Source organism: Streptomyces sp. NPDC006552 (assembly GCF_040611655.1).
Taxonomy (GTDB): Bacteria; Actinomycetota; Actinomycetes; order Streptomycetales; family Streptomycetaceae; genus Streptomyces.
Map to the genome: position 1 here is coordinate 1 of NZ_JBEXOS010000064.1, position 48,888 is coordinate 48,888.

42 protein-coding genes and 2 pseudogenes are annotated in these 48,888 nt (G+C 73.4%); 17 read left to right on the plus strand and 27 right to left on the minus strand.

The features are described 5' to 3' along the window. Positions 1-68: 68 nt before the first annotated feature. From ABZY33_RS28805 to ABZY33_RS28830, 6 genes and pseudogenes are all read right to left on the minus strand, one after another. A pseudogene (locus ABZY33_RS28805) lies at positions 69-362 on the minus strand (LacI family DNA-binding transcriptional regulator); the annotation flags it as partial. Continuing rightward, positions 355-684: an L-rhamnose mutarotase gene (locus ABZY33_RS28810; protein WP_356494614.1), complete on the minus strand. Its 330-nt coding sequence runs from the start codon at positions 682-684 to the stop codon at positions 355-357. The pseudogene ABZY33_RS28805 and the gene ABZY33_RS28810, both read right to left, overlap by 8 nt. A gap of 25 nt (positions 685-709) precedes the next feature. Then, complete coding sequence (gene rhaS, locus ABZY33_RS28815) at positions 710-1,801, minus strand: rhamnose ABC transporter substrate-binding protein (RefSeq protein WP_356494615.1); 1,092 nt, start codon at positions 1,799-1,801, stop codon at positions 710-712. Between the two features lie 54 nt (positions 1,802-1,855). Further along, on the minus strand, positions 1,856-2,872 hold the full coding sequence (locus ABZY33_RS28820; protein ID WP_356494616.1) for an ABC transporter permease: 1,017 nt from the start codon (positions 2,870-2,872) through the stop codon (positions 1,856-1,858). After that, positions 2,865-3,920, minus strand: a complete 1,056-nt coding sequence (locus ABZY33_RS28825; RefSeq protein ID WP_356494617.1) for an ABC transporter permease — start codon at positions 3,918-3,920, stop codon at positions 2,865-2,867. Before ABZY33_RS28825 ends, ABZY33_RS28820 begins: the two co-directional genes overlap by 8 nt. A gap of 133 nt (positions 3,921-4,053) precedes the next feature. Further along, complete coding sequence (locus tag ABZY33_RS28830; protein ID WP_356494618.1) at positions 4,054-5,565, minus strand: sugar ABC transporter ATP-binding protein; 1,512 nt, start codon at positions 5,563-5,565, stop codon at positions 4,054-4,056. 365 nt (positions 5,566-5,930) lie between these two features. On the opposite strand from ABZY33_RS28830, the gene rhaI reads away from it, so the two are divergent. From rhaI to ABZY33_RS28865, 7 genes are all read left to right on the plus strand, one after another. Further along, positions 5,931-7,097 carry an L-rhamnose isomerase gene (gene rhaI, locus ABZY33_RS28835; protein WP_356494619.1) on the plus strand — a complete coding sequence of 389 codons (1,167 nt, stop codon included), beginning with the start codon at positions 5,931-5,933 and terminating at the stop codon, positions 7,095-7,097. Between the two features lie 125 nt (positions 7,098-7,222). Beyond that, entirely contained in the window at positions 7,223-9,262 is a 2,040-nt protein-coding gene (locus tag ABZY33_RS28840) for a bifunctional aldolase/short-chain dehydrogenase (protein ID WP_356494620.1), read from the plus strand. Between the two features lie 168 nt (positions 9,263-9,430). Further along, a complete protein-coding gene (locus ABZY33_RS28845; protein WP_356494621.1) occupies positions 9,431-10,876 on the plus strand; it encodes a rhamnulokinase family protein in 1,446 nt (481 codons plus the stop codon). Between the two features lie 72 nt (positions 10,877-10,948). Next, positions 10,949-11,722, plus strand: a complete 774-nt coding sequence (locus ABZY33_RS28850; RefSeq protein ID WP_356494652.1) for a (Fe-S)-binding protein — start codon at positions 10,949-10,951, stop codon at positions 11,720-11,722. Then, positions 11,719-13,197, plus strand: a complete 1,479-nt coding sequence (locus tag ABZY33_RS28855; protein WP_356494622.1) for a lactate utilization protein B — start codon at positions 11,719-11,721, stop codon at positions 13,195-13,197. The genes ABZY33_RS28850 and ABZY33_RS28855 overlap by 4 nt, the downstream gene beginning before the upstream one ends. Then, on the plus strand, positions 13,194-13,841 hold the full coding sequence (locus ABZY33_RS28860) for a lactate utilization protein C (protein WP_356494623.1): 648 nt from the start codon (positions 13,194-13,196) through the stop codon (positions 13,839-13,841). The genes ABZY33_RS28855 and ABZY33_RS28860 overlap by 4 nt, the downstream gene beginning before the upstream one ends. A 22-nt stretch (positions 13,842-13,863) precedes the next feature. Next, positions 13,864-15,027 carry a betaine/proline/choline family ABC transporter ATP-binding protein gene (locus ABZY33_RS28865; protein WP_356494624.1) on the plus strand — a complete coding sequence of 388 codons (1,164 nt, stop codon included), beginning with the start codon at positions 13,864-13,866 and terminating at the stop codon, positions 15,025-15,027. Between the two features lie 26 nt (positions 15,028-15,053). On the opposite strand, the gene ABZY33_RS28870 is transcribed toward ABZY33_RS28865, so the two are convergent. The 4 genes from ABZY33_RS28870 to ABZY33_RS28885 all read right to left on the minus strand — a co-directional run bounded on the left by ABZY33_RS28870 (position 15,054) and on the right by ABZY33_RS28885 (position 18,646). After that, positions 15,054-16,256: an FAD-dependent oxidoreductase gene (locus ABZY33_RS28870; protein WP_356494625.1), complete on the minus strand. Its 1,203-nt coding sequence runs from the start codon at positions 16,254-16,256 to the stop codon at positions 15,054-15,056. A gap of 85 nt (positions 16,257-16,341) precedes the next feature. Further along, on the minus strand, positions 16,342-17,301 hold the full coding sequence (locus ABZY33_RS28875) for an ABC transporter substrate-binding protein (RefSeq protein ID WP_356494626.1): 960 nt from the start codon (positions 17,299-17,301) through the stop codon (positions 16,342-16,344). Beyond that, positions 17,298-17,972 carry an ABC transporter permease gene (locus ABZY33_RS28880; RefSeq protein WP_356494627.1) on the minus strand — a complete coding sequence of 225 codons (675 nt, stop codon included), beginning with the start codon at positions 17,970-17,972 and terminating at the stop codon, positions 17,298-17,300. Before ABZY33_RS28880 ends, ABZY33_RS28875 begins: the two co-directional genes overlap by 4 nt. After that, complete coding sequence (locus tag ABZY33_RS28885) at positions 17,969-18,646, minus strand: ABC transporter permease (RefSeq protein ID WP_356494653.1); 678 nt, start codon at positions 18,644-18,646, stop codon at positions 17,969-17,971. Before ABZY33_RS28885 ends, ABZY33_RS28880 begins: the two co-directional genes overlap by 4 nt. A gap of 207 nt (positions 18,647-18,853) precedes the next feature. Here ABZY33_RS28885 and ABZY33_RS28890 point away from each other — a divergent pair, with 207 nt between their 5' ends. Next, positions 18,854-19,819, plus strand: coding sequence for a pirin family protein (locus ABZY33_RS28890; RefSeq protein WP_356494628.1), 966 nt, complete (start codon positions 18,854-18,856; stop codon positions 19,817-19,819). A 35-nt stretch (positions 19,820-19,854) separates the two neighbouring features. Here ABZY33_RS28890 and ABZY33_RS28895 read toward each other — a convergent pair whose 3' ends face one another. Next, on the minus strand, positions 19,855-20,547 hold the full coding sequence (locus ABZY33_RS28895) for a (2Fe-2S)-binding protein (protein ID WP_356494629.1): 693 nt from the start codon (positions 20,545-20,547) through the stop codon (positions 19,855-19,857). Between the two features lie 299 nt (positions 20,548-20,846). On the opposite strand from ABZY33_RS28895, the gene ABZY33_RS28900 reads away from it, so the two are divergent. After that, positions 20,847-21,449, plus strand: a complete 603-nt coding sequence (locus ABZY33_RS28900) for a TetR/AcrR family transcriptional regulator (RefSeq protein WP_356494630.1) — start codon at positions 20,847-20,849, stop codon at positions 21,447-21,449. 81 nt (positions 21,450-21,530) lie between these two features. On the opposite strand, the gene ABZY33_RS28905 is transcribed toward ABZY33_RS28900, so the two are convergent. After that, a complete protein-coding gene (locus tag ABZY33_RS28905; protein WP_356494654.1) occupies positions 21,531-22,703 on the minus strand; it encodes a YbfB/YjiJ family MFS transporter in 1,173 nt (390 codons plus the stop codon). A 59-nt stretch (positions 22,704-22,762) separates the two neighbouring features. Then, the gene (locus tag ABZY33_RS28910) at positions 22,763-23,065 is read right to left on the minus strand and encodes a muconolactone Delta-isomerase family protein (protein WP_356494631.1); all 303 of its coding nucleotides are present in this window, start codon (positions 23,063-23,065) and stop codon (positions 22,763-22,765) included. Between the two features lie 138 nt (positions 23,066-23,203). Here ABZY33_RS28910 and ABZY33_RS28915 point away from each other — a divergent pair, with 138 nt between their 5' ends. The 3 genes from ABZY33_RS28915 to ABZY33_RS28925 all read left to right on the plus strand — a co-directional run bounded on the left by ABZY33_RS28915 (position 23,204) and on the right by ABZY33_RS28925 (position 25,428). Further along, entirely contained in the window at positions 23,204-24,142 is a 939-nt protein-coding gene (locus ABZY33_RS28915; RefSeq protein WP_356494632.1) for a LysR family transcriptional regulator, read from the plus strand. 157 nt (positions 24,143-24,299) lie between these two features. Then, complete coding sequence (locus ABZY33_RS28920) at positions 24,300-25,013, plus strand: SDR family oxidoreductase (protein WP_356494633.1); 714 nt, start codon at positions 24,300-24,302, stop codon at positions 25,011-25,013. A 43-nt stretch (positions 25,014-25,056) separates the two neighbouring features. Next, a complete protein-coding gene (locus tag ABZY33_RS28925) occupies positions 25,057-25,428 on the plus strand; it encodes an SgcJ/EcaC family oxidoreductase (protein ID WP_356494634.1) in 372 nt (123 codons plus the stop codon). Here the strand turns inward: ABZY33_RS28925 and tsaD are convergent. Beyond that, complete coding sequence (gene tsaD / locus ABZY33_RS28930; RefSeq protein ID WP_356494655.1) at positions 25,412-26,494, minus strand: tRNA (adenosine(37)-N6)-threonylcarbamoyltransferase complex transferase subunit TsaD; 1,083 nt, start codon at positions 26,492-26,494, stop codon at positions 25,412-25,414. The two genes, ABZY33_RS28925 and tsaD, sit on opposite strands and share 17 nt — an antisense overlap. A gap of 314 nt (positions 26,495-26,808) precedes the next feature. On the opposite strand from tsaD, the gene ABZY33_RS28935 reads away from it, so the two are divergent. Together ABZY33_RS28935 and ABZY33_RS28940 are read left to right on the plus strand one after the other, a co-directional pair. Further along, positions 26,809-27,810 carry a glycoside hydrolase family 11 protein gene (locus ABZY33_RS28935; RefSeq protein ID WP_356494635.1) on the plus strand — a complete coding sequence of 334 codons (1,002 nt, stop codon included), beginning with the start codon at positions 26,809-26,811 and terminating at the stop codon, positions 27,808-27,810. Positions 27,811-27,850: 40 nt separating this feature from the next. Further along, entirely contained in the window at positions 27,851-28,864 is a 1,014-nt protein-coding gene (locus ABZY33_RS28940; protein ID WP_356494636.1) for a polysaccharide deacetylase family protein, read from the plus strand. Positions 28,865-28,925: 61 nt separating this feature from the next. Here ABZY33_RS28940 and ABZY33_RS28945 read toward each other — a convergent pair whose 3' ends face one another. Together ABZY33_RS28945 and ABZY33_RS28950 are read right to left on the minus strand one after the other, a co-directional pair. After that, on the minus strand, positions 28,926-32,813 hold the full coding sequence (locus ABZY33_RS28945; RefSeq protein WP_356494637.1) for a glycoside hydrolase family 2 TIM barrel-domain containing protein: 3,888 nt from the start codon (positions 32,811-32,813) through the stop codon (positions 28,926-28,928). Positions 32,814-32,978: 165 nt separating this feature from the next. Next, on the minus strand, positions 32,979-33,629 hold the full coding sequence (locus ABZY33_RS28950) for a DUF6226 family protein (RefSeq protein WP_356494638.1): 651 nt from the start codon (positions 33,627-33,629) through the stop codon (positions 32,979-32,981). 118 nt (positions 33,630-33,747) lie between these two features. Between ABZY33_RS28950 and ABZY33_RS28955 the strand changes: the two genes are divergently transcribed. Then, on the plus strand, positions 33,748-35,754 hold the full coding sequence (locus ABZY33_RS28955) for a DUF4139 domain-containing protein (RefSeq protein WP_356494639.1): 2,007 nt from the start codon (positions 33,748-33,750) through the stop codon (positions 35,752-35,754). Positions 35,755-35,762: 8 nt separating this feature from the next. After that, positions 35,763-37,346 carry a mucoidy inhibitor MuiA family protein gene (locus ABZY33_RS28960; protein WP_356494640.1) on the plus strand — a complete coding sequence of 528 codons (1,584 nt, stop codon included), beginning with the start codon at positions 35,763-35,765 and terminating at the stop codon, positions 37,344-37,346. A 33-nt stretch (positions 37,347-37,379) separates the two neighbouring features. Here ABZY33_RS28960 and ABZY33_RS28965 read toward each other — a convergent pair whose 3' ends face one another. The 5 genes from ABZY33_RS28965 to ABZY33_RS28985 all read right to left on the minus strand — a co-directional run bounded on the left by ABZY33_RS28965 (position 37,380) and on the right by ABZY33_RS28985 (position 42,185). Continuing rightward, positions 37,380-38,195 (minus strand): galactosyltransferase-related protein, encoded by an 816-nt coding sequence (locus ABZY33_RS28965; protein ID WP_356494641.1) that lies wholly within the window; start codon positions 38,193-38,195, stop codon positions 37,380-37,382. Continuing rightward, positions 38,180-39,196 carry a glycosyltransferase gene (locus tag ABZY33_RS28970; RefSeq protein ID WP_356494642.1) on the minus strand — a complete coding sequence of 339 codons (1,017 nt, stop codon included), beginning with the start codon at positions 39,194-39,196 and terminating at the stop codon, positions 38,180-38,182. Before ABZY33_RS28970 ends, ABZY33_RS28965 begins: the two co-directional genes overlap by 16 nt. Then, positions 39,193-40,260, minus strand: coding sequence for a glycosyltransferase (locus ABZY33_RS28975; RefSeq protein WP_356494643.1), 1,068 nt, complete (start codon positions 40,258-40,260; stop codon positions 39,193-39,195). Before ABZY33_RS28975 ends, ABZY33_RS28970 begins: the two co-directional genes overlap by 4 nt. Further along, on the minus strand, positions 40,257-41,351 hold the full coding sequence (locus tag ABZY33_RS28980; protein ID WP_356494644.1) for a glycosyltransferase family 1 protein: 1,095 nt from the start codon (positions 41,349-41,351) through the stop codon (positions 40,257-40,259). The genes ABZY33_RS28975 and ABZY33_RS28980 overlap by 4 nt, the downstream gene beginning before the upstream one ends. A gap of 153 nt (positions 41,352-41,504) precedes the next feature. Further along, entirely contained in the window at positions 41,505-42,185 is a 681-nt protein-coding gene (locus tag ABZY33_RS28985; protein WP_356494645.1) for a helix-turn-helix domain-containing protein, read from the minus strand. A 131-nt stretch (positions 42,186-42,316) separates the two neighbouring features. Between ABZY33_RS28985 and ABZY33_RS28990 the strand changes: the two genes are divergently transcribed. Further along, complete coding sequence (locus ABZY33_RS28990) at positions 42,317-42,880, plus strand: NADPH-dependent FMN reductase (RefSeq protein ID WP_356494646.1); 564 nt, start codon at positions 42,317-42,319, stop codon at positions 42,878-42,880. 83 nt (positions 42,881-42,963) lie between these two features. Here ABZY33_RS28990 and ABZY33_RS28995 read toward each other — a convergent pair whose 3' ends face one another. The 6 genes and pseudogenes from ABZY33_RS28995 to ABZY33_RS29020 form a co-directional block, all read right to left on the minus strand. Then, positions 42,964-44,337, minus strand: coding sequence for an NtaA/DmoA family FMN-dependent monooxygenase (locus ABZY33_RS28995; RefSeq protein ID WP_356494647.1), 1,374 nt, complete (start codon positions 44,335-44,337; stop codon positions 42,964-42,966). 21 nt (positions 44,338-44,358) lie between these two features. Next, positions 44,359-45,576: an LLM class flavin-dependent oxidoreductase gene (locus ABZY33_RS29000; protein WP_356494648.1), complete on the minus strand. Its 1,218-nt coding sequence runs from the start codon at positions 45,574-45,576 to the stop codon at positions 44,359-44,361. A gap of 167 nt (positions 45,577-45,743) precedes the next feature. Then, a complete protein-coding gene (locus ABZY33_RS29005; protein ID WP_356494649.1) occupies positions 45,744-46,088 on the minus strand; it encodes a putative leader peptide in 345 nt (114 codons plus the stop codon). Positions 46,089-46,314: 226 nt separating this feature from the next. Further along, entirely contained in the window at positions 46,315-46,974 is a 660-nt protein-coding gene (locus ABZY33_RS29010; RefSeq protein WP_356494650.1) for a YceI family protein, read from the minus strand. A 168-nt stretch (positions 46,975-47,142) separates the two neighbouring features. Then, on the minus strand, positions 47,143-48,327 hold the full coding sequence (locus tag ABZY33_RS29015; protein WP_356494651.1) for an amidohydrolase family protein: 1,185 nt from the start codon (positions 48,325-48,327) through the stop codon (positions 47,143-47,145). A 359-nt stretch (positions 48,328-48,686) separates the two neighbouring features. Further along, positions 48,687-48,888 (minus strand): annotated as a pseudogene (locus tag ABZY33_RS29020) (hypothetical protein); the annotation flags it as partial.

The following is a 48,888-nucleotide window of genomic DNA, read 5'->3' on the forward strand; positions in this document are numbered from 1 at the left end:
GGGTGTGTTGAAGTTTTTTATATGTTGTGTTATACATTTGTGGGGGCGCTCTGCGGGGTTTTCCACCCCAGCCCGCGCCCCCCGGCGCGGGGCGCGGCCCGTTCGGCGCCGCGCGCGACGTCCACGAAGAACGGGTTGCCCATGTCGAGCACGAGCAGCGCCATGATGCGGCTGTGCCCGGCGCGCAGCTGGCGGGCGTACTCGCTGCGTACGTAACCGAGCCGGGCGATGACCTGCCGGACGTGGCGCCGGGTCGGTTCGGAGACCCGGTGGGGCTGGTTGAGGACGTTGGAGACGGTGCCCACGGAGACCCCGGCGACGCGCGCCACGTCCTTGATGCCGACCGATCCGCGCTCAGGCAAGGTGGAAGACCTCGGTGAGCGGCCGCATGGCGGCGTCCGGGGCCCGGCCGTCCAGCTCCTCGAAGAAGCCGGCCGTCTCGGCCTGCCAGCGGGCATTGACGCCGGTGGCGTCCATGGCGGCGCGCGCCGCGTCGAAGTCGGCCGTCTCCAGGTAGCCGACGAGCAGACCGTCCTCGCGCAGGAAGAGCGAGTAGTTGTGCCAGCCGGCCGCGGTCAGTGCCTGGCGCATCTCCTGCCACACGTCCTGGTGGCGGGCGCGGTAGGCGTCGATGCGGTCGGCCCTGACCTTGAGCAGGAAGCAGACGCGCTGCGTGTCCGTCATGGAGCGTCTCCCGTCCGCGCGCGGCTCAGAACTTGTACTGGTCGATGTTCTTCTTGTCGAAGACGGTCGGCTTGCCGAGGGAGACGACGCCGTCCTTGCCGATGGTGAACTCGCCCAGGCCGCCCGCCTGGTAGCGCTCGCCCTCCTTGCCGGTGATCCGGCCGGACTCCAGGGCGACGGCGGTGTGCGCGGCAAGGGCGCCCAGCTTGGCCGGGTCCCACAGTTCGAAGGCGTCGACGGTGCCGTTCTTGACGTAGGCGCGCATGTCGTTCGGGGTGCCGAGGCCGGTCAGCTTGACCTTGCCCTTGTACTTCGAGCCGGAGAGGTACTGGGCGGCGGCCTTGATGCCGACCGTGGTCGGGGAGATGATCCCCTTCAGTTTCGGGTGCTCCTGGAGAAGCCCCTGCGTCTGCTGGAACGACTTCTGGGCGTCGTCGTCACCGTAGGCGGTCGTGACGAGCTTGATGTCCTTGTACTGGGGCTTCTTCAGCTCGTCCTTCATGTAGTCGATCCACGTGTTCTGGTTGGTGGCCGTCTGGGCCGCCGAGAGGATCGCGATCTCACCCTTGTCGCCGATCTGCCGCGCCATCTGCTGCACCTGAGTGCGGCCGAGGTCCTCGGCACTGGCCTGCGAGACGAAGACGTCGCGGCAGTCGGCCTTGGTGTCGGAGTCGTAGGTGACGACGCTGACGCCGTTCTTCATGGCCTGCTTCAGCGCGGTGCACAGGGCGCCCGGGTCCTGCGCGGAGACGGCGATGGCGTCGGCCTGCTGCTGGGTGAGGGTGTTGACGTAGGAGACCTGCCCGGAGGTGTCGGTGCCGCTGCTGGTGCCGACCTCCTTGTACGTCGAGCCGAGTTCCTCGACGGCCTTCTTGCCGCCGTTGTCGGAGGTGGTGAAGTACGGGTTGTTGACCTGCTTGGGCAGGAACGCGACCGTGAGGCCCTTCTTGATCGCCGCGTTCGGGTCGGCCTTGCCGGCGGCGTGGGACTTGGCCGCCTCCTTGTTCGCGTCGTCCTTGGTGGTGCCGCCGCAGGCGGTGGCGCCGAGGACGAGCGCGGTGGTGACCGCGAGGGCGGCAGTGAGCCGGCGGGTGCCGGCGGTGACGGTCCGGGACATGGCGGTTCCTTACGAGGTGGTGGGCGGTACGGGGACGAGGGCGCGGACGCGTTGCTACGAGGGGGCCGGGGACGGCGGGGCGGAGGCTGCTCGGCGCCGGGCCCTGGACTGCGCGACCTGGCGGCCGACGCGCGGGGCGAGCACGGAGACCACCAGGAGGACGCCGGTGACGACGATCTGGGACTGCGCGGAGACGTTGAGCAGGCTCATCACGTTCTGCAGCGTGCCGAGCAGGAAGACGCCCGCGATCGCGCCGCCGAGGGTGCCCTTGCCGCCGTCGAAGTCGATGCCGCCGAGCAACACGGCCGCGATGACGGAGAGTTCGAGCCCGGTGGCGTTGTCGTAACGGGCGCTGGCGTAGTGCAGGGCCCAGAAGACGCCGGTCAGCGCGGAGAGCACGCCGGTCGTCACGAACATGGAGAGCCTGAGGCGCTTGACGCGGACACCGGAGAAGCGGGCCGCCTCCTCGCCGGCGCCGATGGCGAAGAGCGAGCGCCCGACGCGGGTGGCGTGCAGCACCACCACGGCGAGGGCGAGGAGCACCACGAACGGCAGCCCCGCGTACGGCAGGAACGTCTCGCCGAACCGGCCCGCGCCGAAGTCCAGGTAGTGCGTGGGGAAGTCGGTGACGGAGTCGGAGCCGAGGACGATCTGGGCGATGCCGCGGTAGGCGGCCATGGTGCCGATGGTGACGGCGAGGGAGGGCAGGCCGAGCCGGGTCACCAGGAGGCCGTTGACGAGACCGCAGACGACGCCGAGGACCAGGCAGAGCGGAATGATCGTCTCGATCGCCATGCCGTTGTTCCACAGGGCGCCCATGACGGCGCCGGACAGTCCGGCCGTGGAGCCGACCGACAGGTCGACCTCGCCGGAGACGACCAGCATCGTCATCGGCAGCGCGATCAGGGCGATGGGCAGCGTGTTGCCGATCAGGAACGAGAGGTTGAGCGCGTTGCCGAAGTTGTCGACGAACGAGAACGAGCAGAGCAGCAGCACGATGAGCAGGGCGCCGACGGCGGTGTCCCAGCGCACGACGCTTTTCAGGGGTTCGGCCTTGCGGGTGTCAGCCATGGCGGGCGCTCCTCATCTGTGCGGCCTGCTTGCGCAGCACGGCGGCGACCCGCAGGGCCACGATCCGGTCGACGGCGATGGCGAGCAGCAGCAGGATCCCGTTGATGGCGGTGACCCAGACGGAGCTGACGCCGATGGCGGGCAGGACGCTGTTGATGGAGGTCAGCAGCAGGGCGCCGAGGGCCGCGCCGTAGACGGTGCCGGAGCCGCCGGTGAAGGCGACGCCGCCGACGACCACGGCGCTGACGACGGTCAGTTCGTAGCCGTTGCCGGTGGCGGAGTCGACGTTGCCGAAGCGCGCCAGGTACAGGGCTCCGGCGAGTCCGGCGAGGGCGCCGCACAGGACGTAGGCGGCCATGACGCGCTTGCGGACCGGGATGCCGGCCAGGGAGGCGGCCTCGGGGCTGGAGCCGAGCGCGTACAGGTCGCGGCCGCTGCGGTAGCTGCGCAGGTAGTAGCCGACGCAGAGCAGGACGGCGACGGCGAGCAGCGCCAGGTAGGGCACGATCCACAGGCCGTCGTGGCCGAAGTCGACGAAGGAGCCGGGCAGGTCGGCGGCGACGATCTGCCAGGAGCCGACCCAGATGGAGTCGATGCCGCGCACCACGTACAGAGTGCCGAGGGTGACGACGAGGGCGGGGACCTTGCCAAGGCTGACCAGGGCGCCGTTCAGGACGCCGAAGAGGGCGCCGATGGCGACGGCGTAGAGGACGGCGACCAGGGAGCTGCCGCCACCCTGGAGGTAGTCGCCGGCGGCGAAGGCGGAGATGCCGAGGACGGAGCCGACGGACAGGTCGACGTTGCGGGTGATGACGACGACGGCCTGGCCGGTGGCGACGAGGACGAGGATGGTGGCGTTCAGCAGGAGGTCCTTGACGCCCTGTTCGGAGAGGAACTCGTTGTTGGAGACCTGGGTGGCGAGCAGCATGACGACGAGGACACCGGCGACGGCTAGTTCGCGCGCCTTGAACACCTTGTCGATGAGGCGGCGCCCGGCGGTGGGTTCCGGTGCGATGTTCTCCCGCACGGGCGGAGCGGTCACGGTCATGATCCAGCCACCTCGATGGTCCTCAGGGGCGCGGGGCCGGATCGATCAGCGGCTCCGCCGCGGGGCGCGGGCAACCACACACCGCGCGCGGCCGCCGACGAACGAGTGGCAGTCAGCGGCGAACTGGCGATCATCAGGCGGCCCTCCCCGTGGCCGCGGCCATCACGGTCTCCTCGTCCGCCTCGGCGCGGGAGAACTCCGCGGCGAGACGCCCCTCGTGCATGACGAGCACCCGGTCGGCCATGCCGAGGATCTCCGGCAGGTCGGAGGAGATCATCAGGACGGCGACGCCCTCGGCGGCGAGCGAGGAGAGCAGCCGGTGCACCTCGGCCTTGGTGCCGACGTCGATGCCGCGGGTCGGTTCGTCGACGATGAGGACCTGCGGCCCGGTGGCGAGCCACTTGGCGAGGACGACCTTCTGCTGGTTGCCGCCGGAGAGGGTGCCGACCACGTCGGCGAGGCGCGCGTACTTCACCTGGAGCTTGACGGACCAGTCGAGGGAGCGGTTGCGCTCGGCCCGGCGGTTCATCAGTCCGGCGCGGCTCGTGTCGGCGAAGCCGGTGAGGCCGATGTTGCGCTCGATGGACAGGTCCATCACCAGGCCCTGGGCGCGGCGGTCCTCGGGGACGAGTGCGAGGCCGGCGTGCATGGCGAGGCTCGGGGCGCCCGGCTTGAGCCGGTGGCCGAGCACCTCGACGGTGCCGCCGTCGAAGCGGTCGACGCCGAACACGGCGCGGGCCACCTCGCTGCGTCCGGCCCCCACCAGTCCGGCGAGGCCGACGATCTCGCCGCGCCGCACCGCGAAGGAGACGTCGGTGAAGACGCCCTCGCGGGTCAGCCGGCGCACGTCCAGGGCGACGTCGCCGATCTCGGTGGCCTGCTTGGGGTAGAGCTCGTCGAGGTCGCGGCCGACCATGCGGCGCACGAGGTCGTCCTCGGTCAGTCCGTCGAGCGGCTCGCTCGCCACCCAGGCGCCGTCGCGCAGTGTGGTGACGCGCTGGCAGAGGCCGAAGATCTCCTCCAGGCGGTGCGAGATGAAGAGCACGGCGGCGCCCTGTTCGCGCAGGGTGCGCACGACGCCGAAGAGGCGGGCGACCTCGCTGCCGGTGAGCGCCGCGGTCGGCTCGTCCATGATCAGGACGCGGGCGTCGAAGGAGAGCGCCTTGGCGATCTCGACGAGCTGCTGGTCGGCGATGGACAGGCCGCGGGCGGGCTGGCCCGGGTCGAGCGCGACGCCGAGCCGCTCGAAGAGTCCGGCCGTGGCCTCCTTGACCGCGCGGTGGTCGACGCGGCCGAGCGAGCGGCGCGGCTGGCGGCCCGTGAAGATGTTCTCGGCGATCGACAGGTCGGGGAAGAGCGTCGGCTCCTGGTAGATGACGGCGACGCCGGCGTCCCGGGCGTCGGCGGGGCCGTGGAACTCCACCGGCGCGCCGTCGAGCAGGACCGTGCCGGTGTCGGGCCTGTGCACCCCGGCGAGGGCCTTGATGAGGGTCGACTTGCCCGCGCCGTTCTCACCGGCGAGGGCGTGCGCCTCTCCGGCGTACAGGCGCAGGCTGACGCCGCGCAGGGCGCGCACCGCGCCGAAGGACTTGCTCACCCCCTCCAGCGCGAGCACCGGAGCGGTCCCCGGTTCAGGATGCGTCATTGCATGTCTCCGTGAGTGTGCATGAGTGGGCCTGGCCGTGCCGAGTGCACGGGAGTGGCTGCGGGCGCCGGGTGACTGACCGGCTATGAAATGTTTCAGTGAAGTTGCCCGGAAGCTAGCTCCGGTCCTCAGGGGAGGTCAAGGGGCCGGAGGACAACCGCTGCGCCACGCCGGGACGAATCGCTCTCTTCGCCGCGCTCGCTCCGCCGTGAACTGCAAGGAAAGCGCGGGGACAACCGGGACCGATCCCGGCAACAGCACGATTGCGTAACGCGCTTGACCCCGTGCCGGACCCCTTGACGGCCCGTTCCGCCGGGGTTAACTTCCCCAGCGAAGTGAATCGATTCACGCACTCAGAGGTGGACATGCCTGACATCGCTGCCGTCAAGGCCGCACTCGCCAGCCAGCGGATCGAGACGCCGTCCTGGGGCTACGGCAACTCCGGCACCCGGTTCAAGGTGTTCGCCCAGGCCGGCGTGCCGCGCACGGTGCGGGAGAAGCTCGACGACGCGGCGAAGGTGCACGAGTTCACCGGCATCGCGCCCAAGGTGGCGCTGCACATCCCCTGGGACGCCGTCGACGACTACGCGGCGCTCGCCACCTATGCCAAGGAGCGCGGTGTCGCCCTCGGCACCGTCAACTCCAACACCTTCCAGGACGACGACTACAAGTTCGGCAGCGTCTGCCACCCGGACCCCGCGGTGCGCCGCAAGGCCGTCGGCCACCTGCTGGACTGCGTCGACATCATGGACGCGACCGGCTCCACGGACCTCAAGCTGTGGCTCGCCGACGGCACCAACTACCCCGGCCAGGACTCCATCGTGGCCCGCCAGGACCGGCTCGCGGAGTCCCTCGCGGCGGTCTACGAGCGGCTCGGCGACGATCAGCGCCTGCTCCTGGAGTACAAGCTGTTCGAGCCCGCCTTCTACACGACGGACGTACCGGACTGGGGCACGTCCTACCTCCAGTGCCTCAAGCTCGGCGAGCGCGCCCAGGTCGTGGTCGACACCGGCCACCACGCGCCCGGCACCAACATCGAGTTCATCGTCGCGCTGCTGCTGCGCGAGGGCAGGCTCGGCGGCTTCGACTTCAACTCCCGCTTCTACGCGGACGACGACCTGATGGTGGGCGCCGCCGACCCCTTCCAGCTCTTCCGCATCCTGCACGAGGTCGCCCAGAACGGGGGCTTCGCCGCGGAGACGAACGTGGCGTTCATGCTCGACCAGTGTCACAACATCGAGGCGAAGATCCCCGCGGTCATCCGCTCCGTGATGAACGTGCAGGAGGCCACCGCCAAGGCGCTCCTCGTCGACCGGGACGCGCTCGCCGCGGCCCAGCGCGCGGGCGACGTCCTCGCCGCCAACGCGGCGCTGATGGACGCGTACAACACCGATGTGCGCCCGCTGCTGCGCGAACTGCGCGAGGAGCAGGGCCTGCACCCGGACCCGGTCGCGGCCTACCACGCCAGTGGCTGGCAGGAACGGATCGTGGCCGAGCGCGTGGGCGGCGAGCAGGCGGGGTGGGGGGCCTGACCGACGCGTCCGCCGGGTGCCGGCGGCGGACGGCCGCGCCTCGCCCGTGGTCGCTCGCGCGGCTCCCCGCGCCCCTTCCCGGGGCACCCCGCAGCCCGACTCATACGCAAGGGACCGATCACCGCATGTCTACGCACCCCGAAGTCAGCGCCCTCCTCGCACGCTCGAACCGGCTCGGCGCCGACCCCCGCAACACCAATTACGCAGGCGGCAACACCTCCGCCAAGGGCACCGCCACCGACCCGGTGACCGGCGGCGACGTCGAGCTGATGTGGGTCAAGGGCTCCGGCGGCGATCTGGGCACGCTCACCGAGGCCGGGCTCGCCGCGCTGCGCCTGGACCGGCTGCGGGCGCTCACCGAGGTGTACCCGGGGGTGGAGCGCGAGGACGAGATGGTCGCCGCGTTCGACTACTGCCTGCACGGCAAGGGCGGCGCCGCGCCGTCCATCGACACCGCCATGCACGGCCTGGTCGACGCCGCCCACGTCGATCACCTGCACCCCGATTCCGGGATCGCCCTGGCCTGCGCCGCCGACGGCGAGAAGCTGACCGCCGAGTGCTTCGGTGACAAGGTCGTGTGGGTGCCGTGGCGGCGGCCCGGCTTCCAGCTGGGCCTGGACATCGCGGCGATCAAGTCCGCCCACCCGGAGGCGATCGGCTGCGTCCTGGGCGGGCACGGCATCACCGCGTGGGGCGCCACCGCCGAGGAGTGCGAGGCGAACTCCCTGTTCCTCATCCGCACCGCCGAGACCTTCCTCGCCGAGCGCGGCAGGCCCGAGCCGTTCGGTCCGCTCATCGAGGGGTACGCCGCCCTGGACGCGGCCGAGCGCCGTGCGCGGGCGGCCGCGCTGGCCCCGGTCGTGCGCGGCCTCGCCTCCCACGACCGCCCCCAGGTCGGCCACTTCGACGACTCGGGGACCGTGCTCGACTTCCTGGCCCGCGCCGAGCACCCGCGCCTGGCCGCTCTCGGCACCTCCTGCCCGGACCACTTCCTGCGCACGAAGGTGCGCCCGCTGGTCCTGGACCTGCCGCCGACCGCGTCACTGGACGAGGCGGTCGCCCGGCTGCGGGAGCTGCACGCCGCGTACCGCGAGGAGTACGCCGCCTATTACGCGCGCCACGCCACGCCCGGCTCCCCCGCGATGCGCGGCGCGGACCCGGCGATCGTGCTCGTGCCCGGCGTCGGCATGTTCAGCTTCGGCAAGGACAAGCAGACGGCGCGGGTGGCGGGCGAGTTCTACCTGAACGCCATCAACGTGATGCGGGGCGCCGAGGCGGTCTCCGCGTACGCGCCCATCGAGGAGTCCGAGAAGTTCCGGATCGAGTACTGGTCCCTCGAAGAGGCCAAGCTCCAGCGGATGCCGAAGCCGAAGGCGCTCGCCACGCGCGTGGCACTGGTGACGGGGGCGGGCAGCGGCATCGGCAAAGCCATCGCGCACCGGCTCGCCGCCGAGGGCGCGTGTGTCGTCGTCGCGGATCTGAACGCGCAGGGCGCCGCCGCGGTCGCCGAGGAGCTGGGCGGTCCGGACAGGGCCGTCGCGGTCACCGTGGACGTCACCTCGGAGGAGCAGATCGCCGAGGCGTTCCGGGTGGCGGTCCTCGCCTTCGGCGGCGTCGACCTGGTCGTCAACAACGCGGGCATCTCCATCTCCAAGCCGCTCCTGGAGACCACGGCCGAGGACTGGGACCTCCAGCACGCCATCATGGCCCGCGGTTCCTTCCTCGTCTCGCGCGAGGCGGCCCGCGTCATGCGGCAGCAGCAGATGGGCGGCGACGTCGTCTACATCGCCTCCAAGAACGCCGTCTTCGCCGGCCCGAACAACGTCGCCTACTCGGCCACCAAGGCGGACCAGGCCCACCAAGTACGGCTGCTCGCTGCCGAATTGGGGGCCGACGGGATCCGGGTCAACGGCGTCAACCCGGACGGCGTGGTGCGCGGTTCCGGCATCTTCGCGGGCGGCTGGGGCGCGCAGCGCGCGGCGACGTACGGCATCGAGGAGGAGAAGCTCGGCGAGTTCTACGCCCAGCGCACGCTGCTCAAGCGGGAGGTCCTGCCCGAGCACGTGGCGAACGCGGTGTTCGCCCTGACGGGCGGCGACCTGACCCACACGACGGGCCTGCACGTGCCGGTGGACGCGGGAGTGGCGGCGGCGTTCCTGAGGTGACCCGCCGGCCAGGACGCGAGGCACCCCACACCCGACCCCGCCAGGGGCGCGAGGAACCGCGCACCTGGCCCACGCCCCAGCCGCACAGAAGCCAGGGGCGCGGGGAACTGCGCGCCCAGCCCCCACGCACCCGCACAGAACACCGACCCCGAAGGCGACCGAACCCCCATGCCCACGACCCCCTACGCCGCGATAGACCTGGGCGCGTCAAGCGGCAGAGTCATCACGGCCCAGCTCACCCCGACCACCCTGAACCTCAGCGAAGCGCACCGTTTCCCGAACAGACCCGTCCGCACCGGCCCCGCCCTCCACTGGGACATCCTCGCCCTCTACACGGGCATCCTGGACGGCCTGCGCAAGACCGGCCAGGTCACATCCGTGGGCATCGACAGCTGGGCCGTCGACCACGGCCTCCTGGACGCGGACGGCGCCCTCCTGGGCAACCCGTTCCACTACCGCGACACCCGCACCGACCACGTCGCGGAGCAGGTCTGGACGCGCGTCCCCCCGGCGGAGCTGTACGCGGCGACGGGCCTCCAGTACGCCCCGTTCAACACCCTGTACCAACTCGCGGCGGCCCGCGACACGGCCCGACTGGCGGCCGCACGGACCCTGTTGCTGATCCCCGACCTCCTCACCTACTGGCTCACGGGAGAGCAGGGCACCGAGCTGACGAACGCCTCCACCACCCAGCTCATCGACCCCCGCACCGGCGACTGGGCACACGAGATCGCCGCCCGCGCCGGTATCGACCTGGGCCTCTTCCCGCCGCTGCGCCGCCCCGGCGACCGGGCCGGCGAACTGCTCCCGCACGTCCTCGACGAGACCGGTCTCACCGGCCCCGTCCCGGTGACCACCGTCGCCTCGCACGACACCGCGTCGGCCGTCGCCGCCGTCCCGGCCGCCGACGGCGAGAACTTCGCGTACATCTGCACCGGCACCTGGTCCCTCGCGGGCCTCGAACTCGACGCGCCCGTCCTGACCGAGGCGAGCCGCGCCGCGAACTTCACCAACGAACTCGGCGTCGACGGCACCGTCCGCTACCTGCGCAACATCATGGGCCTGTGGCTGCTGCAAGAGTGCCAGCGCGCCTGGGACGAGCCGGACGTGACCCCGCTGCTGCGCGCGGCCGCGCAAGCAGAAGGATTGCGCTCGGTCGTCGACGCGAGCGACGCCGGGTTTCTCGCGCCCGGCGCCATGCCCGAGCGGATCGCCACCGCCTGCCGCGCCACGGGCCAGCCCGAGCCCCGCACCCGCGCGGAGACGACCCGCTGCATCCTCGACTCGCTGGCGCTCGCCCACCGCGGGGCGCTCACGCAGGCGGCGCGCCTGGCCGACCGGCCGGTCGACGTCGTGCACATCGTCGGCGGCGGAGCCCGCAACGCCCTGCTGTGCCAGCTGACCGCGGACGCCTGCGGGCTGCCCGTGGTGGCGGGCCCCGCGGAGGCCGCAGCGCTCGGCAACGTCCTCGTGCAGGCCCGCGCCGACGGCGTCCTCGGCGACCGGGCCGCGGCCCGCCGGCTGGTCGCCGGCACCCAGTCGCTGACGCGCTACACCCCGCGCGGCCCTACCGCCGCGTGGACGGCGGCCGAGGCGCGCCTCGCCGCCCCGTGACCCGGCCGTGCGCACGACGTACCCTGCACCCGTCCGATGTCCGAGCCGAACCTCCTGACCGAAGGGGCCACCATGCGTGTCGCGCTCTTCCTCACCTGTGTCAACGACACGCTCTATCCGGACACCGGCAGGGCCGTGGTGAAACTCCTGACCAGACTGGGCGTGGAGGTCGACTTCCCGGCCGCCCAGACCTGTTGCGGGCAGGCCCACTACAACACCGGCTACCGGCACCAGGCCGAACCGCTGGCCCGCCACTTCTCCGATGTCTTCGGCTCGGGGCTCGCCTCCGGCGCGTACGACGCGGTCGTCACGCCGTCCGGTTCGTGCGCCGCGATGGTGCGCGAGCTGTACCCGCGCATGGGCGAACGGGCCCGCGCGGAGGGCCGCGGCTCCGCCCTCGCGACGACACTCGCGCCGGTGGTCCCGAAGACGTACGAGCTGACGGAGTTCCTGGTCGACGTCCTGAAGGTGACCGACGTCGGCGCGTACTACCCGCACACGGTGACCTACCACCCGACCTGCCACGGCCTGCGCTCCCTGGGCCTCGGCGACCGCCCCACCCAGCTCCTGAGGTCGGTGCGGGGACTTGAGCTGGTGGAGCTGCCCGGCGCGGAGGAGTGCTGCGGGTTCGGCGGTACGTTCGCCGTGAAGAATCCGGACGTCTCGGCGGCGATGGGCGCCGACAAGATCCGCAACGCGGAGGCGACGGGCGCGGACGTGCTCTGCGCCGCCGACAACTCGTGCCTGATGCACCTCGGCGGCACGATGAGCCGGCTCCGCACGGAGCTGCGGCCGGTCCACATCGCGGAGATCCTGGCGAGCACCGAGGGGGACCTGCTGACATGAGCGGCACATTCATGGGGATGCCCGCCTTCCCGAAGGCCGCGCACGACGCCGTACGGAACCCGACGCTGCGCGCCAACCTGAAGCACGCCACCCACACCATCCGGGACAAGCGGGCCCGCGCCGTCGCCGAACTCGACGACTGGGCGCAGCTGCGCGAGGCGGGCAAGCAGATCAAGGACCACACCCTGCGCCATCTCGACCACTACCTGGTCCGGTTGGAGGAGGCGGTGACCGCGGCGGGCGGCACCGTCCACTGGGCCGCCGACGCCGCCGAGGCCAACCGGATCGTGACCCGGCTCGTCCAGGAGACGGGCGAGTCGGAGGTCGTCAAGGTCAAGTCGATGGCCACGCAGGAGATCGGGCTCAACGAAGCCCTCGAAGCGGCGGGCATCGCCGCGTACGAGACCGATCTCGCCGAACTCATCGTGCAGCTCGGCAAGGACCGTCCCTCGCACATCCTGGTCCCGGCGATCCACCGCAACCGCGGTGAGATCCGCGCCATCTTCGAGAAGGAGATGGGCCGTTGGGGCCGCCCGGCACCCGCGGGGCTCACCGACACACCGGCCGAGCTGGCGGAGGCGGCCCGGCTGCACCTGCGGGAGAAGTTCCTGCGCGCCAAGGTCGGCATCTCCGGTGCCAACTTCATGGTCGCCGAGACCGGCACCCTCGTCGTCGTCGAGTCCGAGGGCAACGGCCGGATGTGCCTGACCCTGCCCGAGACGCTGATCTCGGTCGTCGGCATCGAGAAGCTCGTGCCCACCTGGCAGGACCTGGAGGTGTTCCTGCAGACGCTGCCGCGCTCCTCGACGGCGGAGCGGATGAACCCCTACACCTCGACCTGGACCGGCACGACCGACTCCGACGGTCCCCGGACCTTCCACCTGGTCCTGCTGGACAACGGCCGCACCGACACCCTCGCCGACGAGGTGGGCCGCCAGGCCCTGCGCTGCATCCGCTGCTCGGCGTGTCTGAACGTCTGCCCGGTGTACGAGCGGGCGGGCGGCCACGCCTACGGGTCGGTCTACCCCGGCCCGATCGGTGCCATCCTCAGCCCCCAACTGCGCGGCACGACCAGCGAGATCGACGCGTCCCTCCCCTACGCGTCCTCGCTCTGCGGCGCCTGTTACGAGGTGTGCCCGGTCGCCATCGACATCCCCGAGGTGCTCGTGCACCTGCGGGAGCGGGTCGTCCAGGGCGGCGCGGCCACCCGGCACGGCGCGAAGGTGACCCTCCAGCCGGCGAAGGGCCACGCGGCGGAGCGGGCAGCGATGCGCGCCGCCCGCTGGGCGTTCACCCACCCGGGCGTGCTCGGCGCCGGCCAGCGCCTCGCCGCGCGCACCCGCCGCTTCCATCCGCGCACGGTGCCGGGGCCCGGCCGGGCGTGGACGGCGACCCGGGACCTGCCGAAGGTGCCGGCGGAACCGTTCCGCGACTGGTGGCAGCGGACGAACGGCGGCAAGGAGGCCGGCAAGTGAGCAGCAGGGACGTGGTCCTCGGCCGGGTGCGGCGGGCGCTCGGGGGCCCGTCGGGGCCCCCGACGGCGTATGACACGGAGATCGACCGGAGCTATCTGCGCGAGCACGGCTCCCGCACGACCGAGCAGACGGTCGAGCTGCTCGCCGAGAACCTCGCGGACTACCGGGCGCTCGTGCACCGGTGCGCCGCCGCGGAGCTGCCGGAGCTGATCACGCGGCTGCTGGCCGCGCGGGGACCGGAGAGCGTGCTGGTGCCGCCGGGGCTGCCGCCGGAGTGGATGTCGGCCGCCGATCCGCCGCGCGTCCATGACCGGGCGGTCAGCACCGCGGCGGAACTCGACCGCGTCGAGAGCGTGGTGACGGGCTGCGCGCTCGCGATCGCCGAGACCGGCACGCTCGTCCTCGACGGCTCGCCCGACCAGGGCCGGCGCCGCATCACGCTCGTCCCCGACCACCACATCTGCGTGGTCCGCGTGCCGGAACAGGTCGTCTCCTCGGTCCCCCAGGCCCTCGGACGGCTCGCTCCGGCCCGTCCGCTGACCTGGATCTCGGGCCCCTCCGCGACCAGCGACATCGAACTCGACCGGGTCGAGGGCGTGCACGGCCCGCGCACCCTGGAGGTGATCCTGGTGAGCGGGGAGTGACGGGCGCGGTTACGTTGAGTCCATGATCCGGTTCGATCAGGTCACCAAGCGGTACGCGGACGGCACGATGGCGGTGGACGGCCTCTCCTTCGAGGTCGCCGAGGGCGAACTGGTCACGCTCGTCGGTCCGTCCGGCTGCGGCAAGACCACGACGATGATGATGGTCAACCGGCTCATCGAGCCGACGTCCGGCCGGATCCACGTCGGCGGCGAGGACATCGCCACGCTCGACCCGGTGCGGCTGCGCCGCCGCATCGGCTACGTCATCCAGCAGGTCGGCCTCTTCCCGCACCGCACGGTCCTCGACAACACGGCGACCGTGCCCGCGCTGATCGGCTGGAAGAAGGCGAAGGCGCGGGCCCGCGCCGCCGAGCTGCTCGATCTGGTGGGCCTGGACCCGAAGACGTTCGGCGGCCGCTACCCCGAGCAGCTCTCGGGCGGCCAGCGCCAGCGCGTCGGCGTGGCGCGGGCGCTCGCCGCGGACCCGCCCGTCCTCCTGATGGACGAACCGTTCGGCGCCGTCGACCCGGTGGTGCGCGAGCAGTTGCAGGACGAGTTCCTGCGGATGCAGGCGGCGGTGCGCAAGACCGTGCTCCTGGTCACGCACGACATCGAGGAGGCGGTCCGGCTCGGCGACCGGATCGCGGTGTACGGGCAGGGCCGCATCGAGCAGTACGACACGCCGGGCGCGGTCCTCGGCACGCCGGCGACGCCGTACGTCGCCGAGTTCGTCGGCGCGGACCGCGGCCTCAAGCGGCTGTCGGTCACCGCGATCGAACCGGACGACCTGGAGCAGCCGTCGGTGGCCCGGCTCGGCGAGCCGGCGGCGCGGGCCGCGCACCGGATGCGCGGTGAGGGCGCGCGCTGGGCCGTGGTCCTGGACGAGAGCGGCGACCTGCACGGCTGGATCGGCTTCGACGAGGCGTCCGCGGCCGGCCCCGGGGGGCGGGTGGGGGACCTCGCGCACCGGATGAAGGCGTGGGTACCGGTCGGCGCCCCGCTCAAGCAGGCGTTCGGCGTCATGCTCCAGCACGACGCGGGCTGGGTCGCGGTCCTCGACGGCTCCCGCTTCCTCGGCGTCCTCACCCCGGCCAAGCTGCACGAGGCGCTGCGCCGCTCGGTCGACGCGGACGCGCAGGGGGTCGGCCGGGACGAGGTGGAGTTCGACTCGGTCGCCGACGCCTGAGCGGCCACCGGCCCGTCCGCCGGGTCTCACGACGCGGCGCGGGGCCGCCGCTCGTCCATCGCACGCAGGTTCTCGTCCTGTACGTCGCCGGGGGCGGCCCGGTCCGGGCGGTACAGGGCGAGTTCGGCGGCGGCCCGTCCGGTGGCGATCTCCCGCGCGGCGAGCCGGCCGAGGACCGGCGCCAGGGTGACCGCACTGTGCGAGACGAGGTGGTACAGGCCGGGCGCCCCGGGCTCCTCGCCCACCAGGGGCAGTCCGTCCGCCGGGACGGGCCGCACGCCGATCCGCGCGTCCTCGGTCCCCGTCCGCGCCAGGCCGGGCAGGACCGCACCGGCCCGGCCCCGCAGCTCCCGCGTGAGCCCGCCGAAGCGCGACCGCGGATCCGGCCCGGGGCCCTCGCCGCGCGGCGCCGGTCCGGCCGCGCCGTCGAGCCGGGCGTCGATGTCCCAGGACAGCGCCAGCACCCCGCCGCCGGGCGCGGGGCGCAGGTCGATCCCGGGCGCGGCGATGATCGCGGTGAGCGGGTCCCCGTGGAGCGGGGCGCTCTCGATGAGGAGGCCGGGGACCTGTCGCAGGGGCAGGCGGGCCCCGGCGAGGGCGGCGACCCGGGCGGCTTCGGGGCCCGCGCAGTTGACGACGGTGTCGGCGCGCCAGGAGCGGTCACCCGCGCGGACGCCGGTGATCCGGCCGCGGGCGCGGGTCAGGCCGGTGACGGTGACGCCGTAGTGCGTCTCGGCGCCGTGCCGCACGGCGGCGTCCAGCAGGGTGCGGACGAAGCGCGGCGCGTCGAACCAGGACGTGCTGGTGTGCACCACGATCTCGTCGGCGCCGCAGGCGGCGGGGGCCACGGCCGGGGCCAGCTCGCGCAGCACGGACCGAGGGGCGAGCCGGCAGTCGTGGCCCCAGCCCCGCACCCGCAACGCCCGGGCGCGCAGCGCCTGGTGTGCCGCGTCGCCGTCGGCCCACTGCAGGAGGGGTGCGGGGTGCCGCCAGGCCGGGCCGTCGAGTGCCTCGGCCAGCCGCCGGTGCTCCTCGGAGCCCTGCCGGTTGAGGCGGTAGTAGGCGTAGGGGGTCTTCAGATGGGTCACGTCGACGGAGAACGTGGCGCCCGACGTGCCCGCCGCGGGTCCGGCCGCCTCCACGACGGCGACCCGGACGCCCGCGCGGGCGAGGTGGTAGCTGACGCAGGCGCCGAGCACGCCCGCGCCGACGACGACGGCTGAGTCCATGGCGTTCCTGTCCGAAAAGGGGGCCGCTGGGAGGGCGTCACACTTTCCCGCGTTCCGGCCCGGCACACCCCGCCGCCTGTGCCCCCTACGGCGCCTGCTTCAGCAGCCCCTTGTCCTTCAGGTAGTCGCGTGCGACGTCCTCGGGCAGCCGCCGCCAGCTGTCGACCTGCTGGTTCATGGCGGCCAGATCCCTGGTGGTCAGCACGGAGTTGAGCGCGCCCAGCGCCCGGGCGGCCTTCTCGCTGCCGGCCCGGGAGCGGTTGACGACCGGCACGATGTAGTCGGCGTTCTGGAGCTTCTTGTCGTCGGCGAGCAGGACGAGGGAGAAGTCGGCGAGCGTGGCGTCGGTGCTCGTGGTCAGCACCATCTGGTCCTGCCCGTTCTGCACGGCCTTCTTGGACTGGGTGGTGCCGACGCCCTTGGGGTCGACGCCGGTGAGGTCGATGCCGTAGACCTTCTTCAGGCCCGGTGCGCAGTACGGCCGTTGCACGCACTCGTCCCCGGCGGCGAGCCGCACCTTCAGGCCGGCGGCGCCGAGGTCGCTGAGGGTCTTGAGCCGGTGTGCGGCGGCGTAGGAGCGGGCGACGGCGAAGGCGTTCTGGTCGACGGCTCTGCCGGGGTCGAGGACGACGAGGCCGCGCGGCCGGGCGAGCGCGCGCAGACCCTTCATGGTGGCGGTCAGGTCCGGGGAGCCGACCGGCTTCGCGTCGGCGCCGTGTGTCTTGGCGCCGAGCCAGTCGGCGAAGGTGGCCGCGTACTCCGGGACGACGTCGATCTGGCCGGACTCCAGGGCGGGTTCGTACAGTTCGCGGTTGGCGACGGAGAGGATCTCGGTGCTGTAGCCGGCGTTCTTCAGGAGCAGCGAGTACATGGTGGCGAGCAGGTCGCTCTCGGTGAAGCCGGCGGAGCCGATGACGAGGTGCTTGCTGTCGCCGGGCGGCGCCGTCACCTTGCCCTGCGTCTCCAGGGAGGGCCCGGTGGCGCACCCGGCGACGAGCAGGGCGGGGGTGAGCCACGCGGCGAGTCCGCGGGCCCGCGCGTTCATCCGGTCCTCCCGCGCGTCCAGGCCGGTGCGAGCCGTTCGGCGATCTCGAAGAGCCCCTCGACGAGGAGCGCGAACACGGCGACGAGCACGGCGCCCGCGACGACCTGCGGGGTGCTCGCGAGGTTGAACCCGGCGGTGATGATGCGGCCGAGCCCGCCGCCGCCCGCGAGGGCCGCGATGGTGGCGGTGGCGACGAGCTGCACGGCGGCGATCCGCACCCCGTTGAGGATCATCGGCAGGGCGAGCGGGGCCTCCACCCGCAGCAGCATCTGCCGCCCGGTCATCCCCATTCCGCGCGCGGCCCGGACCACCTCCCGGTCGACGCCGCGCATGCCCACGTAGGCGTTGGTGAGCAGCGGCGGCACGGCGAACAGGACGAGGGCGACGACCGTGGGCCCTTCGCCGTACTGTCCGAGCGGGGTGAGGAGCAGCAGCACGAGGACGGCGAAGGTGGGTACGGCGCGGCCCACGTTGGAGATGTTGACGGCGAGTGCGCCGCCCTTTCCCAGGTGGCCGAGGACGAGGGCGACGGGCAGCGCGATCAGGCAGCTGATGACGAGGCAGACGAGGGTGAGCACCAGGTGCTGGGTGAGGCGGTGCCAGATGCCGTCGTCGCCGGACCAGTGCGCGGAGTCGGCGAGCCACTCCCAGGCGTCGGTGAGGGTCTTCACGCGCGGCTCGCTCTCGTCCAGGGGGTCAGCAGCCGCCCCACGCCGAGCAGGACGAGATCGGCGGCGACGGCGATGACGACGCAGAGCACGGAGGCGATGAGCACCTGCGCCTTGAAGTAGGTGTTCATCCCGGCGTAGATGAGGTTGCCGAGGCCGCCGTGGCCCACGATGGCGCCGACGGTCACGAGGGAGACGGCCGAGACGGTGGCGATGCGCAGGCCGGCCAGGGCGGCGGGCAGCGCGAGCGGCAGTTCGACGGTGAGCAGCAGCCGGACGGGCCCGTAGCCCATGCCGCGGGCGGCCTGCCGGGTCTCTTCGGGGACGGCGCGCAGCCCGGCGAGGATGTTGCGGACGAGCAGGGTGAGCGAGTACAGCACGAGTCCGGCGACGACGAGGGTCGCGGACAGCCCGTAGGCGGGCAGCAGCAGCGAGAACATGGCCAGGGACGGGATCGTGTAGAGCACGGTGGTCAGGGCGAGCACGGGCCCCGCGGCCCACCCCCACCTGCGGGCGACGACGGCCAGCGGCACGGCGATGACGAGCGCGATCGCCACGGCGATCAAGGTGATCTGCAGGTGCTGCACGACGGCGTCGACGAGGATGTGCCGCCGCGTGCTCAGGTAGGCGCCGCAGATCCAGTCGTTGCGGGCGAGGCAGTCGTCCGGTGGCGCGATGGCGGGCACCGCGGTCGCGAGGGGCACGCGTCCATTCCAGTGGCCGCGGCGACGCGGGGCGCGCTGGGCTGACCCGTACGGGCGGTGGGGCGGCACGCGCCTTCAGTGGGGGCGGGGCCGGGCGGCCTCGTCCGCCGCGCCACCCGACGGGGTGAGGCGCCCGTCCGGGCCTGGGCCGGGGGGTTCCGGCTGGCTAGGTTGTAGGCCATGAGCAATCTCGATCAGGCGCCGGTCCCCTCCGTGTGCGGCGGGCGCGGCTTCGTCGTCGCGGAACCGGTCCGCGAACTCCTCAGCCCGCGCCACGTCCGGCTCGGCTCCTCCACCGAGGTGCGCAGGCTGCTGCCGAACCTCGGCCGGCGCATGGTCGGGGCGTGGGCGTTCGTCGACCACTACGGCCCCGACGACATCGCGGACGAGCCGGGCATGCAGGTGCCGCCGCACCCGCACATGGGCCTGCAGACGGTGAGCTGGCTGCACGAGGGCGAGGTGCTGCACCAGGACTCCACGGGCAGCCGGCAGCTGATCCGCCCCCGCGAGCTGGGCCTGATGACGTCCGGCCGTGCCATCGCGCACTCCGAGCAGAGCCCGCGCTCCCACGCCCGCTTCCTGCACGGCGCGCAGCTCTGGGTGGCGCTGCCCGACAGCGACCGGCACACCGACCCGCGCTTCGAGCACCACGCCGAGCTCCCCCGGGTGACGGCCCCCGGCCTGACGGCCACGGTCGTGCTGGGCACGCTCGACGGGGCGACGTCCCCCGGCACCGTGTACACCCCGCTGGTCGGCGCGGACCTGGCCCTGTCCTCCGGCGCCGACGTCCGCCTCCCCCTCGACCCCGATTTCGAGTACGCGGTCCTCGCGATGTCCGGCGCGTCCCACGTCGACGGCGTCCCGCTCCTGCCCGGCGCGATGCTCTACCTCGGCTGCGGCCGCACGGAACTCCCCGTCCGTGCGGAGTCGGACGCGGGCCTGATGCTGCTGGGCGGCGAGCCGTTCGAGGAGGAGCTGATCATGTGGTGGAACTTCGTGGGCCGCACGCAGGAGGAGATCGCGCGGGCCCGCGAGGACTGGGCGGCCGGGGTGCGGTTCGGGGAGGTGACGGGGTACGACGGGGAGCGGCTGCGCGCGCCGGAGCTGCCTGCGCTGCCGCTCAAGCCGCGGGGACGGGTGCGCTGAGCGCAGCGGTCCCGGCGTGCCGCCTTCGGCCGGACTCAGTCGAGCAGGCAGCAGTCCCCGCACATCCCGCCGCCGGGCACGCGGTAGTACAGGCAGCAGCTCCGGCGGCGGAACGACAGGTCCGGGCCGGTGATCCGCCCGGTGCCGCGGAGTCTGCCCGTGTCCAGCAAGTCGTGTGTCAGGGCGGTGAGTCCGGCGCGCAGGTCCGGCCGGGACCGCAGGAGCACCGCCGCCGATCCGGCCAGGGCCGACGCGGTGTTCCCGGCCAGCAGTCCGGCGGCGATCTTCACGGAGAGACGGCGTTCCACGGTCCCCAGCGCCCCGTCGACCTGCGCGTACACGGCCTCCGGCAGGGAGGGGAAGCAGCGGGCGGGCCTGGCCCGCGGTAGGGCGAGGCGCAGCGCCGAGCTGCCCTCGGCCCACTCCACCGCGCCCAGGTCCAGCACGATGCCGTGCAGGAGTGCGCAGGCCAGCACCGGTGACCACAGGCGGGCCGCCAGCCCGAGATGGGCGATGGACGTGCCGACGCGGGCTTCGTCCGTGGCGTAGCGGACGTCGACCGCGCGCGACAGCTCGGCGAACACCTCGGCGCGCAGCCGTCCGCCCGCCGGCCCCCGGGGCGCGGTGTCTTCGGCCACGTCCAGGGCGAAGAACCCGCCGAGGCCCGCGACCTCGCGCACCGCCGCCACCACCGCTTCCGTCGACAGATCATCCGTCCGGCCACTCATGTCTCGTCCCCTGTCAGCCCCTTCGGCGCCTCCGCGCGCCGGCACCATTGTGGCCGTGCCGTCGTCGCGGGCTGTCGGCACGGGCGCGGACTCAGGCCGGCTGGACCTCGTCGAAGAGGGCGACGGCCTCGCGGGGGCGGCGACGAGGGACTCGGCGAGTTCGGCTCCCTCCAGCATCGCGAGGTTCGCGCCCGCCGCCCAGTGGGGGCATCAGATGCGCGGCATGGCCCCGGAGCCTCCCGGGTGAGACCCGCCCGTCGGACTAGTCGACCGGTCCAGTACCGCCGTACGCTTGCTCCGTGGGACGGACCAGTGATGCCAGACAGAAGATCCTGGATGCCGCACGCTCACTCATGGAGGAGCGCGGCTACGTCGCCTTGGGCGTCGCCGAGATCTGCAAGGCGGCCGGGGTGCCGAAGGGCAGCTTCTACTACTTCTTCGACTCCAAGGAAACCCTCGCCCTCGCCGTCGTCGACGAGCACTGGACGGCCCAGCGGCGGGACTGGCAGCGGCTCCTGGCCGGGGACGCGCCCCCGCTGCGACGGCTGCGGAGGCTCTTCGAGGAGACGGAGGCCGGACAGCGCGCGGGACGGCAGGAATGCGGCACCGTGGCGGGGTGTCTGTTCGGCAACCTCAGCCTGGAACTCAGCAACCGGACCGAGACCGTCCGCGAGCGGCTGCAGGAGATCTTCGATGCGCAGGTCGACCTGGTCGCGGCGGTCGTCGCCGAGGCCCAGGTGCTCGGCGACGTCACCGTGACCGACGCGCGGGAGGCGGCGCGGGCGGTGGTGGCCCAGCTGGAGGGCCAGGTGATGTTCGCCAAGCTCTACAACAACACGCGGCGGCTGAGCCCCCTGTGGGACAACTGCCGGGCCCTGCTCGGCGCCGCCGGATCTCCGTAACGGCGGCGCCCGGCCCCCGGCGGGAGACGTGCGCGCCCCCGTCGGCCGAAGGAGGCCCGGGGTGCGCGCGGCCCGGGTGCCTCAACGTCCGGTGCGCGCCGGACGGTGTTCCCGGCCCGCGGATCGGTCTGCGGAGTCCTCCGGGCGGCTCTGCGACGGCCCGTGTCCCTCTCCGGGCATGATGCGCGACAAGCCCGTCCGCACCACGGCGGCGGCCGCGGCCGCGCCGAGGACGACGATGGCGGCGAGCAGCAGGGCAGGACGGTAGCCGTGGTGCAGGAGCGGAGCGACGGCCGGCGGGCCGAGGAGCTGGCCGGCCGAGTATCCGGCGGTCAGCAGAGCCACCGAGCGGGGGAAGCGCAGGTGCTCACCGGTCGCGAGGGTGAGGGTGCTGACGCCGATGAACGTGGCGCCGAACAGCACCGCCGACGCGAGCGCCGCCACGATGGTGCCGGACAGGGCGGGCAGGGCGATGCCGACCGCCTGGATCACGAGCGCGGTGAGCAGCAGCCCCGGGCGCGACCAGCGGCGTCCCAGCCGGGCCCAGAGCGCCGACGACGGGACGGCGGCCAGCCCCACGAGGACCCAGGCGCCGCTGCCGGTCCAGCCCGGCGATCCCTGGCCGATGGCCGCGACCAGGAAGGTCCCGGCGACGATGTAGCCGATCCCCTCCAGCGTGTAGCTGACGAACAGAGCACCGAACCACCGGTGCGCACGCGCCTTCGCGGCGTTCCCGGCCCCCGCCGCGCCCGGCGCGTCCTGCGGCCGCAGGCTCCACGCGGCCACGGTCAGCGCCGCGGCGAGCGCGGCCGAGGCGAGCCAGGCGGCCCGCCAGTCCGCGACGGAGCGCAGCAGCAGGACGAGCAGGCCGGAGAGGGCGATGCCGCAGCCCACCCCGCCGAACGCCCAGCCGGACAGGTGCGGTGGATGGGCGCGCAGGTGGTGGAGCAGGGAACCGGCCGCGACGACGAACACCAGCGCGCTCGCCACCCCTGCCAGCAGCCGCAGCGCTCCCCAGACGACGGCGCTGTGCGTGAACGGCATCGCGGCGAGCGTGCCGGTCAGCAGGAGCAGCGAGCCGCGGAACGCGGTGCGGGAGCGGACCAGCGCGGGGGCGAGGATGCCGGCGAGCGCCCCGATGAGGTAACCGGCGTAGTTGGCCGTGGCGAGGTTCGCGCCGTCCGTGACGGACAGCCCCGCACCGCTCTGCATCAGAGGCAGGATCGGCGTGTAGACGAACCGGCCGACTCCCATCGCGGCCGCGAGCGCCGCCGCGGCCCGGGCGACGTGGGACCACGGCGAGAACGAGGTGTTCACCGGTCGCCGTCGGTGCGGCCCGGGTCGTTGGGATGAGGTTCGAGCGGAGTGACGCGCACGGTCATCCAGGGGCGCAGCGGCAGCGTGCCGAGCACCTTCTCGTGCAGCTCCCGCTCGTCGGCGGCCCGCCAGACACCGATACTGCGCAACTCCCCGACGGGACGCCAGAGTCGGACCAGCCGGCCGGTGGCGGCCAGCTCCGCGGCCCGGACGGCCTCGGCGGCCCGCCGCCGGTCGACCTCGTCCTGGGAGGTGCCTTCAGGAACGGCCGTGGTGATCTCGGCCAGGAACTCTCGCATGATCTCGCTCCGTCGCTCGATGACGTCGCCGGACGCCGAGCCCGGCCGGGGACGATCTCATCGTGTGCCCGCGGCCGCCACCGGTGCCAGGACCGGTGGTCTCACTGCTGAGAGGCGCAGGCTCCCAGCACGCGTAGCATGGCGCCCGTGGAACTGCGTCAGTTGCGGTACTTCGTCGCCGTCGCCGAGGAACTGCACTTCGGCCGGGCCGCCGAGCGGCTGCTCATCGCGGGCCCTTCGCTCTCCCAGCAGATCAAGGCGCTCGAACGTGACCTGGGGGTCCGGCTCTTCGACCGCGACCGCCGGTCGGTCTCCCTCACCCCGGCCGGCGCGGCCCTCCTCCCGCACACCCGCGCGCTGCTGGACCGGGCCGACGACCTCAAGCGCCGGGCCGGCCGGTTGTCGGGCTCACAAGCCGTTCGGCTCGGTTACGTCAACTGGCTGCCTGCGGACCTCATCTCGCGGACCGCGTCCGTGGCCAGGGTGCACGTCGACACGTGGGTCGCGCCCTCGCACACGCAGGCCACCCGGGTCGCCGACGGCGGCCTGGACCTCGCCGTGTGCTGGGTGCGGTCCGAGGACCTCAAACGGCTCGGGCTGCGGGCCCGGCTGCTCGGCGCCGACCGGCTGCACGCCGTGGCCAGGGACGGCGACAGCGACGACGTACCCGACGTGGCGGCCCGGGACATCGACGTCCTGGTCGACGACGATCTCACCTCCTGGGCCTCCTGGAACGTGTACGCCGAGGAGCTGGCGCGGACCACCGGCGCGCGCACCGTCCGCATCTCCGACGGGGCCATCACGGGGCCCGCCTTCTTCGACCACGTGCGCCGGTGCCGCCGCCCCGTCCTGAACTCACCCAAGGGACAGACGACTCCGCTCCCGCCGGACCTGGTCCGCCGCGAGATCGTCACGCCGGCGCCGTACTGGACCTGGTCCCTGGTCTGGCGCGCCGACGAGGACAGGGCCGGGGTCCTCACCACGGTCGACGCCCTCTGCGACGGCGTCGGCGGCCTCGCGGTCCACGCTCCGGACGCCTGGCTGCCCGATGACGATCCGTACGTCCTGCCGGGTTGACCTGCGCTGCGAGCCAGAGCCTCGCAGGCAGGAGGAGAGACGTCCCGAGAAAAGCCCTCCCGGGCTTTGACCCCGGTCCCCGCCGGGCCTACGTTCCAGGAGAAGCAAATAGTCGACCGGTCGGCTAGTAACGGTCGACCCGTAGGAGAGGGACATCATGAGCACTCGGACCCAGAAGGTCGCCGTCGTCACCGGTGCGTCGCAGGGCATCGGAGCCGCCCTGGTCGCGGCCTACCGCAAGCTCGGCCACGCGGTCGTCGCCACCTCGCGCACCATCGCCCCGGCCGACGACACCGACCTCCTCACCGTGCAGGGCGACATCGCCGATCCGGCCACCGCCCGGCGCGTGGTCTCGGCCGCCGTGGAGCGGTTCGGCCGCATCGACACCGTGGTCAACAACGCGGGCGTCTTCGTCGCCAAGCCGTTCACGGAGTACACGGCCGAGGACTTCGGGGACGTGACAGGGATCAACGTCGCCGGCTTCTTTCACCTCACCCAGCAGGCCGTCCCGCACCTGCTCGCCCAGGGCGGCGGACACATCGTCACCATCACGACCAGCCTGGTCGACAACGCGGACGCCAGGGTCCCCTCCGTCCTGGCCTCGTTGACCAAGGGCGGCCTGCAGTCCGCGACCAAGTCCCTGGCCATCGAGTACGCGACCCGCGGCCTGCGCGTCAACGCCGTGTCGCCCGGCACCATCAAGACCCCCATGCACACCGAGGACACCCACGCGTCCCTCGCGGCGCTGCACCCGGTGGGCCGGATGGGCGAAGTGAGCGACATCGTCGACGCCGTGCTCTACCTGGAGACGGCTCCGTTCGTCACTGGCGAGATCCTGCACGTCGACGGCGGCATGAGTGCCGGCCACTGACCGGCCACCACGGACCGGCGGTCCGGGAGACCAAGGAGCGGACATGACCACCACACCCGACGACAAGGCGATCCTCGACTCCGTCATGGACGCGTGGAAAGCCGCCGTCGACGCGCACGAGCCCCAGCGCGTCGCCGCGGGGTTCACCGAGGACGCCGTCTTCCAGGGGTTGCGCCCCTACACCGTCGGACGGCAGGGCGTCGCCGCGTACTACGCCTCCCAGCCGCCCGGCCTGACCGCGGCGTACCGCGTCCTGGAGACCCGGCGGCTCGCCGACGGCGTCGTCCTCGGATACCTGGACGTGGCGTTCTCCTTCACCGATCGCCCCACCCTGGACGTCAGGCTGTCGGTCGTGGCGACCCGCCAGGGCGGTGCCTGGTACATCAGCCACTATCAGGTCACGCACCTCGGCTGACGCCGCGCCGCCCGGCCCCGGCGGCGGACGCACCTGCCGGCGTCAGCGAGGCGTATTCCAGGGGAGCCGACGGGTCGACCGAGACGTGCAGCGGCGCGGGCGCGGCCCCGGCGCGTACGAGCAGGTCGCCCACGGCCGCGATCATCGCGCCGTTGTCGGTGCACAAGGTCATGGGCGGGACGCGCAGTTCGATCCCCGCGGCCCGGCAGCGCTGCTCGGCCAGGGCCCGCACCCGGGAGTTGGCGGCCACTCCCCCGACCACGATCAGCGTCCTCACGTCGTGGTCACGGCAGGCCCGCAGCGCCTTGCGGGTGAGCACATCGGCGACCGCCTCCTGCAGAGCGGCCGCGCCGTCCGCGACCGGCGGCCGCGCCCCGCGCACGCGGTGCTGTTCGACCCAGCGGGCGGCGGCCGTCTTGAGGCCGGAGAAGGAGAACGCGTACGGGTCGTCGCCCGGCTTGGTGAGCGGACGCGGGAACGCGACCGCGTCCGGGTTCCCGGCCCGCGCGGCGCGGTCGATGGCCGGGCCGCCCGGGTAGGGCAGGCCCAGGATGCGGGCGACCTTGTCGAAGCACTCGCCCGCGGCGTCGTCGAGCGTGTCGCCCAGATGCAGGATCGGCTCGCGCACCAAGTCCCTGACCAGGAGCAGCGAGGTGTGGCCGCCGGAGACGATGAGCACGACGCAGGGGTGGGGCAGCGGGCCGTGCTCCAGTGTGTCGGCGGCGACATGCCCGGCCAGGTGGTGCACCCCGTACAACGGGATGCCCGCCGCGTAGGCGAGGGACTTGGCTCCGGCCAGTCCGACCTGGAGGGCGCCCGAGAGGCCCGGCCCGGTGGTGACGGCGACGGCGTCGAGCTGCCCGAGCCGCAGCCCGGCCTCGGCCAGCGCCTGCCGGACGACCGGCGTGAACGCCTGGAGGTGGGCGCGGGAGGCGATCTCCGGGACCACGCCGCCGAATCGCGCGTGCTCGTCCATGCTCGACGCCACCACGTGGGCGAGCAGCCGTCCGTCCCGCACGATGCCCGCGCCGGTCTCGTCGCACGACGACTCGATCCCCAGTACCACCGGCCCACTCACCACGGCCTCCTTCTGCCCATATTCAGTAGTTGCAATATATGTGCAACAAGCCAGGATCGACCCCATCCACTTTTCGAAACTTTTCGCAGTGAGTGGCGAGCAGCGCCCTGTACCGATACGCGCGGAAGACCTCTCATCGCGCTCCATGTTTTGCATTCCGGCATTGATCAGGGAAAACGGCAACCAGCGATGCGCCTTCGTCCCGCGAATGTTTCGCCATACGTGCCGAAATACTTGACAGTTGGCAGGGTCAGTTCAAAGCTGTCGCCCACGTCAAGTGAAGTGACGAGAGGACCAGACTCATGAACGTCACATCCGCACCCCGCACCAGACGCAGAGGCGGCCCCTTCCGGCTGTGGCTCAGCACCCTGTGCACCACGCTGCTGCTCGCCGTGGCCGCCGTCGCCCTGCCCGGCACCGCCCACGCGGACACGGTCGTCACCTCGAACCAGACCGGTACCGACAACGGCTACCACTACTCGTTCTGGACCGACTCACCCGGCACGGTCTCCATGAACCTGGCCTCCGGCGGCCGCTACAGCACCTCGTGGCGGAACACCGGGAACTTCGTCGCCGGCAAGGGCTGGGCCAACGGCGGACGCCGGGCCGTGACCTACTCGGGCACCTTCAACCCGTCCGGCAACGCCTACTTGGCGCTCTACGGCTGGACCTCGAACCCGCTTGTCGAGTACTACATCGTCGACAACTGGGGCACGTACCGGCCCACGGGCACGTTCATGGGAACGGTCACCAGCGACGGCGGCACGTACGACATCTACAAGACGACGCGGTACAACGCGCCGTCCGTCGAGGGCACCAAGACCTTCGACCAGTACTGGAGCGTCCGGCAGTCGAGGCGGACGGGCGGCACCATCACCACCGGCAACCACTTCGACGCCTGGGCCCGCGCCGGAATGCCCATGGGCAGCTTCGACTACTACATGATCATGGCGACCGAGGGCTACCAGAGCAGCGGCAGTTCCGACATCACCGTGGGCGGGACGGGTTCGGGCGGTGGCGGTGGCGGTGGCGGGAGCAACGGGTGCTCCGCGTCGCTCTCCGCCGGGCAGTCCTGGAGCGACCGCTACAACCTCAATGTCGCCGTGACCGGGTCCAGCAACTGGACCGTCACCATGAATGTCCCGAGCCCCGCCAAGATCCTCTCCACCTGGAACACCAGCGCCTCCTACCCCAGCGCCCAGGTCCTCACCGCGAAACCCAACGGCAACGGCAACACCTTCGGCGTCACCATCCAGCACAACGGCAACACCACCTGGCCCACCGTCTCCTGCACCACCAGCTGACCGGCACACCCCGCCCCGCACAGGCGAAGGAGCACGCAGCATGGAAAGCCGAAGAACCCGTCCGACCCGTCGCGCCGCGCGAACCCGCCGTTCTCTGCGGTCCTGGCTCACCAGATCGGCTGTCGTCGCCGTGGCCGCCGCGAGCACCCTCACCCTGCACACCGCCGCCCCCGCCCGGGCCGCCGCCTGCACCGGCTATGTCGGACTCACCTTCGACGACGGCCCCTCCGGCACCACTTCGGCCCTGCTCGCCGCGCTCACCCGCAACGGGCTGCGGGCCACGATGTTCAACGAGGGGCAGTACGCCGCCGCCAACCCGTCCCAGGTGCGGGCCCAGGTCGACGCCGGGATGTGGGTCGGCAACCACAGTTACACCCACCCGCACCTGACCACGCTGGGCCAGGCGCAGATCGACTCCGAGATCGCCCGTACCCAGCAGGCCGTCGCCGCCGCGGGCGGTGGTACGCCGAAGCTGTTCCGGCCGCCCTACGGGGAGACGAACGCGGCCGTGAAGGCGGTCGAGGCCAAGTACGGACTGACCGAGATCATCTGGGACGTGGACTCGCAGGACTGGAACAACGCCAGTACCGACGCGATCGTGGCGGCCGCCGGGCGGCTCACCGACGGCCAGGTCATCCTGATGCACGACTGGCCGGCCAACACCCTCGCCGCCATCCCGCGGATCGCCCAGGGGCTGGCCGCGCGCGGCCTGTGCGCGGGCATGATCTCGCCGATCACCGGTCGCGCCGTCGCGCCCGACGGCGGACCGGGCGGCGGAGGCGGAGGCGGGGCGTGCGCCGCGACGCTCTCCGCCGGACAGTCCTGGAGCGACCGCTACAACCTCAACGTCACGGTCACCGGCTCCAGCAACTGGACCGTCACCATGAACGTCCCCACCCCCGCCAAGATCCTCTCCACCTGGAACACCAGCGCCTCCTACCCCGGCGCCCAGGTCCTCACCGCCAGACCCAACGGCAACGGCAACACCTTCGGCGTCACCATCCAGCACAACGGCAACCGCACCTGGCCCACCGTCTCCTGCACCACCGGCTGAGCCAGGAGCGGCGCAAGGGCGCGGTGGCCGGGGCCGCCGCGCCCTTGCGCGCCGCGGCCGGCTACTTCACGTCCGTGGGCCTGCGCGCCGCGTCCGGTGCCTGGTCGACGTCGGTGATCAGCCGCAACCGGTAGCTGTACGCGTAGTCGCGGTCGGCGAACAGCTTGTACGCGTCGTGCGTGTGCGCGCCCCAGCTGTTGTCGCCGCCGACGCCCATCTGGCGGTGGTTGACGCGCAGGATCACCTCGTCGCGCGGGGTGAGCTGGTAGTCGTGGCGGGCGCCGACGGAGAGGTCCTCGGGGGTGAGGTGCGAGGCGTTGATCTCCAGCGGGCCGTCGTCGCCGTGGACGAGCAGCCCGCGGCCGTGCCGGTCGGTGAGCGCCGCCCAGCGCACATCGGTCTTGTTCCCGTTCTCCTGCGGCCGCAGGTACGGCGTCCACTGCTCGCTGACGGTGGAGGACCAGCGGCCCACATCCGTGCCGTCGTTGCGGTCCCAGTGGTTCTCCTCGGGACCGCGGCCGTAGTAGTGCAGCCGCTCGAAGGCCGCGGGCAGGCGCAGGATCGTGCCGACCTCGGGGAGGTAGGGAAGGTCGGCGGCGCCCGGGTGGAGGGTGTTGTCGACCTTGATCTCGCCGTTGCCGAAGACGGTGTAGGTGGTGCTGTAGGCGGACGGGGTGGTCGTCGGCAGCGTGCCCTTGACCGTGATCTCCACCGCGCGGTCGTCGAGCGCCCGCACCGTCACGCCCGTCACCTCGCGCCGCGCGCCCGCGTCCCGCCAGGTCTGGTTGCGGGTGTGCTGGCCGTTGCCGCGGTCGTTGTCGGTCGGTGCGCGCCAGAAGTTGGGGAGCGCGCCCGAGGTGAGGAGTCGCGTGCCGGCCGACTCGAACGTGGTGAGGAGGCCGGTCGCCTTGTCGATGACGGCCTTGAGCCCCTTCGTGCCGGTCACGGTGACAGCCGAGGCCCCGTCCTTGTAGGAGAGCGCCGGCACGTGCGCGAGGGGGACGGGGGTGACGTCGGGGCTGCCCGCGTCGAGCGGCAGCTGTACGCGGGCCACCTCGAAGCCGGCGTCCGCCCAGGGGGTGCGTTCCTTGGTGGTGAAGGAGAGCTGGAGGAAGTACTCGGCGCCGGGTTCCGGGGCGGCCGGCAGCTCGACCGGCACGGAGATGTCCTTGCTGCTCTGCGGTGCCAGGTCGAGCTGCGCGCGGCTGAGCCGGCCGCGGCGCACGACACGGCCGTCCCGGGCCAGCTCCCAGCTGCCGTCCCAGGCGCTGAGATTGGTGAAGAGGTTGTCGTTGGTGAGAGTGACCTCGCCGGGGGCGCCGCCTTCCTTCGCCGCCGCGCGGACCGTCTGGTAGATCCGCTTGACCTCGGCCGCCTTTCCGGTGTGGCGGCGGTCGGGCAGGACGATGCCGTCGCCGCTGAAGGCGCCGTCGTTGGGGTTGTCGCCCCAGTCTCCGCCGTAGGCGGCGAAGGTCCTGGCCCGGGACTTCTCCGTCGTGACCCCGGCCGTACGGGCGTCGAACCAGAACCGCACGCCGTCACCGTCCGGACCCCGCCCGTCGTCGGCGAGTTCGGCGGCGCTCAGGGCGCGGGCATGGACCCGGGCCCGGCGGATCGTGCCGCTGAACTCCCGTGTGGGGTTGTCGACCTCGCCGCCGAGCGAGAGCGGCGCCGTGTTGCCGGACGGGGTGCGCGTGGTGGTCCGGGTCGCCTTCACCGCGCCGTCCACGTACAGCGTGAGCGTGCCCTTGTCCGCGTCGAAGACGCCCGCGACGTGGTGTTCGGCGCCCGTCCAGCCCTCGTCCGGGGTCTGCCAGGACGCCGTGCTCCACTGGCCGTCGGCGTGGATGAAGAACTCCAGCGTGTCGCCGGTCTGTTTGAGCGCGTACTGGGTGTCGCCCTTGGCCAGGATCGGCTGGTCGTAACCGCGGTAGCGCGGCGTCACCCAGGCTTCCAGGGTGAGCGAGCCGCGCAGGTCGAGCCGGTCGTCACGGGCGAAGACGGTGGCTCCGCTCGTGCCCTTCTCCCGGCTGAACGACCCGGAGGGGTTGATGACTTCGCCCTTGAGGCGCACCGGCCCGGTCTCGGTGAGCAGGGTGCGCGCGGGGACCGGCCAGTCCAGGGCCTGGTCGACGAAGTCCCAGATCCAGCCGCCCTGGAGGACGTCGTGCCGGCGGACGACATCCCAGTACTCCTTGAAGTTTCCGGTGGAGTTGCCCATCGAGTGGGCGTACTCGACCATCACGTACGGGCGGGTGTCGGAGGTGTCCTTCGCGCGCTCCTCGACCCGGCTGGGCGACTCGTACATCTTGGAGCGGATGTCGCTGACGCCGGGCCGGTCGTCGCCCTCGTAGTGGATGACGCGGGTCGGGTCGTACCCGTGGATCCAGTCGTACATGGCGCTGAAGGCGGAGCCGCCGCCGGCCTCGTTGCCGAGCGACCAGATGACGACGCAGGCGTGGTTCTTGTCGCGGTGGACCATGTTCTGGGCGCGGGCCACGCACGCCGTGGTCCAGTCGGGGCGGCTGCCGGGGTAGGAGCCGTTGATGCCGTGGGTCTCCAGGTTGGTCTCGTCGACGAGGTAGAGGCCGTACTCGTCGGCGAGTTCGAGCCAGAGCGGGTTGTTGGGGTAGTGCGAGGTGCGCACGGAGTTGATGTTCAGCTGCTTGATGAGGCGGATGTCGGCGACCATGTCGGCGCGGCTGAGGGCCGAGCCGCGCTCGGGGTGCATCTCGTGGCGGTTGGTGCCGCGCAGGGTGACGGGCTTGCCGTTGATCCGCATCAGCCCGTCCGTGAGCGCGAACTCGCGCAGGCCGACGCGGTGCGAGAGCGTCTCGACGACCTTGCCGCGCGGATCGCGCAGGCGCAGGACGGCCGTGTAGAGGTAGGGGTCCTCGGCCGACCAGAGGCGGGGCGAGGGGACGGACCTGGCACTCTCGACGGTGACCTCGGCCGCGGTGAGGGCGGCGGAGCACATGAGCGGGCGGGCCCAGACGGCGTGGCCGTCCGCGTCGTAGAGCTGCGTCTCGACGGTGTACGCCGCCCCGTCGGCGTCGCCGCCGTAGTCCCGCACGGTCGCCGTGACCGACAGCCGCGCCGAGGTGTGGCCGTCGCCGAGCGGTGTGCCGAGCTTGAAGTCCCGCAGGTGCACGGGGGGCGTCGAGAACAGGTACACGGACCGGAAGATGCCGCTCAGCCGGATCATGTCCTGGTCCTGGAGCCAGTCGCCGTCCGCGTAGCGGTAGACCTCGACGGCGATCTGGTTGGTACCGCTCTTGAGGTGGGGGGTGATGTCGTACTCGGCGGGGGTGTAGGAGTCCTCGTGGTAGCCGGCCAACTGCCCGTTGACCCAGACGTAATGGGCCGCTTTGACGCCCTCGAAGTGCAGGAAGGTCCGCCGCCCCGTCCACTCCCGCGGCACGGTGAAGGTCCGCCGGTACTGGCCGACCGGGTTGTACCGGGTCGGCGCCGCGGGCGGCTGGGCGTCCTCGCCGTGCCCGTTCGGCCCCCACCAGGGGTAGGTGATGTTGACGTAGATCGGCTTGTCGTGGCCGTGCAGCTGCCAGGCCGACGGGACCGGGACCGTCTCCCAGCCGGAGTCGTCGAGGTCGGTGCGGTAGAAGTCGTCGAGCTTGTCGGCGGGCCGCTCCACGTAGGCGAACTTCCAGTCGCCGTCGAGGCTTCGCCGGTAGGGGGAGCGGGTGCGGTCCGCGGCGAGTGCCTGCGCGACGCTGCCGTACGGCATGAGGGTGGTGTGCGCGGGCTCGGTGCCGAGCCGGAAGAGGTCGATGTGCCCGTTCCACTCGTCACCGCCGGCGGTGACGTCCTGCGCGGCGCCGAACGCCTGGGCGGCGGGGAGCGCTCCGGGCAGGGCGAGCGCGCCGAGCACGGCCGCACCCGCTTCCAGAAGGCGACGACGGCTGACGTACACGCGGTGCGGGTGCGGCATGACTGTGCCCTTCGTCAAGTGCGGGAAGTGCAACTGGTGAGGCGCAGAACGCCTCTTGAGCCGCGCCCAGCCTAGAAAGAGAACACAACCGAGACAATATCGACGTGCAATTCTGTTGCTTCGTGAGTGCTGTGGGTGGCCGTACGGGTCACGGCCGCAGGTGCGTCAGCCCCACGCCTGGCCGCTGACGGTCTCGTACGGCGAGTGCCCGGTCCGGGCCCGGTCGAGCTCCGCCGCGACCGGGGTGCGGCGGTCGTCCCAGTTGCTCGCCGACCAGGTGTCGCCGGTCGCCACGATCTCGCGGCCGCTCCCGGCGTCGATGTGCACGAACGCACCGGTGACGACGGCGGACACCAGGTCGTCGACCGCTTCGAGCAGCTGCTCCGAGCCGTCGTCGCACGCGTCGCAGCCGCAGTCCGGCAGCGTCTCCAGCGTCGAGGCGGGCGCCCCCGCCCCGACCACCAGGACCGTGTCCGCCACCCCTTCGACGGCGGCGTACCCGAACACGAGCGGCACGGCGCCCGGGCGCACCGGGGTCAGCCGGACGGCACCGCCGAGGGCCAGGTCGGCGGAGCGCCGCCACAGCGCCGCGGGGTCGGCGGCCCGCTCCGCCGTGGCCAGGCCGAGCCCGCACAGCGCCTGCGTCCAGGCCTGTGCGCGGGCGGCGAGGATGCGGTACTTCTCCGGCCGCGAGCACCGGGTGTACTCCTCGTCCCGCACCTCCCGGTCGGGGTGCGGGTCCGGCCAGGGCGGGGTGCGCGCCCCGGTGACGGCGAAGGCCTCGTCGACGGCCCGGCGCAGGGTGCTGAGATCCATGCCGGGGACTTTACGCACCTCACGGCGGTGCTCCCCAAGGGATTACGGCCGGGCGGTCTCGGCGTACTCTCGTGCGGAGTCGGTGCCGCGTTCGGGCGGCCGGCGGGGGGAGGACGCGATGACGGATGCGGCGCGGCCGTGGGACTCGACGCTCACGTCGGTCGTGGTGTACGCGCGGGGCGCCGTGTGCCGGCGGCTCGCCCGGGGCACCGTGGCCGCCGACGGGCGGGTACGGGTGACCGGACTGCCGCGTTCGCTCGACCCCGAGTCGCTGCGCGCCACCGTCGTGGACGCGCCCGGCGCCCGGGTCACCGAGGCCCGTCTGGTCGTCGGGGCCCAGCCGCCCGCGCCCGGCGCACCGGAGGACCTGCTCCAGGAAGCGGAGCGGCTGAGCGGTGCGCGGCGGGCGGCGGCGGCCCGGCAGGAACGGCAGGCCCGGCGGATCGAGGAGCTGGCGGCGGTGCGCCCGGTGCCGCCGCAGCGCAGGCGCGAGGATCCGCACCGGCGGGCCCCGGTCCAGGCGTGGCTCGACCTCGCGGAGTTCGTCGACGGCCGGGTCGCGGCCCTCCAGAGCGAACTCGTCGCGCTCGAAGAGGAGGTGCGGCGGCTCGACCACGAACTCGACCTCGTCGGCGACCGGTTGCAGCGGGCCTCGACGGCGGCGCCGACGGCTCCGGTGCACACGGCGGTCTCGGCCGCGCTCACCGTGGAGGGGGCCGGTGACGAGCGGCTCGGCATCGAGGTCGAGTACCGCGTACCGGGTGCGGTCTGGGCGCCCGCCTACCGGCTGACATACCGTCAGGAAGAGGGCGGCGGGCGACTGGTGCTGCGGGCCTCGGTCGCGCAGCGCACCGGTGAGGACTGGAGCGGGGTGCGCGTCGCTCTGTCCACCGCCGACCTGCGGCGCCCGACCGGCGTCCCGGCGCTGCGCTCGGTGCGGATCGGCCGCCGTCAGCCCGCTCCCGCCCCGTCCGGCTGGCGCGAGCCCCCGGCCGGGCTCGGCACCCTGTTCGCGGGGTACGACGCGGCGGGCCCGCGCCCGTACCCGCCGCACGGCGGACAGCCCGTCGCGGCGGGCGGCCCCGCGGCCCCTGACTTCGTCCTGGCCCCGCCGGCCACCCCGGCCCCGGTCCGCGCCAGGGCCGCCGGGGCGCCGCGCAGCCCGGCGCCGGCCGGTGCGCCGCTCGCCGTCGCGGCGCCCGAGCTCCAGGGTTACGGCGCCGCCCCGCCACCGCCCGCCCCCGGGGGCGCGGCGCCTGCGCCGCCCCCGCCTCCCGCGCCCGGGCCGCCCCGTCCGGACGCCGCCGAACTCGACTACGCCGGTCTGGTCCTGTCCGGACCCGACGGCTACGACGGGCACCGTGGTCTCCTCGCGCCCGGGGCCGCCGACGACCTGGTCGCCGCCGAACACCGGCGCCGCGCCGAGGCGGTGGACTCCTTGCCGCTGCCCGGGTACGCGGTGCGGCCGCGCGACGCCGCCGGTTCCTTCGACCACCGCTACGACGCGCAGGGGCTCGCCGACATCCCCTCGGACGGCGCCTGGCACACCGTCACCGTCACGGAGCTCCCGGTCGGTCTGCGCACGGAGTACGTGTGCGTGCCCTCCGTCGAGCGGACCGTGTACGCCACGCTGGTGCTCACCAACGCCACCGACCGGGCCCTGCTGCCCGGCCCCGTGGACATCGTCTCCGGCGACGAGCACCTGCCGGCCACGCGGCTGCCCACCCTCGCCCCCGGCGCCACCGGACGCGTCTCGCTCGGCCCCGCCGAGGCGATCCGGGTCAGCCGCCGCACCGAGCTGCGCGAATCCACCGCGGGGCTGCGCGGATCGACCACCGTGCTCGACCACCGGGTCCACGTGGAGCTGGCCAACCGGCTCTCCCGCCCGGCGACCGTCGAGGTCCGCGAGCGCGTGCCCGTCACCTCCGACGGCGACATCCGCATCGACGAACAGGGCGGCTGGGAGCCACCGCGGGACGGCGGCGACGGCCCCGAGCACTCCGTCCCCGGGACGCGCCTGTGGCGGGTGGACATCCCGCCGGGCGCCACCGCGACGCTCGACGGCGGCTACGAGATCCGCATCCCGGCCGCCAAGGCCCTCACCGGCGGCAACCGGAGGAGCTGACACCCGCCATGCCCACACCCCCCGCCCCCGCGCAGGGCCCCGGACCGCTCCCCCTGCCCGTCACCGCGGTGACCTGCCTGGAGGACCGCGCCCACATCGAGCGGACCGCCACCGTGCACCTGGCCTCCGGTGTCCAGACGTTGGCCCTCGGCCCGGTCAGCGCCCTCGCCGTCGACCGCTCCCTGCACGCCGAGTTCCTGGCCGAGGGCGCCGACGCCACCGTCCTCGACGTGCGCCTGACCCGGGCCTGGACACCGCGCGGCCCCCGGCCGCCCGGCGACGACGACTCGCCGCTCCGCCACCACGTGCACGCTCTCGAAACGGAACGACGCACCCTGGAGCAGCGCCGCGACCGGCTGCGGACCCGCCTGGAGCTGCTCGGCGGGCTCGCCGCCGACCTGCTGCGGGAGATCGGTGAGGGCGCCGGTCGCGGCGAGGCCGAACCGATGCGCTGGAACTCCGAGTTGCACCGCGCCGACACCGAACGCGAGACGTGCGCGGGCGAACTCGACGAGGTGACCGCGCGGCTGAGCGCCGTCGGCTCCGAACTCGGCCAGGCACAGGACGCCCTGGCCGACGCCGAGCAGGAGCCGGCGGAGCTGACCGCGCACGTCGAGGTGACGGTACGGGCGGCCGCCGCGGGCCCCGCCACACTGCGCCTGACCCATCTCACCCCGTGCGCGGTGTGGCGCCCCGCCTACCGCGCCACCCTCGACGGGGACGCGCTGGCCCTGCGGACCGACGCGGTGGTGTGGCAGCGCACCGGTGAGGACTGGTCCGGTGTCCGGCTGACGCTCTCCACGGCCCGCTCCGGCCTGGCCACCGAACCGCCGCGGCTGGTCGCGGACCGGCTCACGCTGCGGGACCGGTCCGCCGCCGAACGCCGTTCCGTCGACATCGAGTTGCGCGAGGTGGAGATCACCGGCCCCGCCCCGGCCCCGGTGCCCGGGCTGCCGGGCGTGGACGACGGCGGCGAGGTCCGCGTCCTGCATGCCCCCGCGCCGGTCTCGGTGCCCGGCGACGGGCGCCCCCACCGGGTGCCGCTCACCACGGGGACCGGCGCGGCGCACCGCACGTACGTCTGCGCGCCCGAACTCTCCCCGCTCGTCACCGAGGTGGTGCGGTTCACCAACCCCAGCGGGCACGCGCTGCTCGCCGGCCCCGTGGAGCTGGTCCGCGACAGCGGCTACGCCGGGCGCGGCACGCTGGACTTCACCGCGCCCGGGGCCCCCGCCGAGCTGGCGTTCGGCAGCTCGGACAGCCACCGCGTGCTGCGGGAGACCGACGAGTCCCGCACCACCGCCGGCCTGGCCCAGCGCACCGTGATCACCCGTACGGTCCGGCTGCACCTGTCCCGCTTCTCCGCGCCCGGCGAGAGCGACGACCGCGTCGTGTCGCTGCGCGAGCGGATCCCGGTCTCCGAGGTCGCGGACGTCGAGGTCCGGCTGCGCGAGGACGCCTGCTCGCCCGTCCCGGACGCACTCGACGCCGAGGGGATCGCCCGCTGGGACGTCTCCCTCCCGCCGGGCGGCCGCCGCACCGTGACGCTGGTCTACGAAGTGTCGGCGAGCGGCAAGGTCACGGGGCTGTAGCGGGCGGTACACGTGCGCGCCGGGCCGGGGTGGTCAGGCGCGGCGCCAGGTGCCGGTGGCCCGGTCGTGCACCACCAGCCCTTGCTCCGCGAAGGCGCGCAGCCAGCCCTCCATCGGCCAGGTGTCCCAACGCCGGTGGTAGAGCGCTCCGTTGCGCAGGATGTCATCGAGGTGCTGGACGGGCGGCTGCCGGGTCGGGTGGTACTGGTGGTAGGCGGGGGCGCCGCCCACCCACCACAGGCCGATGCCCCGGCGGGCGGCCGTGCGGGCGAAGTCGGTGTCCTCGCCGCCGTATCCGGTGTACTCCTCGCAGAACCCGCCGGCCCGTTCCCAGGTGCGGGCGGTGAGGGCGAAGGAGAGCGACCAGAAGAGAGTCGGGTCTCCCCCGCGCTCCACCCGGTCCGCCGCCGGGGCCGGCCGCGCCGGGTGGGGCGGCGCGAGGTCCGGCAGGTCGGCGAGGCGGTACCCCGTGGGCGGTGGGGGCGGCAGGTAGGCGACGGTCCCGCACAACAGGGCGCCGTCCTCGGCCACGTCGGCGTACCGGTCCAGCAAGGTGGCGCCGGGCACGCAGTCCACGTCGAGGAAGACGAGCAGTTCCGCCCCGCCGTCGAGGGCCTGGGCGGCTCCTTCGTTGCGGGCGGCGGCCAGCGGCAGCCGCCCGTCCGCGAGCGGAACCGTGACCACGTGGGCCGGGGGCTTGCGCCCGGCGACGAGCGGGGCGATGCCGGGATCGGCCATCGCGACGACGACGTACTGGTCCGGGGTGCGCGCCCCGCGCGCGAGGCCGTCCTGCTGGAGCAGCAGATGGCTGTGCCGGCCGGCCGCGAGGGTGATCACCGCGGTACGCATGCGGCCCGCCCGGTCGAGGTGCGGGCCAGCTCGCTGAGGAGCCGCGCCGCGCGGACCGCCCCGTCGCCGAACGACCACTGCGCCCAGCGGTCCGGCCGGGCGGCGGTCCGCGCGAGCAGCGCGGGCCACTCCCGCGCGGCCGGCCAGGTCGCGCGGACGGTCGCGAGGCCCGCCGCGTCCAGCGCCCGGGCGGTGGCGTGCTGTTCGCCGTGGGGGCGGTCCTGCGGGATGACCAGGGCGGGGACGCGGGCGGCGGCGCACTCGGCGACGGCGTTCTGTCCGGCGTGGGTGATGACGACGCGGGCGCGGCACAGCACGGGCCAGGGGTCGTCGGTCCAGGCGGCCTGCGGCCCGCCGAGGACGGTCCAGGACCAGCCCGGTGTGGCGCGCCGCGCCGCGTGCAGGGCGCCGGCCGGGAGGTCGCTGCCGCCCGCGCCGAACATCAGGACCACTTCGTCACGCCCGGGGGCGTCGTCGCCGGCCGGGGGGCGGGGCCGGCCGTCGTAGCGCGAGATGCTTCCGGTGTACAGGGTCTTGCGGTGCCAGGAGTCGGGCCAGCCCGGTTCGGGCAGGGCGGCCGGCCAGGGGGCGACGAGCGCGTCGGCCAGGTCGTAGCCGAGCCGGTGCCCGGCGTCGCTCCGGTCCCCGCGCATGGCCGTCACGACGACGGGGACGCCCATGAGCCGGGCCAGGGCCGCGGCTTCCACGGACACGTCGGTGACGAACAGGGACGGGGTCCGCCGCCTGATCCACTCGGCGATGAGCCCCATGCGCTCGCGGTGGCCCGGGTGGTGCTGCGGCACCCAGTGCAGCCGTCCCCGCGCCGTGGGGTCGCGCGGCGCGTCGGTGGTGTCCGCGGGCAGGGAGACCCAGGGCCCCTGCCACGCGGCCGGGCGGGGCAGCGAGGAGAGCAGGGTGACCGGGCCGTCCACGTGCGCGGCGATGCTCTGGGCGCGGTGCAGGTGGCCGCGCCCCTGGTGGTGCACGTAGTAGCCGATCACCTGGCCACCTCTTCGTAGAGGGCCGTGTAGGCGTCGGCCATGCGGTCCAGGGCGCAGAACTGTTCCGCCCGCGCGCGGGCGGCCCGCCGGTCGAGCCGCATGACGCGCGGGATGAGGTCCGCGAGCGCCTGGACGTCGCCCGGGGGTGCGAGGAGTCCGCAGTCGGGGGTGAGGATCTCCGCCAGGGCGCCGCGGTCGAAGCCGCAGACCGGGGTGGCGCAGGCCAGCGCCTCGGCGACGACGAGTCCGTACGGCTCGTCCCAGCTGGGGGTGACGAGCGCGGCCGCCGCCGTCCGGAGCAGCTGGGCGAGGCCGTGCCGGTCGATGTGGCCGACGTACTGCGCGCCGTCCCCGAGCAGCGGCTCGACCTGCTCGGTGAAGTAGCGTTCGTCCGCGACCGGCCCGGCGAGCTTCAGCGGCACCCCGGCGGCACGGGCCGCGCGGATCGCCAGGTGCGGGCCCTTCTCGGGGACGAGGCGACCCGACCAGACCAGGTCGCTGCCGCCGGGTCCCGGCTGCCAGAAGCCGGTGTCGACGCCGTTGCGCACGACGCGCGCGGCCGGGACCAGGGGGCGCCAGGCGGACGCGGTGAACCGGCTGACGGCGGCGAAGGTCACGGGAGTCGCGTCGTGGGTCTGGATGGCGGACTCCAGCCACGGCGTGGGAGGCGTGTGCAGCGTGGTGATCACCGGCACGCGCAGGGCCGGCGCCATGGCGACGGGCAGGTAGTGCAGGCTGTTGTTGTGCACGATGTCGAACCGGTGCTCGCCGTCGCGTGCCAGGTCCAGCATCAGCCGCAGATACGCGTGGTGCTCCTCCACCCAGGCGGCGCCGGGCATGCTGGCGTCCGACCGGGCCGCCCGGCTCAGGACGACGCGGTGCACGGGCAGTTCGCGGGCGCCGAGCGCCGGGTCGGAGCCGGGCGCCGCGAAGAGTTCCACGTGGTGGCCGCGGCCGGTCAGCGCGTGGGCGAGGCCCCAGGTGTGGGCTTCGAGCCCGCCGGCGAACGGCTCGGCGATCGGATGGCGGGCGGACGCGATGAGGGCGACCCGCAGGGCGCTCATCGGAGCACGTCCGTGTAGAGGGCGCGGTGGGCGGCGGCGATCTCCACGCGCTCCCCTCCACGCCGGCGTAAGGTCGCTTTCGGGGCGGGCCTCTCCTCGAAGGCGGTCAGGACGGCCTTGCGCAGGGATTCCTCGTCCAGGCCGCCTTCCTGCGTGTGTCCGTACGTGTGGCAGGGGCGCTGCTGCGCGTAGAAGCCGCAGTCCGGTGCGGCGACCGCGGTGCCCAGGTCGTGGCAGGCCTCCAGCCATCCGGAGTGCGTGCCGAAGACGTAGGGCAGCACGGACAGGTCCAGCGATTCGAGGTACTCCCAGAGCTGGGTGTCGTCGAAGTAGTCGTGCACGGTGAGGGTGAGCCGGCCGCGGTCGGCGAGGTCGCGCAGGGCGGGCATCAACTCCCCCGCGTAGGAGCGGGAGTCGGGGTCCGCGACGTCGCGGTGGACGTTCACCTGGAGCTGTGCGGCGGGGAGTTCGGCGACCGTCTCCGCGAGGACCCGCACGACGGGCAGGACCGCCATGTTCGCCCGCAGGCTCTTGGCGTGTACACCCACCCGGAATCCCTGCCGCGGCGGCCGGGCGCGGTCCAGCCGCGGCAGTTCGACGACGTGGGGGTGGGGCAGGACGGTCACCGTGCGGCCCCACCGGCCGTGCAGGGCGTGGGCGGCGCCCGCGGTGAGGGTGATCAGCCGGTCGGCGGCCGGGACGAGGACGTCGAGGGCGGCGTCGTGGACGGCCGGGTCCGGCTGGTGCGGGTTGCGCAGGTCGTGCACCGTGTAGACGAGCGGCTTCCCGTGGGTCTTGAGGGCGTCCACCAGCGCCGCCAGCTGGTCCGGGCGCTGGGCGTCGAACCCGAAGTGCAGGTGGAAGAGGTCGAACTCCCGGTGGTGGGCGTCGACCCAGGCCGGGTCGAGCATCACGGGCGGCCACCAGCGCTGCGAGGTGCTGGGGGCGCCGTTCGGGCGGGGGTCCGCCAGGCGCGTGACGCCGTCGGGCCGCGGCGCGGCGATGTGCCGTACGTAGACGTGGCCCGCGGGCACCGAAGCGACCCTGATCCCCTGTGACACCGGTTCGGGGAAGGACAGATGTGCGCTCACGACGCCTCCTCGGTGCGGTCCACTGCGTCCCTCCAGTGTCTGGAGGCCCGCGTATTCACGCACGTCGAGCAAGGGCACGGTCACGGAGCGCCACCGAGGCGCCGTGGTCTTCGCGAGGCCGGGCGGCGCAGCGGTGGACCGGTCCCCGCACCCTCAGGCGGGCGCGCCGGTGACGCGCGAGACGAGGTCGGTCCAGCCCGCCTCCAGGCGCTCCAGCGGCATCCCGCACTGCTTCGTCAGGTAGTGCAGGACGGCCGGGTCGAGGTAGCCCATGAGGACCTGGGCCTGGAGCGCGCAGTCCGCCGCCGGGACGAGTTCGCGCAGCAGGATGGTGACGTGGGTGGCGAGCACCCGGTGCGAGGGGTGGGCGAGACGGCGCTCCGGTTCCGGCTGCGCGGCCAGGTGCAGCTCCAGCTGGTCGGCCGTCCAGCGCAGGACCGCGACGCCGAACGCGTGCAGCCGCTCCGCGGGCGGCGCGCCGGGGCCGAGCGGCGGCGGGCCACCGATCAGGTCGGCCTGCAACTGTTTCGTGGTGTGGTCGAGGAGCGCCGTCAGCAGGCCGGTGCGGTCGCCGAACCGGCGGAAGACGGTGCCCTTGCCGACGCACGCGGCGGCGGCGACGGCCTCCATCGTGACGCCCGCGGGACCGTGGGCGGCGACCAGGCGGCCGGCGGCCTCCAGGAGCCGGGCGCGGTTGCGGGCGGCGTCGGCCCGCAGCCCGGCGCAGGCGTCCGCGGCGGAGCCGATGGCGAGCAGCTCCGGCTCGCGTGCCGGGTGGGGCGGCGGCTCCGGGGGGTGCGGCGGGCTGCAGGACATGAACTCAGCGTAAAGCATTCCGGGGAGAACTGGACCGCGGTCCGCTTAGGGTGGTAGAAACTAAACGGACCCCGGTCCGGATCGATGGAAGCCCATCGGAGTACCGCCCGTACACCGTCAGAGTCTCGCCTCAGCACCTTGGAGCCCCCATGTCCGTTCGTATCCTTGCGCTCGTCGGCAGCCTGCGTGCCGGTTCGCACAACCGCCAGCTCGCCGAGGCCGCCGTCAAGCTGGCCCCGGAGGGTGCCGAGGTCGAGCTGTTCGAGGGCCTCGCCGACGTCCCCTTCTACAACGAGGACGTCGACGTCGAGGGCGACGTCCCGGCCGCCGCGGCCCGGCTGCGCGCCGCGGCGCAGAGCGCCGACGCGTTCCTGTTCTTCTCGCCCGAGTACAACGGCACGATCCCGGCCGTCCTGAAGAACGCCATCGACTGGCTGTCCCGCCCGTACGGCGCCGGCGCCTTCGGCGGCAAGCCCGTCGTCGTGGCGGGCACCGCCTTCGGCCAGTACGGCGGCGTGTGGGCGCAGGACGAGGTCCGCAAGTCCGTGGGCATCGCCGGCGGCACGGTGCTGGAGGACGTCAAGCTCTCCATCCCCGGTTCGCTGACCCGCTTCGCCGAGACGCACCCCTCGGAGGACACCGAGGTCGTCGAGCAGCTCACCGAGATCCTCTCCCGGCTGCACAGCCACGCGAGCGACGCCGTCGCCGCCTGATCTCCCCCGCATTTCCGGGAGCGGCCCGGGCCCCGATGGGCCCGGGCCGCTCTCGCGCGTGGCGGTGTGTCATGAGGGGTGTGTCACGAGGCTGCCCGCGCGTGCTGTACGTCGTCGGGGTGGGCGAGGCCGAGGTGGTGGCGCAGGGTCGGGCCCTCGTAGGCGGTGCGGAAGACGCCGCGCTCCTGGAGGAGCGGGACGACCTGGTCGGCGAAGGCGTCGAGGCCGCCGGGGGTGAGGTGCGGGACGAGGATGAAGCCGTCGGCGGCGTCCGCCTGGACCAGGTCGTCGATGGTGCGAGCGACGGTGGCGGGCGAGCCGACGAAGGTCTGCCGGTTGCCGGTGTGGATGACGAGGTCGCGGATGGACCACCGGTTCGCCGCGGCGAGTTCGCGCCATTCACGGGCGGTGGCCAGCGGGTCCCGGTACATCCGGACCTGGGCCCGCCCTTCGGCGATGTGCTGGTCCCGGACGTCCGGGTCGACGTCGGGCAGCGGGCCTTCCGGGTCGTAGCCGCTCAGATCGCGGTTCCAGACGAACTCCAGGTGCTTGAGTGCGGTGGCCCCGCTGACCTGGCTGCGACGCACCTCACGGGCCAGCTCCTCGGCCTCGGTGTCGGTGTCGCCGAGGACGAAGGTCGCGGCGGGCAGGATCTTGAGCTGGTCGGGCGTGCGGCCGTACGCGGCCAGCCGGCGCTTGACGTCCGCGTAGAAGGTCTGTCCCTCCTGGAGGGTGGCGTACCGGCTGAAGATCGCGTCGGCGCCGGACGCGGCGAACTCCCGGCCCTCCTCGGAGTCCCCGGCCTGGAAGACGACGGGCCGGCCCTGCGGGGAGCGCGGGACGTCGAACTGCCCCTGGATGTCGAAGTGCTGACCCGTATGGACGAACGAGCCCGCCTTCGCGTCGTCCAGGAAGACGCCGGTGGCCGGGTCGCCGACGATCTCGTCGCCGCGCCAGGAGTCGAAGAGTTCGTTGGCCGTGGCGAGGAACTCCTTGGCCCGCGAGTACCGCTCGTCCTTGGGCAGGAAGCCGCCGCGGCGGAAGTTCTCGCCGGTGAACGCGTCCCAGGAGGTGACGACGTTCCAGGCGGAGCGGCCGCCGGAGAGGTGGTCGAGGGTGGCGAACTGGCGGGCCACCTCATAGGGCTCGTTGAACGTGGAGTTGATGGTGCCGGTCAGTCCGAGGTGCTCGGTGACGGCGGCGAGCGCGGCCAGGACGGTGAAGGTGTCGGGGCGACCGACCACGTCCAAGTCATATATCTCTCCGCCCTGTTCCCGCAGGCGGAGCCCTTCGGCGAGGAAGAGGAAATCGAACTTGGCGCGTTCGGCTGTCCGCGCGAAGTGTGCGAACGAGCTGAACTCGATGTGGCTGCCGGCCCGTGGATCGCTCCACACGGTGGTGTTGTTGACGCCGGGGAAATGGGCGGCCAGATGGATCTGCTTGCGGGGCTTGCTCATGTCGTACGTTCTCCGTCCGGCTCAGGCGGTCGCGGTCGCGGTCGCGGCGTAGCGGTTGGCGGGGCGGCCGAGCCCGAGCAGACCGCGCAGGGTGTCGGCCTCGTAGGCGCGGCGGAAGGCGCCCCGGCGCTGGAGTTCGGGGACGAGGCCGCGGGTGATCGCCGGCAGGTCGTGGCCGACCACGGCGGGCCGCAGCCGGAAGCCGGTGAGCCCGGCGGCGCTCAACTCCAGCAGGAGGTCGGCGAGTTGCACGGGCGAACCGGCGAAGATCCGCGCGTCGCTGGTGTACGGGGTCCCGGCGAGGCCGTCGAGCCGCTCGCGGCGTGCGCGCGCGGCGGCCGGGTCGTCGTCGAGGAAGACGACGAGGTCGCCGAAGACGTGCAGCAGCTCCCCGGCGCGGCCCGCGTCCCGCTGGGCGGCGCGCACTTCGGCCACGATGGCGCGGGCGTCGTCGGCGTCGCGCGGGGTGACGTAGCCGAGGTCGCCCTGGCGGCCCACCAGCCGGTACGGGACGCGCTGGTGGGCCAGGGAGGTGACGACGGGCTGGCCCTGCGGCGGCCGGGGCGTGATCGAGGGGCCCTTGACGCTGAAGCGGGGGCCTTCGAAATCGATGTAGTGCAGCTTGCCGCGGTCGACGAAGCGGCCGGTCACCTCGTCGCGGATCTCGGCGTCGTCCTCCCAGCTGTCCCAGAGCCGGCGCAGGACCTCCACGTAGTCGGCGGCCTCGTCGAAGAGGTCGGTGATGAACTCTCCCTGTTCCGCGAGGTGTTCGGCATCGAGCAGCGGGAACGCGCGGCGGCCGAAGTGACCGGCCTCGTCCTGCCGGACGGAGATCTTCACGCGCACGCCCGCGCGTCCGGTGCTCACGTAGTCCAGGGTCGCGATCGCCTTGGAGAGGTGGAACGGCTCGGTGTGCGTCACCACGGCGGTCGGCACCAGCCCGATGTGCCGGGTGAGCGGGGCGATGCGGGCCGCGAGCAGGACGGTGTCGAGGCGGCCGCGGACCTGGTCGGTGCGGCCGTCGGGCGCGAAGAGGTCGGAGGACTGGAGGCCGAGTCCGTCCTCGAAGGTGACGAAGTCGAGCAGGCCGCGCTCGGCCTCGGCGACCAGGTCCGCCCAGTAGGCGGCGGTGAACAGCTCGCGGGGCCGGGCGACCGGCTCGCGCCAGGAGGCCGGATGCCAGCCGGTGCCGTCGAGGGCGACGGCGAGATGCAGCGCGGGAGTGGGGCGTGAGGACACAGGGGTGTGCCTTCCTGGGAGTCCGTACGGGGGCGCCGTCCTGCGCGCGAGCGCGGGACGCGGGGAGCGGGGAGGAGCGTGGAGCCCGGTCGGGGCAGGCCGTTCAGGGGCGTACGCCGGTCCCCCGTCGGGTCGTCGGGGGATGCGTGGGCCGGAAGCGGGCCTCGTCAGCCGCGACAGAGCGCGCCGGCGAGGCGGCGCAGATCGACGTACGGCCGGGTGTGGAGGCGGACGCGGCGACGCGGGGCGAGGGCGCGGGGGCAGAGCGCACGCCGACGGCCGGGGGTGAGCGTGCGGGGGCCACTGGCGAGCGTGCGGGGGCCGGGGGCGGGTGCTTGGGGGCCTGGGACGAGCGCGTGGCGGCCGAGGACGAACGCGTGGGGACCCGGGACGGGCGCGTGGCGGCCGAGGACGGGCGCATTGCGGCCACGGGCGAGCGCGTGGGGGCCGAGGACGAGCGCGTAGGGATTGGGGGCGGGTGCGTGGCGGCCGGGGGCGAGGGTGTGTGCCATGTCCCACCTCCGTCCGTGGCGCCGGGCGGGTGCCCCCCGGCGTGGTTCGTCGTCGCTCACCGCAGGCGCGCGGCGCCGTCTGTTCCCGCGCGGCGCGCACCCACCCGTCCATGTCTAACAGGCGGACGGCCCAGGGACGTTGCGGGCGTGTGAAATCCGTGGCGGGACCACCGGGCGGCGCCCTCCGCCGACGTCAGGCCGGGGAGGGCGCCGGGTCTTGGCAGGGCTACGACAGGGGCGCGGCCCGGATGGCGGAGATGTCGAACTGGAGCCGGACCTTCTCGCTCACCATGGTGCCGCCGGCTTCCAGCCGCTGGTTGTAGACCAGGCCCCAGTCGGTGCGGTCGATGGTGGTGGTGCCGTCGAAGCCGGCCCGCTCGAAGCCGAAGGGGTCCAGGACCGAACCGAGGTAGTCGAGTTGCAGTTCGACGGGGCGGGTGACGCCGCGGATGGTCAGGTCGCCCGCCATCCGGAAGGACTCGCCGCCCTCGTGGACCGTGGAGGTGCTGCGGAAGACCATCTCCGGGTGGCGCTGGGCGTCGAAGAAGTCCTTGCCGATCAGGTGGGCGTCCCGCTGTTCGACGCCCGTGTCGACGCTGGCGACCCGGATGACGATCTCGGCGCGCGACGCGGCGGGGCGGGCGCCGTCGAAGTACAGCGTGCTGTCGTAGTCGGCGAAGGCGCCGCGCACCGTCGTGACCATGGCGTGCCGCACGGAGAAGCCGACCCGGCTGTGCGGGCGGTCGATGGTCCACTCGCCGGTCAGCGCGCGCAGCGCGGGGTCGAGCGCCGTCGCGGCGGCCGCGGCGGCCGGAAACGGCGTGGCGGGGCCCGCGTCGGGCATCGGCTCGAGGGTCGCGGTCGGGCGACGGCTGAAGATTCCCATGATGTCGTCGTCTCCTTCGGGTCTGATCATCCCGTGCTATCACGCAAGCGGCGGGCGCCCCGGAGCGAGATGAGAGGCCTCGTCCGGGTTCCATGGAGCAGCCCGCAAAGATGCACAGGATCGACACGAAAGCGGAGCCACTCCGGGGTGGCCGGCCGTCACACCCGGTCACTCCGCGAGCGGGAGGTGCCGTCCCGCGGCGATCACCGCCGCGACGTCGGTGAGCGCGCCGAGGTCGGCCAGCGGGTCCCCGTCGACGACGAGGAGGTCGGCGCTGTAGCCGGGCGTGAGCTGCCCGGTCACGTCGCCGAGCCCGAGGGCGCGGGCGGCTTCGGTGGTGGCCATCGCGAGGACGCGGTCGGGCTCCACGCCCAGATGCGCGTAGAAGCCGAGGCCGGCGGCCGTCCCGTCGAAGCCGGCGCGCTGCACCCCGGCGTCGGTGCCCGCGACGATGCGGGCCCCGGCCGCCGCCATCCGCCGGACGGCGTCGAACATGGCCTCGGTGCGTGCGGCGCCGAAGACCTGCGGAAGGCGGCGCCAGTGCGGGCTGACCGTCGGGCACACGTGGATGCCCTGGTCGACGATCCGGTCGAGCACGTCGGCGCGGAGCTCGGTCCCGGTGGACGTCATCCAGGTGCAGTGCTCGATCGTGTCGACCCCGGCGGCGACCGCGGCGGCGATGCCGTCGGCGCCGTGCGCGTGGGCGGCGACCGGCAGTCCCGCGTCGTGCGCCTCGTCGACGACGACCGCCAGCTCGGCCGCGGTGAACTGGGACTCCCAGCTCTGGGCGCCGCCCTTGGTGAGGCGGCCGCCGGTCGCCATGACCTTGATGGCCCCGGCGCCGGCCGCGATGTTGCGCCGCACGAGACGCCGTACCTCGTCGCTGCCGGCGGCCTCGCCGCCGAGGAACCAGCAGTGCCCGCCGGGCACGGTGACCGGCGCCGCCGCGGAGACGATGCGCGGGCCGGGGAGTTCGCCCGCGGTGACGGCCGCGGCCAGGCGCAGCGCGAGGCCGCCCCGGTCGCCGAGGTCGCGGACGGTGGTGACGCCCGCGCCGAGCAGTTGCCCGGCCCGCTCGGCCATCGCCGCGAACAGGGCTGCGTCGTCCTGCTGTTGCAGCGTGGCCACCGGATCGGTGCCGCCGTCGAAACAGAGGTGGACGTGGGCGTCGATCAGGCCGGGCAGGAGCGTCCCGGCCGGAAAGGCGAGCCGGGGTTCGTCGGGCCGGGCCAGGGGCGCGACCTCCTCCCGCGGGCCGACCCGGGCGATCAGACCGTCGCGGACCAGGACGGCCCCGTCCGCGAGGGGGCGCCGGTCGGCCCCGGCCAGGACGTGAGCGGCGGTGAGCAGCATGGGGGCTCGCTTTCGCTGGTGCGGCAAGGCGGTCCCCGGCAACGTACCGGCTCGCCGCACCGGCGGGCGCCGGCCTACCGGACCGGGGCGGCCGCCCTGGCGTGCAGGACCTCGTCGATGTGCTCCGCGCCGCCCGCTTCCCACGGCACCCGCGTCCGGTGCGGCCGGCTGGGGGTCCTGGGGCTCGGCGGGGTTCGTCACCGGGGCAGCGCAGTACGGCCCCGGCCCCGCGGGCCCTGGCCACCGCCTCGCGTCGCAGCAGATCAGGGGCGGTACGGGTGCCGGGTCCGGGCAGGACTCGTACCCCGCCCGCCCGGCGCTCCGCGCACCCTTCCTTAAGAGGTCCGCCCGGCGCGCCCCTACGCGGAAGCCTCTGACCGCCCGTCCAGCGAACCGGCGATGACCGCGAAGGCATCGTCGAGGAGGGTCACCGGGTCCCGCGCCGCGTCGCTCGTGCTCCAGCGCTGGAGGGCGACGGGGAAGGACGCGAGCGCGGCGGCCGGGGCGGCGGGAAGGAGAAAGCGGAGGTAGGGGAAGAGAGGGGGGGGAGCCGAGAGGAAA

Bases quoted from the DNA above. Each gene is read 5' to 3' on its own strand.
- ABZY33_RS28905 (WP_356494654.1), bottom strand. From the start codon at position 22,703: ATGGGAGTCGGCCGGTTCGTCTACACGCCGATCCTGCCTCTGATGCAG.
- ABZY33_RS28890 (WP_356494628.1), top strand. From the start codon at position 18,854: ATGAGCAATCTCGATCAGGCGCCGGTCCCCTCCGTGTGCGGCGGGCGC.
- ABZY33_RS28940 (WP_356494636.1), top strand. From the start codon at position 27,851: ATGGAAAGCCGAAGAACCCGTCCGACCCGTCGCGCCGCGCGAACCCGC.
- ABZY33_RS28950 (WP_356494638.1), bottom strand. From the start codon at position 33,629: ATGGATCTCAGCACCCTGCGCCGGGCCGTCGACGAGGCCTTCGCCGTC.
- ABZY33_RS28995 (WP_356494647.1), bottom strand. From the start codon at position 44,337: ATGAGCAAGCCCCGCAAGCAGATCCATCTGGCCGCCCATTTCCCCGGC.
- ABZY33_RS28895 (WP_356494629.1), bottom strand. From the start codon at position 20,547: ATGAGTGGCCGGACGGATGATCTGTCGACGGAAGCGGTGGTGGCGGCG.
- ABZY33_RS28850 (WP_356494652.1), top strand. From the start codon at position 10,949: ATGCGTGTCGCGCTCTTCCTCACCTGTGTCAACGACACGCTCTATCCG.
- ABZY33_RS28975 (WP_356494643.1), bottom strand. From the start codon at position 40,260: ATGAGCGCCCTGCGGGTCGCCCTCATCGCGTCCGCCCGCCATCCGATC.
- ABZY33_RS28820 (WP_356494616.1), bottom strand. From the start codon at position 2,872: ATGGCTGACACCCGCAAGGCCGAACCCCTGAAAAGCGTCGTGCGCTGG.
- ABZY33_RS28955 (WP_356494639.1), top strand. From the start codon at position 33,748: ATGACGGATGCGGCGCGGCCGTGGGACTCGACGCTCACGTCGGTCGTG.
- rhaI (WP_356494619.1), top strand. From the start codon at position 5,931: ATGCCTGACATCGCTGCCGTCAAGGCCGCACTCGCCAGCCAGCGGATC.
- ABZY33_RS28925 (WP_356494634.1), top strand. From the start codon at position 25,057: ATGACCACCACACCCGACGACAAGGCGATCCTCGACTCCGTCATGGAC.
- ABZY33_RS29010 (WP_356494650.1), bottom strand. From the start codon at position 46,974: ATGGGAATCTTCAGCCGTCGCCCGACCGCGACCCTCGAGCCGATGCCC.
- ABZY33_RS28825 (WP_356494617.1), bottom strand. From the start codon at position 3,920: ATGACCGTGACCGCTCCGCCCGTGCGGGAGAACATCGCACCGGAACCC.
- ABZY33_RS28845 (WP_356494621.1), top strand. From the start codon at position 9,431: ATGCCCACGACCCCCTACGCCGCGATAGACCTGGGCGCGTCAAGCGGC.
- ABZY33_RS28830 (WP_356494618.1), bottom strand. From the start codon at position 5,565: ATGACGCATCCTGAACCGGGGACCGCTCCGGTGCTCGCGCTGGAGGGG.
- ABZY33_RS28920 (WP_356494633.1), top strand. From the start codon at position 24,300: ATGAGCACTCGGACCCAGAAGGTCGCCGTCGTCACCGGTGCGTCGCAG.
- rhaS (WP_356494615.1), bottom strand. From the start codon at position 1,801: ATGTCCCGGACCGTCACCGCCGGCACCCGCCGGCTCACTGCCGCCCTC.
- ABZY33_RS28810 (WP_356494614.1), bottom strand. From the start codon at position 684: ATGACGGACACGCAGCGCGTCTGCTTCCTGCTCAAGGTCAGGGCCGAC.
- ABZY33_RS28910 (WP_356494631.1), bottom strand. From the start codon at position 23,065: ATGCGAGAGTTCCTGGCCGAGATCACCACGGCCGTTCCTGAAGGCACC.
- ABZY33_RS28915 (WP_356494632.1), top strand. From the start codon at position 23,204: ATGGCGCCCGTGGAACTGCGTCAGTTGCGGTACTTCGTCGCCGTCGCC.
- ABZY33_RS29015 (WP_356494651.1), bottom strand. From the start codon at position 48,327: ATGCTGCTCACCGCCGCTCACGTCCTGGCCGGGGCCGACCGGCGCCCC.
- ABZY33_RS28960 (WP_356494640.1), top strand. From the start codon at position 35,763: ATGCCCACACCCCCCGCCCCCGCGCAGGGCCCCGGACCGCTCCCCCTG.
- ABZY33_RS28865 (WP_356494624.1), top strand. From the start codon at position 13,864: ATGATCCGGTTCGATCAGGTCACCAAGCGGTACGCGGACGGCACGATG.
- ABZY33_RS28985 (WP_356494645.1), bottom strand. From the start codon at position 42,185: ATGCTTTACGCTGAGTTCATGTCCTGCAGCCCGCCGCACCCCCCGGAG.
- ABZY33_RS28990 (WP_356494646.1), top strand. From the start codon at position 42,317: ATGTCCGTTCGTATCCTTGCGCTCGTCGGCAGCCTGCGTGCCGGTTCG.
- ABZY33_RS28870 (WP_356494625.1), bottom strand. From the start codon at position 16,256: ATGGACTCAGCCGTCGTCGTCGGCGCGGGCGTGCTCGGCGCCTGCGTC.
- ABZY33_RS29005 (WP_356494649.1), bottom strand. From the start codon at position 46,088: ATGGCACACACCCTCGCCCCCGGCCGCCACGCACCCGCCCCCAATCCC.
- ABZY33_RS28945 (WP_356494637.1), bottom strand. From the start codon at position 32,813: ATGCCGCACCCGCACCGCGTGTACGTCAGCCGTCGTCGCCTTCTGGAA.
- ABZY33_RS28935 (WP_356494635.1), top strand. From the start codon at position 26,809: ATGAACGTCACATCCGCACCCCGCACCAGACGCAGAGGCGGCCCCTTC.
- ABZY33_RS28965 (WP_356494641.1), bottom strand. From the start codon at position 38,195: ATGCGTACCGCGGTGATCACCCTCGCGGCCGGCCGGCACAGCCATCTG.
- ABZY33_RS28875 (WP_356494626.1), bottom strand. From the start codon at position 17,301: ATGAACGCGCGGGCCCGCGGACTCGCCGCGTGGCTCACCCCCGCCCTG.
- ABZY33_RS28855 (WP_356494622.1), top strand. From the start codon at position 11,719: ATGAGCGGCACATTCATGGGGATGCCCGCCTTCCCGAAGGCCGCGCAC.
- ABZY33_RS28840 (WP_356494620.1), top strand. From the start codon at position 7,223: ATGTCTACGCACCCCGAAGTCAGCGCCCTCCTCGCACGCTCGAACCGG.